At 69.3% G+C, this 51,791-nt stretch carries 48 protein-coding genes; 22 read left to right on the forward strand and 26 right to left on the reverse strand.

The window, feature by feature from the left end; all coding sequences use genetic code 11:
• A partial coding sequence (locus LWF15_RS33110; protein WP_232814939.1) for a type I polyketide synthase occupies nucleotides 1-2,137 on the reverse strand: 2,137 nt, incomplete at its 3' end.
• A 763-nt stretch (nucleotides 2,138-2,900) separates the two neighbouring features.
• On the opposite strand from LWF15_RS33110, the gene LWF15_RS33115 reads away from it, so the two are divergent.
• On the forward strand, nucleotides 2,901-5,618 hold the full coding sequence (locus tag LWF15_RS33115; RefSeq protein WP_232814940.1) for an FAD/NAD(P)-binding protein: 2,718 nt from the start codon (nucleotides 2,901-2,903) through the stop codon (nucleotides 5,616-5,618).
• A gap of 2 nt (nucleotides 5,619-5,620) precedes the next feature.
• On the opposite strand, the gene LWF15_RS33120 is transcribed toward LWF15_RS33115, so the two are convergent.
• On the reverse strand, nucleotides 5,621-5,845 hold the full coding sequence (locus LWF15_RS33120; RefSeq protein ID WP_232814941.1) for a hypothetical protein: 225 nt from the start codon (nucleotides 5,843-5,845) through the stop codon (nucleotides 5,621-5,623).
• Between the two features lie 182 nt (nucleotides 5,846-6,027).
• On the opposite strand from LWF15_RS33120, the gene LWF15_RS33125 reads away from it, so the two are divergent.
• A complete protein-coding gene (locus tag LWF15_RS33125) occupies nucleotides 6,028-6,519 on the forward strand; it encodes a hypothetical protein (RefSeq protein WP_232814942.1) in 492 nt (163 codons plus the stop codon).
• A gap of 4 nt (nucleotides 6,520-6,523) precedes the next feature.
• Here LWF15_RS33125 and LWF15_RS33130 read toward each other — a convergent pair whose 3' ends face one another.
• A complete protein-coding gene (locus LWF15_RS33130) occupies nucleotides 6,524-7,507 on the reverse strand; it encodes an oxidoreductase (protein WP_232814943.1) in 984 nt (327 codons plus the stop codon).
• Between the two features lie 134 nt (nucleotides 7,508-7,641).
• Complete coding sequence (locus LWF15_RS33135) at nucleotides 7,642-8,586, reverse strand: NAD-dependent epimerase/dehydratase family protein (protein WP_232814944.1); 945 nt, start codon at nucleotides 8,584-8,586, stop codon at nucleotides 7,642-7,644.
• Nucleotides 8,587-8,657: 71 nt separating this feature from the next.
• Between LWF15_RS33135 and LWF15_RS33140 the strand changes: the two genes are divergently transcribed.
• Nucleotides 8,658-9,095, forward strand: coding sequence for a MarR family winged helix-turn-helix transcriptional regulator (locus LWF15_RS33140; protein WP_232814945.1), 438 nt, complete (start codon nucleotides 8,658-8,660; stop codon nucleotides 9,093-9,095).
• Here the strand turns inward: LWF15_RS33140 and LWF15_RS33145 are convergent.
• Nucleotides 9,072-9,647, reverse strand: coding sequence for a hypothetical protein (locus tag LWF15_RS33145; protein WP_232814946.1), 576 nt, complete (start codon nucleotides 9,645-9,647; stop codon nucleotides 9,072-9,074). The genes LWF15_RS33140 and LWF15_RS33145 overlap by 24 nt on opposite strands.
• Nucleotides 9,648-9,732: 85 nt before the next feature.
• On the opposite strand from LWF15_RS33145, the gene LWF15_RS33150 reads away from it, so the two are divergent.
• Both LWF15_RS33150 and LWF15_RS33155 read left to right on the forward strand, forming a co-directional pair.
• A complete protein-coding gene (locus LWF15_RS33150; protein ID WP_232814947.1) occupies nucleotides 9,733-10,398 on the forward strand; it encodes a hypothetical protein in 666 nt (221 codons plus the stop codon).
• A 135-nt stretch (nucleotides 10,399-10,533) separates the two neighbouring features.
• On the forward strand, nucleotides 10,534-11,790 hold the full coding sequence (locus tag LWF15_RS33155) for a hypothetical protein (protein WP_232814948.1): 1,257 nt from the start codon (nucleotides 10,534-10,536) through the stop codon (nucleotides 11,788-11,790).
• A gap of 10 nt (nucleotides 11,791-11,800) precedes the next feature.
• On the opposite strand, the gene LWF15_RS33160 is transcribed toward LWF15_RS33155, so the two are convergent.
• Genes LWF15_RS33160 through LWF15_RS33195 form a run of 8 tightly spaced genes read right to left on the reverse strand, consistent with a single transcriptional unit; the run spans nucleotide 11,801 to nucleotide 19,693 of the window.
• On the reverse strand, nucleotides 11,801-12,541 hold the full coding sequence (locus tag LWF15_RS33160) for a class I SAM-dependent DNA methyltransferase (protein ID WP_232814949.1): 741 nt from the start codon (nucleotides 12,539-12,541) through the stop codon (nucleotides 11,801-11,803).
• 44 nt (nucleotides 12,542-12,585) lie between these two features.
• Nucleotides 12,586-13,701: a LacI family DNA-binding transcriptional regulator gene (locus LWF15_RS33165; RefSeq protein WP_232814950.1), complete on the reverse strand. Its 1,116-nt coding sequence runs from the start codon at nucleotides 13,699-13,701 to the stop codon at nucleotides 12,586-12,588.
• A gap of 40 nt (nucleotides 13,702-13,741) precedes the next feature.
• A complete protein-coding gene (locus tag LWF15_RS33170; RefSeq protein ID WP_232814951.1) occupies nucleotides 13,742-14,494 on the reverse strand; it encodes a cupin domain-containing protein in 753 nt (250 codons plus the stop codon).
• A complete protein-coding gene (locus LWF15_RS33175; protein WP_232814952.1) occupies nucleotides 14,491-15,390 on the reverse strand; it encodes a DUF6807 domain-containing protein in 900 nt (299 codons plus the stop codon). Before LWF15_RS33175 ends, LWF15_RS33170 begins: the two co-directional genes overlap by 4 nt.
• Nucleotides 15,387-16,508 (reverse strand): Gfo/Idh/MocA family protein, encoded by a 1,122-nt coding sequence (locus LWF15_RS33180; protein ID WP_232814953.1) that lies wholly within the window; start codon nucleotides 16,506-16,508, stop codon nucleotides 15,387-15,389. The genes LWF15_RS33175 and LWF15_RS33180 overlap by 4 nt, the downstream gene beginning before the upstream one ends.
• Nucleotides 16,509-16,561: 53 nt before the next feature.
• Entirely contained in the window at nucleotides 16,562-17,875 is a 1,314-nt protein-coding gene (locus LWF15_RS33185) for an ABC transporter substrate-binding protein (protein ID WP_232814954.1), read from the reverse strand.
• Complete coding sequence (locus LWF15_RS33190) at nucleotides 17,875-18,789, reverse strand: carbohydrate ABC transporter permease (RefSeq protein ID WP_232814955.1); 915 nt, start codon at nucleotides 18,787-18,789, stop codon at nucleotides 17,875-17,877. The genes LWF15_RS33185 and LWF15_RS33190 overlap by 1 nt, the downstream gene beginning before the upstream one ends.
• Nucleotides 18,779-19,693, reverse strand: coding sequence for a carbohydrate ABC transporter permease (locus tag LWF15_RS33195; protein WP_352396585.1), 915 nt, complete (start codon nucleotides 19,691-19,693; stop codon nucleotides 18,779-18,781). The genes LWF15_RS33190 and LWF15_RS33195 overlap by 11 nt, the downstream gene beginning before the upstream one ends.
• A 396-nt stretch (nucleotides 19,694-20,089) precedes the next feature.
• Between LWF15_RS33195 and LWF15_RS33200 the strand changes: the two genes are divergently transcribed.
• From LWF15_RS33200 to LWF15_RS33215, 4 genes are all read left to right on the forward strand, one after another.
• A complete protein-coding gene (locus LWF15_RS33200; protein ID WP_232814956.1) occupies nucleotides 20,090-21,259 on the forward strand; it encodes a Gfo/Idh/MocA family protein in 1,170 nt (389 codons plus the stop codon).
• Nucleotides 21,259-22,419 carry a dihydrodipicolinate synthase family protein gene (locus LWF15_RS33205; RefSeq protein ID WP_232814957.1) on the forward strand — a complete coding sequence of 387 codons (1,161 nt, stop codon included), beginning with the start codon at nucleotides 21,259-21,261 and terminating at the stop codon, nucleotides 22,417-22,419. The genes LWF15_RS33200 and LWF15_RS33205 overlap by 1 nt, the downstream gene beginning before the upstream one ends.
• Nucleotides 22,416-23,255: a sugar phosphate isomerase/epimerase family protein gene (locus tag LWF15_RS33210; RefSeq protein ID WP_232814958.1), complete on the forward strand. Its 840-nt coding sequence runs from the start codon at nucleotides 22,416-22,418 to the stop codon at nucleotides 23,253-23,255. Before LWF15_RS33205 ends, LWF15_RS33210 begins: the two co-directional genes overlap by 4 nt.
• Before the next feature lie 103 nt (nucleotides 23,256-23,358).
• The gene (locus LWF15_RS33215) at nucleotides 23,359-23,811 is read left to right on the forward strand and encodes a peptidase inhibitor family I36 protein (RefSeq protein ID WP_232814959.1); all 453 of its coding nucleotides are present in this window, start codon (nucleotides 23,359-23,361) and stop codon (nucleotides 23,809-23,811) included.
• Nucleotides 23,812-23,881: 70 nt separating this feature from the next.
• Here the strand turns inward: LWF15_RS33215 and LWF15_RS33220 are convergent, their stop codons facing one another.
• Genes LWF15_RS33220 through LWF15_RS33230 form a run of 3 tightly spaced genes read right to left on the reverse strand, consistent with a single transcriptional unit; the run spans nucleotide 23,882 to nucleotide 25,377 of the window.
• Nucleotides 23,882-24,181 carry a hypothetical protein gene (locus LWF15_RS33220; RefSeq protein ID WP_232814960.1) on the reverse strand — a complete coding sequence of 100 codons (300 nt, stop codon included), beginning with the start codon at nucleotides 24,179-24,181 and terminating at the stop codon, nucleotides 23,882-23,884.
• A gap of 30 nt (nucleotides 24,182-24,211) precedes the next feature.
• On the reverse strand, nucleotides 24,212-25,000 hold the full coding sequence (locus LWF15_RS33225) for an SDR family oxidoreductase (protein ID WP_232814961.1): 789 nt from the start codon (nucleotides 24,998-25,000) through the stop codon (nucleotides 24,212-24,214).
• 14 nt (nucleotides 25,001-25,014) lie between these two features.
• Nucleotides 25,015-25,377, reverse strand: coding sequence for a nuclear transport factor 2 family protein (locus tag LWF15_RS33230; protein WP_232814962.1), 363 nt, complete (start codon nucleotides 25,375-25,377; stop codon nucleotides 25,015-25,017).
• 78 nt (nucleotides 25,378-25,455) lie between these two features.
• Here LWF15_RS33230 and LWF15_RS33235 point away from each other — a divergent pair, with 78 nt between their 5' ends.
• The 3 genes from LWF15_RS33235 (at nucleotide 25,456) to LWF15_RS33245 (ending at nucleotide 31,460) form a co-directional block, all read left to right on the forward strand.
• Entirely contained in the window at nucleotides 25,456-26,250 is a 795-nt protein-coding gene (locus LWF15_RS33235; RefSeq protein ID WP_232814963.1) for a MerR family transcriptional regulator, read from the forward strand.
• 370 nt (nucleotides 26,251-26,620) lie between these two features.
• Nucleotides 26,621-28,945: a galactose-binding domain-containing protein gene (locus tag LWF15_RS33240; RefSeq protein ID WP_232814964.1), complete on the forward strand. Its 2,325-nt coding sequence runs from the start codon at nucleotides 26,621-26,623 to the stop codon at nucleotides 28,943-28,945.
• 310 nt (nucleotides 28,946-29,255) lie between these two features.
• Nucleotides 29,256-31,460: an MMPL family transporter gene (locus LWF15_RS33245; protein WP_232814965.1), complete on the forward strand. Its 2,205-nt coding sequence runs from the start codon at nucleotides 29,256-29,258 to the stop codon at nucleotides 31,458-31,460.
• A 62-nt stretch (nucleotides 31,461-31,522) separates the two neighbouring features.
• Here the strand turns inward: LWF15_RS33245 and LWF15_RS33250 are convergent, their stop codons facing one another.
• On the reverse strand, nucleotides 31,523-31,660 hold the full coding sequence (locus tag LWF15_RS33250) for an MFS transporter small subunit (protein ID WP_232814966.1): 138 nt from the start codon (nucleotides 31,658-31,660) through the stop codon (nucleotides 31,523-31,525).
• Between the two features lie 22 nt (nucleotides 31,661-31,682).
• Nucleotides 31,683-33,056, reverse strand: coding sequence for an L-lactate MFS transporter (locus LWF15_RS33255; RefSeq protein WP_232814967.1), 1,374 nt, complete (start codon nucleotides 33,054-33,056; stop codon nucleotides 31,683-31,685).
• Between the two features lie 174 nt (nucleotides 33,057-33,230).
• On the opposite strand from LWF15_RS33255, the gene LWF15_RS38315 reads away from it, so the two are divergent.
• The 3 genes from LWF15_RS38315 (at nucleotide 33,231) to LWF15_RS33265 (ending at nucleotide 36,637) form a co-directional block, all read left to right on the forward strand.
• The gene (locus tag LWF15_RS38315) at nucleotides 33,231-33,506 is read left to right on the forward strand and encodes an FmdB family zinc ribbon protein (RefSeq protein ID WP_408624533.1); all 276 of its coding nucleotides are present in this window, start codon (nucleotides 33,231-33,233) and stop codon (nucleotides 33,504-33,506) included.
• Between the two features lie 24 nt (nucleotides 33,507-33,530).
• Nucleotides 33,531-34,787: a formamidase gene (fmdA, locus tag LWF15_RS33260; RefSeq protein WP_232814968.1), complete on the forward strand. Its 1,257-nt coding sequence runs from the start codon at nucleotides 33,531-33,533 to the stop codon at nucleotides 34,785-34,787.
• Nucleotides 34,788-35,056: 269 nt separating this feature from the next.
• Nucleotides 35,057-36,637 (forward strand): TROVE domain-containing protein, encoded by a 1,581-nt coding sequence (locus LWF15_RS33265; RefSeq protein ID WP_232814969.1) that lies wholly within the window; start codon nucleotides 35,057-35,059, stop codon nucleotides 36,635-36,637.
• Nucleotides 36,638-37,092: 455 nt separating this feature from the next.
• Here the strand turns inward: LWF15_RS33265 and LWF15_RS33270 are convergent, their stop codons facing one another.
• The 5 genes from LWF15_RS33270 to LWF15_RS37130 form a co-directional block, all read right to left on the reverse strand.
• A complete protein-coding gene (locus LWF15_RS33270; protein ID WP_232814970.1) occupies nucleotides 37,093-38,136 on the reverse strand; it encodes a hypothetical protein in 1,044 nt (347 codons plus the stop codon).
• A 141-nt stretch (nucleotides 38,137-38,277) separates the two neighbouring features.
• Complete coding sequence (locus tag LWF15_RS33275; protein ID WP_232814971.1) at nucleotides 38,278-38,970, reverse strand: hypothetical protein; 693 nt, start codon at nucleotides 38,968-38,970, stop codon at nucleotides 38,278-38,280.
• Nucleotides 38,971-38,979: 9 nt separating this feature from the next.
• The gene (locus tag LWF15_RS33280; protein WP_232814972.1) at nucleotides 38,980-39,339 is read right to left on the reverse strand and encodes a hypothetical protein; all 360 of its coding nucleotides are present in this window, start codon (nucleotides 39,337-39,339) and stop codon (nucleotides 38,980-38,982) included.
• A 107-nt stretch (nucleotides 39,340-39,446) separates the two neighbouring features.
• The gene (locus LWF15_RS33285; protein ID WP_232814973.1) at nucleotides 39,447-39,830 is read right to left on the reverse strand and encodes a hypothetical protein; all 384 of its coding nucleotides are present in this window, start codon (nucleotides 39,828-39,830) and stop codon (nucleotides 39,447-39,449) included.
• A 458-nt stretch (nucleotides 39,831-40,288) separates the two neighbouring features.
• On the reverse strand, nucleotides 40,289-42,562 hold the full coding sequence (locus LWF15_RS37130; protein WP_408624540.1) for a rhamnogalacturonan lyase: 2,274 nt from the start codon (nucleotides 42,560-42,562) through the stop codon (nucleotides 40,289-40,291).
• Between the two features lie 639 nt (nucleotides 42,563-43,201).
• On the opposite strand from LWF15_RS37130, the gene LWF15_RS33295 reads away from it, so the two are divergent.
• The 3 genes from LWF15_RS33295 (at nucleotide 43,202) to katG (ending at nucleotide 46,356) form a co-directional block, all read left to right on the forward strand.
• The gene (locus LWF15_RS33295; RefSeq protein ID WP_232814974.1) at nucleotides 43,202-43,468 is read left to right on the forward strand and encodes a GlsB/YeaQ/YmgE family stress response membrane protein; all 267 of its coding nucleotides are present in this window, start codon (nucleotides 43,202-43,204) and stop codon (nucleotides 43,466-43,468) included.
• A 201-nt stretch (nucleotides 43,469-43,669) separates the two neighbouring features.
• Complete coding sequence (locus LWF15_RS33300) at nucleotides 43,670-44,125, forward strand: Fur family transcriptional regulator (RefSeq protein ID WP_232814975.1); 456 nt, start codon at nucleotides 43,670-43,672, stop codon at nucleotides 44,123-44,125.
• A complete protein-coding gene (gene katG, locus LWF15_RS33305) occupies nucleotides 44,122-46,356 on the forward strand; it encodes a catalase/peroxidase HPI (RefSeq protein WP_232814976.1) in 2,235 nt (744 codons plus the stop codon). Before LWF15_RS33300 ends, katG begins: the two co-directional genes overlap by 4 nt.
• Before the next feature lie 70 nt (nucleotides 46,357-46,426).
• On the opposite strand, the gene LWF15_RS33310 is transcribed toward katG, so the two are convergent.
• Nucleotides 46,427-46,801: a nuclear transport factor 2 family protein gene (locus LWF15_RS33310; RefSeq protein WP_232814977.1), complete on the reverse strand. Its 375-nt coding sequence runs from the start codon at nucleotides 46,799-46,801 to the stop codon at nucleotides 46,427-46,429.
• Nucleotides 46,802-46,945: 144 nt separating this feature from the next.
• Here LWF15_RS33310 and LWF15_RS33315 point away from each other — a divergent pair, with 144 nt between their 5' ends.
• The gene (locus LWF15_RS33315; RefSeq protein ID WP_232814978.1) at nucleotides 46,946-47,770 is read left to right on the forward strand and encodes a helix-turn-helix transcriptional regulator; all 825 of its coding nucleotides are present in this window, start codon (nucleotides 46,946-46,948) and stop codon (nucleotides 47,768-47,770) included.
• 59 nt (nucleotides 47,771-47,829) lie between these two features.
• On the opposite strand, the gene LWF15_RS33320 is transcribed toward LWF15_RS33315, so the two are convergent.
• Nucleotides 47,830-48,438 (reverse strand): TetR/AcrR family transcriptional regulator, encoded by a 609-nt coding sequence (locus LWF15_RS33320; protein ID WP_232814979.1) that lies wholly within the window; start codon nucleotides 48,436-48,438, stop codon nucleotides 47,830-47,832.
• A gap of 93 nt (nucleotides 48,439-48,531) precedes the next feature.
• On the opposite strand from LWF15_RS33320, the gene LWF15_RS33325 reads away from it, so the two are divergent.
• The gene (locus LWF15_RS33325; RefSeq protein WP_232814980.1) at nucleotides 48,532-49,548 is read left to right on the forward strand and encodes a hypothetical protein; all 1,017 of its coding nucleotides are present in this window, start codon (nucleotides 48,532-48,534) and stop codon (nucleotides 49,546-49,548) included.
• Nucleotides 49,549-49,656: 108 nt separating this feature from the next.
• Here LWF15_RS33325 and LWF15_RS33330 read toward each other — a convergent pair whose 3' ends face one another.
• Nucleotides 49,657-50,496 carry an SDR family oxidoreductase gene (locus tag LWF15_RS33330; protein WP_232814981.1) on the reverse strand — a complete coding sequence of 280 codons (840 nt, stop codon included), beginning with the start codon at nucleotides 50,494-50,496 and terminating at the stop codon, nucleotides 49,657-49,659.
• Nucleotides 50,497-50,671: 175 nt separating this feature from the next.
• Here LWF15_RS33330 and LWF15_RS33335 point away from each other — a divergent pair, with 175 nt between their 5' ends.
• Together LWF15_RS33335 and LWF15_RS33340 are read left to right on the forward strand one after the other, a co-directional pair.
• On the forward strand, nucleotides 50,672-51,316 hold the full coding sequence (locus LWF15_RS33335) for a LysE family translocator (RefSeq protein ID WP_232814982.1): 645 nt from the start codon (nucleotides 50,672-50,674) through the stop codon (nucleotides 51,314-51,316).
• A 10-nt stretch (nucleotides 51,317-51,326) separates the two neighbouring features.
• Nucleotides 51,327-51,707: an ester cyclase gene (locus tag LWF15_RS33340; protein ID WP_232814983.1), complete on the forward strand. Its 381-nt coding sequence runs from the start codon at nucleotides 51,327-51,329 to the stop codon at nucleotides 51,705-51,707.
• Nucleotides 51,708-51,791: the final 84 nt, after the last annotated feature.

Consider the following 51,791-nt stretch of genomic DNA (forward strand, 5'->3'; position numbering starts at 1 on the left):
CCCCGCCGCCTTCGCCGCCCGCCAGCCAGGCCCGCACCTCGTCCTCGCCCGCCTGCAGCGCGCCCATCGCGCCACCGGCGGGCAGGGCCTGCATCAGGCGGCCGCGGGCGGCGACCAGCTTGCACGCGTCTTCCAGGCTGAGCACCCCGGCCGCGTGCGCCGCCGCGATCTCACCCACCGAGTGCCCGGCCACCGCGTCCGGCACGATCCCGGCGGCGGCCAGCACGGCCACCAGCCCGGTCTCGACCGCGAACAGCCCGGCCTGGGCGAACACGGTCTGGTCGGCGCGCGGGTCTTCGCTCTCGCTGAGCACCACGTCCCGCACCGGCAGGCCAAGTTCGGCCTCGAGCAGGGCGCAGGCCCGGTCGAACGTGGCGGCGAACACCGGTGAGGCGGCGTACAGCTCACGCCCCATACCGGCCCGCTGGGCACCCTGCCCGGCGAAGACGAAACCCACCCGGGCGGTGCCGCCGGGCGGGACCACCCCGGACTCGACCAACGGCGAGGGTTCACCGGCGGCGAGTGCGCTCAGCCCTTGCTGCAGGGTCGAAAGGTCACGGCCGAGAACGACGCTGCGGTGCTCGAAGGTGCTGCGGCTGGTGGCCAGCGACCAGGCCACATCACCCAGTGCGTCCAACGATCCGGAAGCCTGAAGGGCTGAGGCCTGGCCCGCGAGCGCGGTGGCCGAGCGTCCCGAGACCAGCCACGCGACCGGGCCGCCGATCAGGACCGGGGTGCTCGGCTCGTTCTCCGTTGGTTCCTCCGAGACCGGGGCCTCTTCGAGAATCACGTGAGCGTTCGTGCCACTCAGGCCGAACGAGGAGACACCGGCCCGCCGCGGCCGCTGCGCAGAACGCTCCCAGGCGACCGGTTCCTGCAGCAGCCGCAGGCCGCCGTTCCAGTCGATGTGGGTGGTCGGCTCGTCGGCGTGCAGGGTGCGCGGCAGCTTCTCGTGCTGCAGGGCGAGCACCATCTTGATCAGCCCGGCGACTCCGGCTGCGGCCTGGGTGTGGCCGATGTTCGACTTCACCGAGCCGGTCCACAGCGGGCGGCCGTCCTCGCGGTTTTCGCCGTAGGTGGCCAGCAGGGCCTGTGCCTCGATCGGGTCGCCGAGTTCGGTGCCGGTGCCGTGTGCTTCGACCGCGTCGACGTCCGAGGCGCTCAGGCCGGCCGAGGCGAGGGCGGCCTGGATCACCCGGCGCTGCGAGGGCCCGTTCGGCGCGGTGAGCCCGTTCGAGGCGCCGTCCTGGTTCACCGCGCTGCCGCGGACCACGGCCAGGACGTCGTGACCGTTGCGCAGCGCGTCGGAAAGCCGCTCCAAGACAACCATTCCTGCGCCCTCGGCCAGGCCCATGCCGTCGGCCGAGGCGGCGAAAGGCTTGCAGCGCCCGTCGGGGGCCAGGCCGAGCTGGCGGCTGCCCCAGACGAACCAGTTGGGGCTGGCGAGCACGGTGACGGCGCCGGCCAGGGCCAGGTCGCACTCCCCCGCGCGCAGCGCGCGGACGGCCAGGTGCAGGGCCACGAGGGAGGAGGAGCAGGCTGTGTCGACCGAGACAGCGGGGCCTTCGAGGCCGAGGGTGAACGAGATCCGCCCGGAGATGATGCTGTTGGCCGTGCCGGTGAGCAGGTGCGCTTCGAGGTCGCTGCCGCCGTCGATCTGGCTGCTGCCGTAGCCGGAGAAGCTGGCGCCCGCGAACACGCCGGTCGCGGAACCGCGCAGCGTGGCCGGGTCGATCCCGGCGTCTTCCAGGGCCTGCCAGGACACCTCGAGCATCAGCCGCTGCTGCGGGTCCATGGCCAGCGCCTCGCGCGGGCTGATACCGAAGAAGGCCGGGTCGAAGCGGCCTGCGTCGTGGACGAATCCGCCGTCGGAGACGTCGGAGCCACCGGGTGCGGCGAGCGCGTCGAGGTCCCATCCGCGCGTGCGCGGGAACGGCCCGATCGCGTCGGTGCCGGCCTCGAGCACGTCCCAGAGGCGGGCCGGGGTGTCCACCTCGCCGGGAAAACGGCAGCCCATACCGACGATCGCGATGGGCTCGCGCTCCGCGTCCTCCAGCTCGCGCACGCGCCGCCGGGTCTGCTGCAGGTTGGCGGTGACGATCTTCAGATAATCGCGAAGCTTGTCTTCGTTACTCATCCCGGCCAGTTACCTTCCGAGTAGATGCCCCACGAACGAAGGCAGGACGCAATCGCAACTGCCGGGACGCTGTTTCGGCGGGAAACGTACGTGCGGGGCTCCGGCCGGCGCAACTGTTTCAACTGTGCCCGGGCCAGGGCTGTTCAACTGGCGAGGCGTCGCCTCAAACCTGTTCACCCAACGCGATGTTCAACTGCTGCCGAGCACGAGACCTGGTGCCGATCGTCCATTGTCTGAGAGGCTCACGGTTCCTCAGGCGCCGCTTCGCGGCACCGCAAGGCAACGGGCCCGGTCGGCTACCGCCACTGGGCCCGTTGCGCTGCCTGCCCCTGCTCAGAGCCGATTGAGGACGAGGGTGGGCCCGCAAGGCATCGAGCGGCACCGCAAGTGCCCCTCGGCTTCGGCGACGACGCACTCACCCGCGTCGGGGGCATGGTGTTCCCGTTGCTGTAAGGGTCGTCCGGCCGACACCCCTTACAGCTCGGACAAGACACATCCTTCCGCCGACCGGGACCACGCGAGCCTGAGCGACGATCCTGCGCAACGGCGTCCCCCAAAGCCTTCTTGGCCTGCCCCCAAGCGGCCCTTGGCCTGGGGCGACAAGCCCGGGCGGCGGGTTGGCGGCCCGGCTCGCTCACCCTCTACCGTTCACTGCAGGAAGCCGTTCCCAGGGCCGGGACCAGCATTCTCTAGTTTGTTAGTCTGAAAACTCAGCTTTCCGGGTCACCGGTGGGTGGAGCAGTGAGCGACGAGGAGCACCGACATGCCGGCTGAACGGGTCACCAGGCCGACCATCCTGATCGCCGGGGGCGGCGTGGCGGGCACGCTCGTCACCCTGCACCTGGCCCGGCTGGCCGCCCGCCGCTCCACCGGTCTGGACATCGTCGTGCTGGAGCCCTCCGACCTGCTCGGCCGGGGCGTCGCGTTCGGCACCCCCGAAGACCGGCACCTGCTCAACGTGCCAGCCAGCGGCATGAGCGCCCTGCCCGAAGAGCCCGGGCACTTCGTGGCCTGGCGCGCCGAGGACGACCCGGACAAATCCACCCACCCCTACGACTTCACCGGCCGCCGCGAATTCTCCCGCTACGTCCGTGAACTGCTCACCGAGTCGCTGCAGGCCGCCGCCGACCTCGTCTCGGTGCGTCATGTTCAGCAGCAGGCCGTGACCCTGCGCCGTTGGGGCGCCGGCGCCGAAGTGACCACCTCCGCCGGGCGCACGTTCCGGGCCGACGCCGTGGTCATCGCGACCGGCCTGCCCGCCGCCGGCTGGGACTGGGCGCCGGACGCGTTGCGGAACTCGCCGTTCTTCGTCCCCAATCCGTGGGCCCCCGGCGCACTCGACGTGATCCGGCGCGACCGCAGCGGCCCTGCCCCCGTGCTGATGGTGGGCGCCGGCCTGACCATGGTCGACGTAGCGCTGTCGCTCTCCGGCCCGGACACAGGCCGCGAGGACAGGGTGCTGCACGCCATCTCCCGCACCGGGCGACTGCCGCGCACCCACGCCCGGTCTCCGAAGCTACCCAACATCCCCGATGTCAGTGAATGGGGGACGTCGGTGGCGGAGTTGCGTAAGCACGTCACCCGGCACTTCGCCGACGTGGTGCGTGCCTCCGGCGACTGGCGCCCGGCACTGGACGGCCTGCGGGTTCAGGTTCAGACGCTCTGGGGCCGGATGAGCGACGAGCAGCGCCTGGCGTTCGTCCGGGAAGAATCCGGCTACTGGAACGTGCTGCGCCACCGTATGCCCCTGTCCAGCGCTGAGCGCCTGAACGAACTGCGGGCGGCAGACAAGCTGTTCCTGCACCGCGCCAGCGTCGCCGGGGCCGAACCACTGGGACGCGGCGGCCTGCGGGTGAGCATGACCGACGGCAGCACACAAGACGTGGGCTGGGTGGTCAACTGCACGGGCCCGCGCACCGACATCCGCGAACTGGGCAACCCCCTGCTGAACGACCTGCTCACCCCGGTGCACGGCGTCGCCTCGGCCACCGTGGCCACCGGCGGCATGGGCTTCCGTACCGTCAACGGCCGTCTGATCGACTCGGCCGGCAGCCCCGAAGCGCCACTGTGGACGCTCGGGGCGCTGCGCCGGGGCGAGTTGTGGGAAACCACGGCCGTTCCGGAGATCCGCACCCAGGCGCTCGCCCTGGCCACCACCCTGCTGGACACCCTCGCCCCGCTCCCCCGCCGCCTGGCCGACGGCCGCATCGTCAGCGGCCACCACCCCGTCGCCCGCCCCCGCGACCTGCTCGGCCTGCCCCTGTCCACCACCGCCGAGGCCGCCACCATCTTCAACCGCGGCCTCGAGCGGGTCATGCGGCTGGAGGCAGGCGCTGAAGACCTGCTGCGCGAGACCCTCGAGCACGATCCCGACTTCGCCCTCGCCCACGCCGCCCTGGCCATGCTCGGTCACGAAGCCGGAGCCACGGCCGACGTGCAGGCCTCCCTGGCTGAGGCCAAGCGGGCCATCCAGGTGCGCGGCGACGACCGCGAGCGCAGCTTCGTCGACGTGATCGACCGCCGGGTCAGCGACGTGCGCCGCTCCGGCGCCCAGGCCCTGATCGCCCACATCGCTGCCTACCCCCGCGACGTGCTGGCCGTGTCAGCGGCCGTGCCCACCATCGCCTTCTCCGGTGTCACCGACCTGCAGCAGGAAGCGTGGGCCCTGGTCGAGGGCCTGGCCCCGGCCTACGGCGACCACTGGTGGTACATCTCGCTGCTGGCCTTCACCCGCCAGGAGCAGTCCCGCTTCGAAGAGGCCGCGCTGCTGGCCGAGAGCGCCCTGGCCTGCGAGCCCTCGTCCGGGCACGCCGTGCACGCCCAGACCCACGTGATGTACGAGACCGGACAGCACGACGAAGGACGGGTCTGGCTGGATCACTGGGTCACCGAGACCGGGCGTTCGGCCGGCTACCGGGCACACTTCGCCTGGCACGCCGCCCTGCACGAACTCGCCCTGGGCGATCTCGACGCGGTGCGCCGCCGCTACAAGGCCCACCTGGCGCCCCCGGCCGTCACCGGCGTGCGCGCCCTGATCGACTCGGCCTCACTGCTGTGGCGCTGGCGCCTGGTCGGCGACCAGCCGCCCTCGGCCGCCCCGGTGATCGAGGCCATCGGCCCGGCCCTGCTGAAGACCCCGCAGACCCCGTTCATCGCCCTGCACGCAGCGATCGCGCTCACGGCCAACAACGACGCAGCCGGTCTGGCCGAACTGCGCGAGCACGCCCTCGGCTCGTCCGAGGCCGCCATGCACACGCTGGTCGTGGCCGCGTGCGAGGCCCTGACCGCGGTGGTGCAGGAGAACTGGTCGCACGCCGCGCAGATACTCGAGGACCTCTACCCCAAGCTGGACAACATCGCCGGTTCCGCCGCCCAGCGCGAGGTCTTCCAGGACACCCTGATCCACTGCCTGGTGCAGGACGGCCGCCAGGAAGAGGCCTCCCGCCTCCTAGCCGCCCGCCCCTCCCGCCAAGGCTGCTGAGCTCAGGCCCCGCGCCCCAGCAAACGCTCGAGCTCCTCAGCCACCGTCAGCCCGTCCCTGGCCGCCACCTGCCGCAACCGTGCGGCCAGGTCGGCCGGGACGGACAGCAGTTCCGAACCGGTCAGATCCTCGCCCGGCGCCGGCAGATCCTCCAAAGCCCACTGACTGGCATCCTCAGGAGCAAACCGGGCCGTCGTCAGGTCGAAGTCGGCATCGCCCTTACTCATGGCGGCTGGCCTCCCATCGTTCGTACTCGGCTGCGTCGTCCCTCGACCCAGTCCATCCCACAGTCCGGGAGGCTAGTCCCGCCTCTGCCCTTTACAGCCGACCGAGCCTGCTCGGGGGCACTGGATGCAGTTCCAAGGCCATCACTACCCCGCCGGATTGGCCCCCTGTAGATTCGCTGCTCGTGCCCCACGACGAACTGGCTGACCTACCCGCCCCCGCCCGGACCATCGCCCGCACCTCCATCGAAGCGGTCGAAGCGGCCCGGGCAGGCGACGCGGAGGCGTTCGACGCAGCCACCACCGAACTGGCAGCGTGCGAGCCGGAACAGGTACGGCTGGTGCTGGGCGTGGTGGTGCGTGACCTGCTCGAGCACCTGCACCCGGACGGCCTCGCAGCCGACGACCTGCAGGAGCTGATCCGCAGCTGCGTGCGCCGGGTGTTCGCCTGGTACCCCAAGGTCGACGTCAACGCCCTGGTCATCGTGATCACCGGGGCGCTCGGCATGCAGGACGAGGAGGAACCCCGCTACTCACCCGCCGACGTGGCCCGGCACGCGCCGCTCTTCATCGCCGAACTGCTGTCCCAGCCCCGTTCTGCTCCTCTGACGCTGCCGCAGTACCTGCGCGCGGCCCTCGAGCAGATCCGCACCGCCGAACTGCACGAAATGCCTTAGCCAATCAGGACAAGACCTTCCCAGCGACAAGGGATGCGTCCACGTCGGCGTAGTCGGTTGACCGGGCCACCGCTTCCCACTCCTCGATCTCGGCCAGACGAGTACTGAGAGCACCGCGCAGCATGCCCACCGCATCACTCCCCAGGGGCAGGCGCAACGGAGGCCGGTCACCCGACAGAGCGGACAGAATCGCCCGAGCTGCCGCTGCCGGGTCGCCGGCCTGATTGCCGTCAGCCTCTTTCGCCATCTGCTGCATGACGTCGACCGTTCCGGCGTAGTCGGGCAGCGACTTGTGGGTGGGCAGGGTCTCGCCACAGAACTTCGTCCGGAATCCGCCCGGCTGAGCGATCATTACGGTGATGCCCAAAGGCCCGACCTCAGCGGCCAAAGTCTCCGACATCCCCTCCAGCGCGGCCTTGCTCGCGCCGTAGACCCCGAAGGCCGGCAGCGGGAAATCGGCTGCCACCGAGGACATCTGCACGATGGCCCCCTTGCGGCGCGCACGCATTCCGGGCAGCACAGCCCGGGTCAACGCGGCCGGACCGAACACGTGAAGCTCGAAAAGCCTTCGCATGTCCGAGTCTCCGGTTTCCTCAACGGCAGCGAGGTAACCATGGCCGGCATTGTTGACCAGGACGTCGATCCGGCCGTGCCGGGCCAGTACCTCGGTCACCAACGGCTCGATGGCCGGGCGGTCGGTGACGTCGAGTCGCATCGCCACCACCCGATCCGGAAACTGGGCCACCAGATCGTCCAGAGTCTCCGGACGGCGAGCGGTGGCGATCACCAGATCGCCTGCCTCGGCGGCGGCTTCGGCCATTGCGCGCCCGAGCCCACTACTGGTCCCCGTGATGAGCCACACTCGCGATTCGGTCATGTCTGTGCCCCCCGGCCACGTCTTTGACAAGATCGTTGCGAAGATAGCAGCGCTTCTCGAGAACGCGTTCGAACGACGCCCTCGAAGATTGCCGGCCAGGGGCTCACTCATGCTGGGGCAGCACCCGAAAGCGCTACCCCAGCACGCCGGCGCATGATCGGGGTCTACTTCCTGACCTTCTTGAACCCGGCGAACCGGGACAACCCGCTCACGCCTTACCGTCAGGGCGGCCGGAACGTCCGAGGCTATCGCGCGTTTCCCGCTCGCAGCCAGGCGATGTAGTCGGCGGCCGCTGCGGCGGTGTCGAAGCTGGGCTCGAAACCGGTGTCTTCGCGCAGGCGGGTGATGTCGAGCCACCGCACCGGCTGCTCCCCCGCCGATGGAAGCTCGAACTGGAAGTCGGGCTCGACCGAATTGATCGCGATGATGACGTCAACGTTGCTCGTGGCGCGGCCGGAGGCGACGTTGTAGGTGGAGTGGTTCAGCTTCTCGGCGAGCTGCAGCAGTGCGAGCGCCCGCCCGGTGTCCTTGACGTAGAGCAGGTCGAGCGCGTCTTCGGCCTTCGGCGGGGCGACGAGTCCGGACAGGTCGGGTTCGCTGCGCCCGGCGGCGGCATGAGCCAGGGAGGGGGCGGCGAAGAACGGGTCGGGCAGGTGGCCGCCCGGCCCCCAGGTGCCGGAGATGCGGGCGTTGACGATCTCCACGTCGGTCACGTCCGAGAGGTGCCCGGCGAGCAGCTCGGTGATCTTCTTGAAGGTCGGGATGACGTGGGAGTACTCCAGACTGAGCGGAATGTCCTCGCTCAGAGCGCCTTCCGAGGCGAAGCCGTAGACGCCGATGGTGCTCGCGCTCACAATCCGGCGCACGCCCCAGGCCTGGGCGGCGCGGACGATGTTGAGGAACGCTTCCAGCGCCCGGCCGGTGGCGTCGATCGGATGGCCGTCGGTCACCGGCCAGGGCAGCGCGACGGCCAGGTGGACGATCCCGGTGATGGGGTACTGCCTGCCGACGGCGAGCAGGGCGTCGAGGTCGGCCACGTCGGCCTGGACCACGTGGATGGGCAGGTCGGCGAGGTGCGCAGGGACCTGCGGGGTGCGGCGCTGGAGCAGGACGCACTCCTCGCCGGCTTCGGTGAGGGCGCGGACGGTGTGGGAGCCGATGAAGCCGGCCCCGCCGGTGACGAGGATCAAGGTCGTGCCTTTCACTGGAATGGCTGATCGTCAGTAGTACTGACGATCAGACTAGGCATAGAATGCTGCCCATGTCCACCGAAGCGAGCGCCGGCTCCGACCCGCACGAGGTGCTGGGGTATCTGCTCAAGCACGCCACCGCGAAGCTCACGGCGTCGACCGACGCGGCGCTCGAGCCGCTGGGGATCGACAGCAAGGATTTCGGCGCCCTGCGGGTCCTGGCCCACCGCGAGCCGACGTCCCAGCTGGCCGTGGCGCAGACGCTGAGCATCGACCGCACCACGATGGTGGCGCTGCTGGACGTGCTCGAACGCAAGGGCATCGTCACGCGCAGGCCGGACCCGGCCGACCGGCGCCGGAACGTGGTCACGCTGACCGAAGAGGGCACCCAGACCTTCGACGCGGCGCAGATCGCCTACGAGAAGGCCGAGAGCGCCTTCCTGGCCGGGATCAGCCCGAGCGAGACCGGGCAGTTCCGCCGGATGCTACGGGCCCTCGTCGAGAGCTGAGCCGGCCTCCTCAGGCAGCGAAAAGCGTTCCTGGACGCCCAGGCTCAGCAAAAGTTGCTCAGCCGCAACCCGTTCCCGGGTCGTGCGGCCGATTCTTCCGTCACCGAGCGCCGGGACAGTGAGCTCGTCGAGCGCCGCCCACACCTGATCGGTCTGCTCCTGCAGAACGTCGAGCCGGTCCTGCGCCGGGTTCCAGCGGACACTCACGTGGCCGGCCTGTAGATGCGCCGGCCCGAACAGATCGGCCGCACGACGCACGGTCGGCCGGAGCGTGACCATGGCCGAAACCCCCAACCCCCGCTCGACCTGCACGCCGGAGCCGACCAGGGCCCCGGCCGGTGGTTCCGCTCCGGCGGGCAACGGCAAGAAGGCCTGTTCACCACCCCCGCAGTGCAGCGCCTCCCCCAGCTCACGGTGGGCGTGAACCTGCTGCAGCCCGTACGGACCCGGCCGACTGCACATCCACCAAGCCGCAGGCAACACCGAGGCGACCCGAGCGGCGAAGGCGCGTAGATCGTCTTCAATCAGCCAGAAGTCGGTACGCCTGAACACCTGCGACAGTATTCACCCCCCGCGGCTTGCCCCAGACCCAGGAATCTGCGCTGCGGCGGGGAACGATCATGTGCAATCGTTGCGCGTGAGCACCGCACCAGAACTCGAGAATGCTGCCCGAACGCTGCAGAACGACCTCCTCAGCGCGACCACCGGCGGCCCGGTCCGGATCGCATCGTTCCCCCGGACCTGGCTCGCGCTCAGCCTCTGGACGCTGTTCGCGTGGGCCCGGAACCCCCGGACGTGGCTGCTCGTCGCCGGTGCTGCCGTTCTCGCGATCCTTTTCCCGGTGGCTGCCTGGATCACCCTCGCCCTGGTTGTGGGCTACTTCCCGGTCATGGCCCTGGTCTCGGCCTACATCACGTTCAGCGGCTCCTGGAACCTGCTGATCGACGAACAGCGCACGGCGGTCATCGGCCTCCGGACCTGGCACCACGACGGGGCCGTGCAGCTCATCCTCGATTCGCACCTGGCCCGGCGGGTGGGCAGCGGCCAGGGCAGGCGGCTGAGGGAAACTCTCGCGCCCGACCTGGCCAAGACCATGGCGCATCACCCCGGCACCGTGGTCCGCTTCCGGGCCGGGAACCCGCGTCTGGCTGCCGTCTACGGAGCCGAACTGCGGGCTGCGCTGCCCGAGACCGACGGATGGAGCCACCACCTGGACGGCGTGAACGGCACGGTCCGCCCGTCCCTGCCCCTTGCGCGCAATGCTCGACAGGCGACCACGGCCGGTGGGGGCAGCCCCCGCTGACGAGGTCGGGCGGGAACACCCGGACTCCGGCCGTCTCGCCTGGACAGGCTGCCGGACCGGTACCGCGTCGCCCTCTGGATCGGGCACACCCCGGCGTCTACCGTGGAAGGCCCGAGGCGCAGGGAGGTCCTGGCCGTGATCGAGACCGAACGGGATCAGTCGTGGTCGGCCTGGACGCCCGCGCAGGCGTCCACCCAGGTCAGGATCCCCAACGTCAGGCTCTTCCAGAACGCGACCTGGTTGCCCACTGCCCAGGAGGAGATCCTGGCTCCAGCCCATGTCCCGGTCCGGCAGCCCATACCCACGTTCCGCGTGTTCTGGCAGGCGCCCGGTGCCCAGGCCCGCCTGCTGCGTCCCCTGTTTGAGGAGTGGCCCGCGGTCTACCGCCCCCGGCTGGCCGCTCTCGGCGAGGTCTACGTGTTCACCGAGGTCAGGAGCTGGTCCCGGGCCGGGGCAGCGGCACGCGAGGTCCGCTCCGAGCCCGTGCCCGTGCTCGCCGATCCCGCCCAGTTCGAGCGCTGGGACGCGATCCGCAACACCTTCGCCGATACGGTGGCCGAGCTGGCGCAGGAGATCGGCGACGAGTGGGCCCCGGCCGGCCGGCCGGTCCATCGCCCGTGGTGGCAGCCCTCCCGGCGCAGAGCCTGGCAGGAGTCGATGCAGCAGCGGTTCGAGCGCCTGAGCACGGCCTACGAGGCCTACCGGCCGGCCCTGCCCGAGATCGAGGCGGCGATCCAGGACACGAAAGCGGCCCGGACCGAGGTCACGGCTGCCCTGCAGGTGGTCAACGACTGGTGCCGGCGCACGCGCTGGTGGCTGGTTCAGGAGCAGGAGCGGTTCCGGATCGTGCGTGAGGAACTGGCCGTCGGCACCCCGGTCGAGCACCGCCGGCACCGCGGCAGCCTGCACGACGTTCGTCAGTACGCGTATCTGCTGCGGCACCAGAACCTGAAGGCGATCTTCTGGGACCAGCCCTCGCTCGACCTTTGCGCCCGTGAGCTCACCGCGTTGTCGGCCGAACTTCCCACCACGGCCCACGAGCCGCACCGGCGCAGCCCGCGCAACGGCCAGACCACCTGGCGACGGCCGGCTCTGACGGCATCAGGTCAACCCATGGTCTACCTCAGGCCAGCCACGTTCGCCCTGGTGTACCGCTCGTGCTTCGGCTTCCCACTCGACGAGCTGACCAATGGCCGGCAACTGGACCAGGACCGCAAGGATCGACGGAAACAGCAGAAGGCTCACCGGCGCAGGCCTTCTGCCGGCGCCCAGCACGCGGGCGGCAGCTGGCCCACGGACGTGGGCGGCGTCGGTGATCACGCGGGCGGCGGCGACTACGGCGGTGGGTACAGCAGCGGAGGTCACAGCGGGGGGTTCGGCGGAAGCTTCTGATCTGCAGCATTCAGCCCAGCGGCTTGCGCCAGACCGAGACGTGCTTCTCGCTGTCGGCGGTGAAGGGCGAACCGTCCCAGTCGCCCGCCCGCTGCTCCAGTTCCAGTCCGGCCAGCTGAGCCATCAGGTCGAGCTCGGACGGCCACACGTACCGGAAATGGTGGACGCCGTACTCGTAGCTGCCGTCGGCCTGGCGGTGGTAGTGGTGCGACGCTCCGGCCTGCGAGACCACGTCGTAGGTGTCGAAACCGGTGTGCTCGTCGCTGATCTGGAACGGAACGGCCAGCTGGCCGGGCGGCAGCCGCCGCAGTTGGGGCGTGCCCACCTCGATCAGGAAGCGGCCACCAGGGGCCAGATGACGGGCGGCGTTGGCGAAGCAGGCCACCTGGGCCTCCTGGGTGCGCACGTTCCCGATCGTGTTGTACACGAGGTACACCAGAGCGAACTGCTTGTGGACGTCGGTGGTGGCCATGTCCCCGATGGTCACCGGAAGTTCGTGCTCACTGATCTTGGCCCGCAGGCGGTCGGTCATCGGCTGCGAGAGCTCGATGCCGTGCACCGGCACCCCGCGCTGCCTCAGCGGCACGCACACGCGCCCCGTGCCACTGGCGAATTCCAGGGCCGGCCCACCGTCGGCCAGACGCTGGAGAAGATCGAGCGTCGGAGCGAGCGCCTCGAGAGTGAACATGTCGCGCGCGTGGTCGTCGTAGCCCGCGGCGATCTTCTCGTCCCACAGATCGATTTCCGTCATGCCGGCCATCGTCGGCCCAGGCGCCCCGCCGAGGCCAACGGTTTTCAGCCGACGGCCTGAGCCTCCTTTGCTCGCAGGACCGACGCCAGAGTGTTGCCGTTCGCCGGCGGCGTGCTCTCGCGCAGCTGCACCCGCCCGGCCACCCGGATCACCTCGGTGGGGGTCCCCGACTCCCGCAGGGCCAGTTCGATCGCCCGCAGACCGAGTTCCCGCAGTGGTACGCCGACCGTGCTCAGCGCCGGGGTCACGTCGCGCAGGGTCTCGATGTCGTCGAACCCGGCGATCGCCACGTCCCGTCCGGCCACCAGCCCGGCCTCGCGCAGTGCGGCCATCGCGCCGACCGCCATCACGTCGTTCACCGCGAACACGCACGACACGTCGGGGGCGCGGGCGATCAGGCGCTTCATCGCCTCGTAGCCGCCGTCACGGGTGAACGCCGCGCGCAGCACGTTCTCGCGGGCCAGGCGGAGGCCGGCCTTGCGCAGGCCGTCGCGGAAACCCGCCAGCCGGTCCTGCGAGGTGAGCACGGCCGGGTCTCCGGCCAGCACGGCGAAGTCCTGGTGCCCGAGGTCGACCAGGGCCTGGGCCAGCGCCATCGCCCCGGCCCGGTTCTCGATCGCCAGCGTGTCCACCGGCAGCACCGGCTGGGTGATCGCCGCGACCCGGCCGCCGCCCTCCACGTAGGCCTCGAACTCCTCGACCAGCCGCGCGGTGGCGACCTGGTCGGACATCCGGCTACCGACCAGCACGATCGCCCGCGCCCGCTGCCGCCGCAGCCGGGCGACGTACTCCAGTTCCGCACCTGGTCTGCGCCCAGTGGTCGCGATCGTGACCGCCAGCCCCTGCTCCTCGGCCCCGGCGATCACCCCGGAGGCGATCGAGGAGAAGTACGGGTCGGCGATGTCGTGCATGACCAGGCCGACCGAGTCGGTGCGCCCGCGGGCCACCGCCTGGGCGTTGGGGTTGGGGGCGTAGTCCAGCCGCTTGGCCGCCTCCACCACGCGCTCGCGCAGCTCCTCGGCCACCCGCCGGTTCTTGCTGCCGTTCAGGGCCCGCGACGCCGTGGCCAGCGACACCCCCGCGAGGGCGGCCACGTCGGCGAGCGTCACCAGGGCCACTGCGCCGGAGGGGTCGCCGGGAAGACTGCCGAGCTCACGCATACTCGCGATTCTGCCGTAGCCCGGTCGGCCCGTGCCGTTGTCATGGCTGTTCAGAGGGTCGGCCGGATGACACCGGGGTGCCGTCCGGGACGGGGTAGGCGTTGAGAACACCGCACATGCCGAACTTCTCCTCAGTCGGTCGCGGCATCCGCTGCACCGAGGCACGGCGCAGATGTGAGTGATCTCCACCGGCCAGGGCAGCGAGCTGGGCCGCGGTGTCGTCGACGGTTGCGCCCGCGCCGTCGGCCAGGATGGTGCGCCACTGCCCGAGCAGTGGTTCGACCAGACCAGCAGAGGACGCGTGGAACGCCTCGAGTGGGCGGAGGTCGCCTTGGTCGGCGGCCTGGCGCAGAGCGAGGAACCCTTCGACGGCCAGGTCGCGCCGCCGGCGGGCGCGCTCCGCACTGGGGGTGCCGTCGGGGCCGGTCAGGTCCCGGGCGGCTTCGTAGGTGGCCCGGTCTCTCAGGTGCTGGGGTGGGAAGGTGAGTACCGCGTCGCCGGCCTCGGGCAGGCCGGAGTTCTGCATGAGCACGAGCACCTGCAGGTCGCCGTCGTTGATCGCACGGTGGATGGTGCCGGGGGTGAACCAGACCACGTCGCCGGGGTGCAGCGGTTGCTCGCTGAACCCCTCGGTGGTGAGAGTCTGCAGCCGCCCGGCACCGGAGACCACCACGTAGGCCTCGGTGCAGCAGAGGTGGAGGTGGGGCGAGCCGCCGCACAGGCCGTCGAACGCCTCCCAGGGGTAGACCCGCAGGGCGCTGAGCCCCACTCCCCCGGGCAGTTGCCCGGTCACGACGCCTGCCCGGCCAGGTAGCTCTCGACCGTCTCACGGCTCCAGGCGCCGTCGGCCACCACGAAGCAGTGCGACAGCGTCAGGGTCTCTTCGGGCGGGAGGACGATCTCCTTGTGGAAAGCGGGTGACGGGGCGATGGCGGGGAAGGGGTCGTTGCGGACGAACCATTCCAGCGCGCCGTGCGACGAGGTCCCGGCGACCGCGAGAATCGTCACCTCCCCGTCGATGTCGTCGTTCTTGCCCGTGTAGGCCAGCCAGGCGGAGGCGGTGCCCATCGCTTCCGGGCCCGCCCCGTCGGCCGCCAGCACCTGTCCGCCGGTGAGATTGCGCGGACCCCGCCAGAACCAGCCGGTGTAGCCGGCGTTCTCGCGCCCGTGCGTGGTCGGGCTGCCCAGGTTCAGGTCGGCGCCCCGGATGTTGGTGAGGGCGCTCTGGACGTCGATGGCGTAGGAGCCGGTGGCGGCGTCGATGCTGTGCACCCGCAGCCTGCGCTGCTCCGCCACCCACTCCTCACCACCCTGGGTGACCCAGGTGAGCTTCTCGTCCAGGGTCAGCTGGGTGCCGTCGTGCTCGATCACCGCGAAGCTGTCGTGCCGCATCCCGCCGACGTTCTCCAGCGGGGTGTAGCCCTGGCCGTGGATGTAGGTGTTGCCGCCCCAGAAGTTCTGGCCGGACACGTGCGACCAGGTCATCTGCAGACCCTTGTGCCAGCGGTGGTCCCAGGGCCGGTGGGCCGAGACCAGGGCCCCGGACAGGGTCCGGATCGGGTGCAGGTACGGCTTGGGCGCCTCGAACTGCGGGATGTCGGCGCCGTAGACGTAGCGCAGGATCTCCACCTGCCCAAAGCCCAGGCCGATGCTGTGGCCCTGGTCGTGCTCGACCGTGAGCCGGCTCATCGCTGACCCTCCGGCGTGATCCCGGGACGGGCCGGCTTGTAGCGGCCGCCCCCGTCGAGCTGGGAGTAGAAGGGGTTGCCGGGGACGAGTTCCGAGCGCAGCACCGGCTGGCCGGTGATCGCGGCCTGGTACAGGCCGGTGACCAGTTCCAGGCTGCGGCGCCCGTCCTGACCGCTGGCCGGGGGCCGTTCCCCGGCGTCCATCGCGTCCAGGAACATCACCGCCTGGTTCCGGTGCGAGCTGCGGGTGTCCGTCTCGGGCGCCCAGGAGGCCGCCCGGGCCGCGTCCACACCGTCGCGCGGCGTCCACTTCCAGTTGGAGTTGTCGTAGCCGTACAGGTGCGAGACCTCGACCGTGGCGTCGGTGAAGTCGAAGCGCAGGTAGCTCTCCTGGCGCGGTGACAGCGCGCTGTTGACCACCGAGGCCAGCGCCCCGTTCTCGAACGAGACGGCCGCCACCGAGACGTCCTCGGTGACCACGTCGCGGTCGAGCGTGCCCATCAGGGCGCGGACCTCGTGCCAGTCACCGAGCAGGGACAGCATCAGGTCCATCTGGTGGATACCGAGCCCCATCGCCGGCCCGCCGCCCTCGGTCTCCCACCTGCCCCGCCACGGCACCTGGTAGTAGGCCGCGTCCCGGTACCAGAGCGTGTGACAGACCGCGACGTGCGGGCGTCCCAGCGTCTCCTCGGCCACCTGCTTGCGCAGAGTTGTTGCCGCAGAACCGAACCGGTGCTGGAAGACGTACCCCACGTAGGGCCCGCCGGCCGGCTCGGCGGCGGCCAGCTCGTCGTACTCCGCCAGCGAGAGCACCGGTGGCTTCTCGCACCACACCCAGGCGCCCGCCGCGAGGCCGGCCAGAACGGCCTCGCGGTGGGCGGCCGGCGGGGTGCAGATCGAGAGCAGGTCCGGCTGCACCTCTTCCAGCATCGTGGTCAGGTCGCCGTACGACCGGGCGATGCCGCGCTCGGCGGCGAAGGCCGCCGCCCGGCCGGCGTCCAGGTCGGTGACCGCGACGACCTCGGCCCGATCGTCCTGACTGGCGAACGACTTGTGGTGCGACTGGGCAACGGCACCGGCTCCGACGATCGCGACCCGGTACTTCTTACCGCTGGGCATTTCCTACCTCCTGGAGCTGGTGACCGGTTGCCGGTGACGTACGGGCGGAGCGGTCAGGACGCGGCGTTCTTGACCCCGGTGGTCAGCTCGTCGACGAACTTCTGCGCCTCCTCCAGCGCCTCCGCCCGACCGAACAGCACCTCCTGCATGTGCCGCTGGATCAGCGCGTCGATGTCGCTGGCGCCGGCCGGGGTGAGCGCGGGCGGCTCGCCCACCAGGGAGGCCACCTGGTCGTTGAACGCCACGGCCTTCTGCCCGACGGCGTCCAGGTCCGGCTTCACCGCCGCCAGCGTCTCGGCGTTGGCCGGGATGCCCCGGTCGGTGCCCATGATCTTCGCCGCCTCCGGCGAGTTGGCCAGGAAGTCGACGAACTTCGCGGCCTCGGCCGGGTGCTCGGTGCGGGCCGCCACCGACCAGTACATCGAGGGCTTGTAGTAGAACCCGTTGGAACTGCCGTCCGCGCTCTGCGGGATCTGCAGGAGCACGAAGTCGGCGTCCGGGGCGGCCGCCTGCAGCGAGGTGATCTGGGTGTTCCAGTTGAAGTTGAAGGCCTGCTTGCCGAGCACCAGCCAGGTCTGGTTGAGCGGTGCGGTCAGCAGCTCGGCGGAAGCCTCGGCCGAGGGCGCGCCCTTGCCCGCCAGCGCCACGTTCATCTCCCAGAACGGGGCCACGTGCTCGGCCTTCAGAACGACCTGACCGGACTCGTCGAACAGCGCCCCACCGTGCTGGCGGGCGTAGTGGGTGAGCCCGGACATCTCGGAGCCGAGCAGGCCGCTGCCGACCACCTCGCCCTTGGAGGCCTTGCTGATCTCGGCGCTGATCTCGGCGAAGTCGTCCCAGGTCCAGGTCTTGTCGTCGGGCAGGTCGAGGCCGTACTTCTCGAAGATCTTCCGGTTGGTCACCACCGACAGCGAGCCGTTGCCGGTGGGCAGCCCGAACAGCTTGCCCTCGACCTGCCCGGCCGCCAGGGTGCGGTCGTCGAACTTGCCGGTGTCGAGGAACTCCTTGGTGGTGCCCAGGTCCAGCAGCGAGTTCCGGTCGGCGTAGGTGCGCAGGTAGAGCTGGTCCATCTGGACCACGTCGGGGGCGTCGTTGGCCGCGAACGTGGTGGCCACCCGGTCCCAGTAGCCCACCCAGTCGGCGAACTCGCCCTTCACCTTGATCTTCGGGTTCTGCTTCTGGAACGCGTCGATCACCTGCTGGGTGAGCTCGTGCCGGGCGTCCGAACCCCACCAGGAGAAGCGCAGGGTGACTTCCTTGTCGGACAGTTCGACGTCGGCCGCGTCCTCACTGACTCCGCAGGCCGCCAGGGTCAGGGTGGCCAGGCCGCCGCCGAGCAGGGCGCGGCGGGAGAAGGGGGTGCTCATCACTTGCCTCCGGTGGTGGCGATGCCCTGGATCAGGTAGCGCTGACCGAGCAGGAACGCCAGGAAGATGGGAACGAGGGAAACGATGCTCATCGCGAACAGGGCCCCGAAGGAGCTGTTCTCCTGGCCGTCGATGAACGAGCGCAGCGCGACCGGCACGGTGTAGAGATCCGGGTCGGTCAGGAAGATCAGCTGGGTGAAGAAGTCGTTCCAGGTCCAGATGAACGTGAAGATAGTGGTGGTGGCCAGGGCCGGGGTCATCAGCGGCAGGATGATCCGCAGGAAGATCCGGGCGTGGCCGGCCCCGTCGATCCGGGCCGCCTCGTCCAGCTCCCGCGGGATGCCGCGGATGAACTGGACCATCAGGAAGATGAAGAACGCGTCCGTGGCCAGCAGCTTGGGCAGGATCATCGGCACGAACGTGTTGATCAGGTCCATGTTCGCGAACAGGATGTACTGCGGCACGATCACCACGTGCACCGGCAGCATGATGGTCAGCAGCATGATCGCGAAGGCCGAGCGCTTGAACGGGAAGTCGAGCCGGGCGAAGGCGTAGGCGGCCATCGAGCAGGACACCAGGTTGCCGACGATCGACCCCAGCACCACGATCGCCGAGTTCAGCAGGTAGCTGCTGAACGGCTGCGCCAGCGCGTTCCACCCGTCCGGGTAGTGCGTGGTGTCGAAGGTGTTCACGAACAGGCCGTAGCTGTTGAAGATGTCGCTGTCGGGCCGCAGCGAGCTGGCGACCATCCACAGCAACGGGTACAGCATCACGAACGCGGCCACGATCAGCAGGGCGTGACGGACGACGGATACCAGCCGCGAGCGCGCGCTGCGCGGCGGGATCGGTGGCACGGTGGGGCTCTTCGGCGGTGGCGCGGCGACCGGCGGGGCCACCGAGGCATCAGTTGTCATAGAAAACCCAGTATTTCGAGGCCCAGAAGTTGATGGCGGTGAACACCGCGATGATCACCAGCAGGAGCCAGGCCAGCGCCGAGGCGTAACCCATGTTGAAGTTCTGAAAACCCTGCTGGTACAGGTACAACGTGAAGAACAGGGTGGAGTCGCTGGGCCCGCCGCGGCCGTCCGAGACGATGAACGCCTGGGTGAACGACTGGAAGGCGCCGATGATCCCGAGCACCAGGTTGAAGAAGATGATCGGCGAGAGCATCGGCAGCGTGATGCTGCGGAACTGCTGCTTCTTCGAGGCCCCGTCGACCGAGGCGGCCTCGTAGAACTCCCGCGGGATCTGCCGCAGGCCGGCCAGGAAGATGACCATCGGCGCACCGAAAGTCCATACGTGCAACAGGATCAGCGTGGACAGGGCGGTCGAGGGCGAGGAGATCCAGCCCGGGCCGTCGATCCCGAACAGCGACAGGAACTGGTTGAACAGCCCGTCGACGCCGAACACCCGCTTCCACAGGATCGCCACCGCCACGCTCGAGCCGAGCAGCGAGGGGAGGTAGAAGATCGAGCGGTAGAACGCCAGCCCCCGCAACCCACGGTCCAGCACCACGGCCAGGCCCAGGGCCACCGCCAGCTGGATCGGGGTGGAGACGAACACGTAGACCATCGTCACCGTCAGGGACTTGACCAGGCGCTCGTCGTCCAGCATGCGCTGGATGTTCTCCAGCCCGGTGAAGTTCGCGTTGCTGAGCAGGTTGTAGTCCGTGAAGGACAGGTACAACGACATCAACATCGGGCCGGCCGTGATCACGACCAGACCCAGCACCCAGGGAGCAAGGAAGACGGCGGCGGCCCGGCCGTCCCGGGATTGCACCCGTCCCTTGCGTCCTGAGCCCCCGGGAGCCTTTTTCAGCGCCCGGAACTCACTGACCACACTCAAGGCCGACCTCCTTGCCTGCCAAGCCACACTGCTGCAGGGGAAAGCGCTATCCAGCGCGGCACCCAGTGAAGCAGCTCACCTGCATCGGGGCAATGCCTGGGAAACATCTCTTCGTCACGAACCGGACACCGCAGATCGGTGAAACCGTCACAGACCTGCGGCGGGACCGCTCGTCGGCAACCCGGCGACGAACGCCCCGCGGCTGTTGACCCGGCCCGGGCGAGCTGCCAGGCTGCTGGAAAGCGTTTACCGCGTGGCTGCGGCGCGGGCATCCGGCACGGGTGCCCGCCGCGGCCTGCCCCCGACCGGGTACTCACCGAGAGTCCCTCCGGCGCGCGGGACATCGGCATTCTTGGAACAGGAGTCGGCATGGCACACGACCCCATCGGGATCATCATGAACGGCGTCACCGGGCGCATGGGCTACCGCCAGCACCTGCTGCGCTCGGTACTGGCCATTCGCGAGGCCGGCGGGGTGCTCCTCGCCGACGGCAGCCGTGTGCAGGTGGAACCGCTCCTGGTCGGGCGCAGCGAGTCCAAGCTGGCCGAGATCGCCAAGCAGCACGGCATCCCGGACTGGACCACCGACCTGGACGCGGCCCTGCAGGACCCCCGCTGGCAGGTCTACGGCGACTTCCAGATCACCTCGGCCCGGGTGGCGGCGATCCGCCGGGCGATCGCGGCGGGCAAGGCGATCTACACCGAGAAGCCGACCGCGGGCACCCTGGAGGAGGCGCTGGAGCTGGCCGCCCTGGCCCGGGCCGCGGGCGTCAAGAACGGCGTGGTGCACGACAAGCTCTACCTGCCCGGCCTGCGCAAGCTCGCCCGCCTGGTGGAGTCCGGTTTCTTCGGGCGCATCCTGTCGATCCGCGGCGAGTTCGGCTACTGGGTCTTCGAGGGCGACTGGCAGCCCGCCCAGCGGCCCAGCTGGAACTACCGCTCCGAGGACGGCGGCGGCATCGTGGCCGACATGTTCCCGCACTGGAACTACGTGCTGGAGAACCTGTTCGGGCCGGTCGAGGCGGTCTACGCCCGGGCCGTCACGCACGTGCCGACCCGGGTGGACGAGCGTGGCCAGGAGTACCCGGCCACCGCCGACGACGCCGCCTACGCGGTGTTCGAGCTCGCCGGGGGCGTGCTGGCGCAGATCAACTCCTCCTGGGCGGTCCGGGTCAACCGCAAGGAACTGGTCGAGTTCCAGGTCGACGGCACCCACGGCAGCGCGGTGGCCGGCCTGTTCGGCTGCCGGGCCCAGCACCGCACCGCCACGCCCAAGCCGGTCTGGAACCCCGACCTGGCCGAGACCCACGACTACTTCACCGACTGGGCCGAGGTGCCGGACAACGACACCTTCGACAACGGCTTCCGCACCCAGTGGGAGCAGTTCCTGCGGCACGTCGCCGAAGACGCCCCCTACTCCTACGACCTGCTGGCCGGCGCCCGCGGGGTACGGCTGGCCGAGGCCGGGCTGGAGAGCTCCCGCACCGGCCGCCGGATCGAACTGCCGGCGCTGCAGACGCCTGCGGTGAAGGAGGCCTGATGCCCGCCGTCACTACCCTCCACGCAAACGGGACCGTAGGCACCCGCGAGCTCACCGGCGTCCACAATTTCAAGCGACCTACGGGGCCGCTGCGCTCACGTACCGCCTACGCAGCCGCGCATGTGGTGCCCAAGGTGACCGGGGAGAACGTGCCCGGCGCCCCGGCCGACATCGACTGGGAAGCCACCCTGGCCTTCCGCCGCCACCTGTGGTCGTGGGGTCTGGGTGTGGCCGACGCGATGGACACCGCCCAGCGCAACATGGGACTGGACCCGGTGGCCGTGCGCGAGCTGATCGCCCGGAGCGCCGCCGAGGCCCGTGAGGTGGGCGGCGCCCTGGTGGTCGGGGTGAACACCGACCACCTGAGTGAGGACGTCGGTCTGGACGGGGTGGTCAGTGCCTACCTGAAACAGCTGGAGCATGCCGAGGACCACGGCGCCGGCGTGGTCCTGATGGCCTCGCGCCACCTGGCCCGTGCCGCCACCTCGGCCGCCGACTACGAGCGGGTCTACCGCGAGGTGCTCGAGCGGGCCGGTACCCCGGTGGTGCTGCACTGGCTCGGTGAGGCCTTCGACCCGCAGCTGGCCGGCTACTTCGGGCCCGAGCTGGATGTGGCCGGGCGGATCGAGGTGGTCGCGCGGATCATCGCCGAGAACGCGGGCAAGGTGCGCGGGATCAAGATGAGCCTGCTCGACGCCGGGCACGAGATCGACCTGCGGGCCCGGCTGGGCGCCGGCGCCACCATGTTCACCGGCGACGACTACCACTACGTGAGCCTGATCGAGGGCGACGGCACGCACCACTCCGACGCCCTGCTCGGAGCCTTCGCCGCCCTCGGCCCGCAGGCCTCGGCCGCGATCCAGGCCCTGGACGCCGGGTCGGTGCCGGACTACCGGCGCATCCTCGGCCCCACCGAGGAACTGGCCCGGCACGTCTTCGCCGCCCCCACGTTCCACTACAAGACCGGGATCGCCTTCCTGGCCTGGCTCAACGGCCACCAGCCGGCCTTCACCATGGTCGGCGGCCTGCACGGGGCCCGCAGCCTGCCCCACCTCTCGCACCTGGTGGAACTGGCCGACGCCGCGAACGCACTGGAGGACCCCGACCTGGCCGCGGACCGCTGGAACCGTTTCCTGGCGCTGCACGGGGTGGTGCTGTGAGCCGGCTGTCGCTCAACCAGGCCACCATCAAGTACGCCGACCTGGCCACCGCCCTGACGGTGACCCGCGAGGCCGGGATCGCCTCGATCGGCCTGTGGCGCGAGCCGGTGGCCGAGGTGGGCCTTCGCCAGGCCGTGGCTCTGGTGGCGGACTCCGGCCTACGGGTCTCCAGCCTGTGCCGGGGCGGCTTCTTCACCGCCTCCGACCCCACCCTGCGGGCCCGGGCCCTCGACGAGAACCGCCGCGCCATCGAGGAGACGGCAGCCCTGGCCGAGGCCGGCGCCCCCGGCTCGTCCGCCGTGTTGGTGCTGGTCGCGGGCGGCCTGCCTGAGGGCGACCGCGACCTGGCCGGGGCCCGCGCCCGTGCCGCCGACGCGGTCGGGGAACTGGCGGCCGACGCGGCGGGTGCCGGGGTGGTGCTCGCCGTGGAACCGATGAACCCGATCTACGCCGCCGACCGCGGGGTCGTCTCCACCCTGGGCCAGGCCCTGGACGTGGTCGAGGAACTGCCGGCCGCCGTGGCCGGGGTGGCCGTGGACACCTTCCACGTCTGGTGGGACCCGGCTCTGGAACAGCAGATCGCCCGGGCGGCCGGACGCATCGCCACCTACCAGGTCTGCGACTGGATCACCCCCTTCCCGGGCGACGCCCTGCTCTCGCGCGGCATGATGGGCGAGGGCCACATCGACTTCGCCGGCATCACCGCGATGGTCGAGAAGACCGGCTACACCGGCGACATCGAGGTGGAGATCTTCAACCAGGAGATCTGGAACTCCGACCCCGCCGCGGTCGCCGAGCGCACCGCCAAGGCCTTCGCCGCCACCGTCGGCCTCTGAGACGGGTGGTGCGCTCAGACGAAATCTGCCGGCAATCCAGTGGATCTCCAGTGCCCGTGCGTAACTTTCTTCGAGCCCCGTCACTCGAAAGAAAGGTCAGTACGTGCATTTCCAGATCCGGGCCGCCTGCGCCGCTCTCGCGGCGGCAGCCATGGTGATCCTGGCGGTCCTCGCCGCCCCCACGACCGCGCAGGCAGCATCGACGTGCCCGCCGAAGAGCCTCTGCCTGTTCGAGAAGCCCAACTTCCAGGGCGGGATGTTCGTGGTCGGTCACGACGACCAGTTCGGGTCCCCCTGCGACCGCTACCTGGTGGACAACAAGTTCGACAACGGCAACGCGGTCGACGAGCACGTCTCGTCGATCAAGAACAACGACAGCAACCGGATCGTGACGGCGTACATGGGCACGCGGTGGCCGACTGCCAACACGAGCCCGTACTTCTACGTCACGAACAAGCAGTCCTACGCGGACCTCTCCTGGATCCGGACCTGGTACGGCCCCGGAGGCGCCTGGACGATGCGGAACATGGACAACGCGATCAGCGCGATCTGCTGATCGTCGGTGACGACCCAGCGGCCGGCTACGGGGTAGCCGGCCGCTGGGTCGTTGCCGGCAGCTGCGCCGCTTACCGGGCGAGCTGACGGCGTAGCCAGGCTGCCCGGGCGGCCACGGCGTCCTGGGAGATCGCCGCCGAAGGGGCCACCACGTCGAATCCGTGGAACCCACCGGCCGCGCAGCGGCCGAGCCGAAGGCGAAGCATTGCGGTCGTCGAGCATCGGCTGGGCTCGAGGATGTTGTCGGGACGGTAGGCGTCGGCGGCGCGCAGACCGGCCAGCACCTCGGCGACCGGGGCAAGCTCGGGGTCGAAGGGCGGTGGCGCCCCGCCCGACCGGGTGGAGGACGGGTTCGTGATCTGTGTGGTCATGGGTCTTCTCCTCCAGACGGTTCAGGCTCTTCAGACGGTCGGGACTGTTCCGCCGTCGATCACGTACTCGGCGCCCACGATGGCCGAGGCGCGGTCGGAGACCAGGAACCCGACCAGGTCGGCGATCTCCTCGGTCTCGGCGAACCGTCCCAGGGGCACGCCGCCCAGGGAGTCGTAGATGTTCTGCTTGGCCTGCTCGCGGCTGATGCCGTTGCCCTCGGCGATCCGGTCCACGAACCGCTCGTAGGCTTCGGTCTGGATTCCGCCGGGGCTGACGGCGTTGACGCGGATGCCGTGCGGGGCGAGCTCGTTGGCGAGTCCCTTGTTGTAGGTACGCAGCGCGGCCTTCGCCGCCGCGTAGGCCAAAGATGCCTCGTACTGGGGTAGTTCGCGCTGGATCGAGGTGAAGTGCACCACCACGCCCGATCCGGCCCCGATCATCGCCGGCAGAAGAGCCCGATCGAGGCGCACCGCTCCCAGGAAGTTCAGGTTCAGTTCGGTGAGCCACTGCTCCTCGGTGATGACCGCGAAGCCACCGGACGGCGTCGAGGCCCCACCGACGACGTGCACCAGGATGTCCAGGGCGCCCCCGGTCTCGGCGATCCGGGCCGCCACGGTCCGCGCGCCCTCGATCGTCGAGGTGTCGGCGGCGATGAACCGCTCAGGGTGTTCGTACCCCTCGGGCATCGTGCGAGCCGTCACGTAGACGTCGGCCCCCAGCTCCCGCAGCCTTTCGACCACGGCCTTGCCTGAGCCCTTCGACCCGCCGGTGACCAGCGCCCGGCGCCCGTCGAGACGGTCTCGGTCCGAAACGGACATTGCATTTCCTCCGGTCAGGATCCGTGATTGGCGATGACGAGTTCGCTGATGACGTCGTCGCGGAGCGAGAACCGGTAGCCGAGGTCGGCCACGCCGCCCGGGAAGGTTCCTTCGAGGCGAAGGGTCACCACCCAGTGGTCGTCGTCGACGCGGGCCGCACCGATCTGCTCGGTCGTGTACTGGAACTCGGAGCCGGCGTCGCTCAGGAATGCGCGGATCTGCTCCCGGCCACGGAAGGACTCGCTCTGGTCGACGATCACCGCGTCCTCGGCGAGGAAGGACAGGGCCGTGCCGGCGTCGCGAGCGATGTGGGCGGCCAGGAATTCTCGGACTGTGCTGGGGAGGGAGTCGGACCGGAGGTTGCCGTGTTGTGTCATGAGCCCACCGTGGGACCTCGCGTCAGCGGAGGGTCAAGCGCTGGACTCTCCCCCGGGGAGAGGGTCCAGACTGCGGGGGTGCTGACCATCGGAGAGTTCTCGCGCCTGACCCACCTGAGCGTGCGGACCCTGCGCCGCTATCACGAAGGTGCCCTGCTGGAGCCCGCGGTGGTGGACGAGAGCACCGGCTACCGCTACTACGCCGTCGAGCAGATCCCGACCGCGCAGGTCATCAACCGGCTCCGCGAACTCGACGTGCCCCTGGGTGACGTGCAGCGGATCCTGCGGTCCCCGGACCCGGGTGTCCGCGCGACCCTGGTCGCGGATCACCTCCAGCGGCTGGAGGCTGAGCTCGATCGCACCCGGGCCGCGGTCGCGTCACTGCGTCGCCTGCTGCGACCCGCCCCCGCTCCGATCGAGGTCGAGCTGCGCGCCGAGCCCGCCCGCACGGTCGCGGCGGTGACCGACGTGATCGGCGAGAGCGATGTCGACGCCTGGTACGCGGGTGCAATGGCCGAACTGCAGGCGGCCGTCGGCGACGCCGTGACCGGGCCTCCGGGAGGCAGCTACGACAATGCTCTGTTCGAGCAGGGCCGCGGCCAGGTGATGCTCTACCTACCGACGGCCGCCCCACCTGGCACCGGGCGGGTGCACGCCGCGACCCTGCCCGCCGCGGAACTGGCGGTCACCACCCATGTCGGCGAGCACAACGGCATCGAGGTCACCTACGGCGAGCTCGGTACCTGGGTCGTGGAGAACGCGATGTCGGTGGCGGGGCCGGTGCGGGAGGTCTACCTGGTCGGCCCTCGGGACGTGAGCGATCCGGCCGCCTGGCGCACCGAGATCGGGTGGCCCGTGTTCCGCGTGACCTGATCAGATCAGCCCTCGGCCCCTTTCCGTCGCTTGCCGTCCTACCGCCAGGAACCCGACGCCAAGGCGCAAGCCACTTGCAACACTTGCTCCGGCTCGTCGGCGGATCCCGTGGTCAATCCGGAGTACGCGCAGCAGCGCCCACCCGCCCTCTGCGGCCCGTCCCCAGGCGTGAGCAGCAGCGACGTCCCTGTCCCGGTTCCTCTGCGCACACGGCAATATTCGACGAAATGCCGACAGCTTTCTTTCATTCATACATTTCTTGCAAAAGGACACTACGGGTGACTACCGTTTCAAGAGCGCCTGCGTATCCGAAAAGCACTTCCCTGACCGCTTTCTCGTGGGCTGCACTCTTGAGCAAAGGAGCTCAACCATGTTCACAGTTCGCCGGAGGGCGGTGGCCGCCCTGACGGTCACCGGCCTCCTCTGCGCAACGGTCACCGCCGTGAGCGCTGCAGCTCAGACCAACGCCCCGGACGAGGCCGGCCAGCAGAAGGCCTCCGCGTCCGCAGCGATCTCCCCCATCGGCATACCCGGGCGGGGAGCCTCAGTCCCGTTCCGCGAGATCGAGGCCGAGGACGCCGCCACCAACGGCACCGTGATCGGCCCAGACCGCACCTACGGTCGTCTGCCTTCCGAGGCGTCCGGACGCAGGGCGGTGACCCTCGACGCCAACGGCGAGTACGTGGACTTCACCCTTCCCGCCGCCGCCAACTCGATGGTGCTGCGCTACAGCCTGCCCGATAACGCGGCAGGCACCGGGCGGGACGCCTCACTGGCCGTGGAGACCGGCGGCCAGAAGCTCACCGATCTGGCCGTGACCTCCAGATACGGCTGGTACTACGGCGGTTACCCGTTCAGCAACTCTCCCGGCAACAACCCGCACCACTTCTACGACGAGGCCCGCACCCTGTTCGACCGCACGCTGCCGGCCGGCAGCGTGGTGCGCGTCCGGGTGACCTCCACCGCCGCCTCCCCCACCTTCACCATCGACCTGGCCGACTTCGAGAACGTGGCCGCCCCTGCGAGCGCACCGGCCGGTGCGCTCAACATCGTGACCGGCTACGGCGCCGATCCGACCGGGGCCGCCGATGCCACCAGCGCCGTCCAGCGGGCCGTGAACGACGGCCGCAGCCAGAACAAGACCGTCTGGATCCCCAAGGGCACGTTCAGGGTGACCGGCCACATCATCGTCGACGGGGTGACCGTCGCCGGAGCCGGCCCCTGGCACAGCGTGCTGACCGGTACCGGGGTAGGGGTCTACGGCAAGTACGTGGGCGAGGGCGGGCCCAGCACGAACGTCACGCTCCGGGACTTCGCCATCCTCGGCGAGGTCAAGGAGCGCAACGACAGCGCCCAGGTGAACGCGATCGGCGGGGCGATGAGCAACTCCGTCGTGGACAACGTCTGGATGCAGCACACCAAGGTCGGGGCCTGGATGGACGGCCCGATGACGAACTTCACGATCAGGAACAGCCGGATCCTGGACCAGACCGCCGACGGGGTGAACTTCCACCGGGGCGTCACCGACTCGACCGTGACCAACACCTTCGTGCGCAACATGGGCGACGACGGCCTGGCCATGTGGGCCGAGACCGACGACAACGTCCGGAACACCTTCTCGCGCAACACCGTCGTGGTCCCGGTGCTGGCCAACAACATCGCCGTCTACGGCGGCGAGGACATCTCGGTCACCGACAACGTCGTGTCCGACACCGTCACCAACGGCGGTGGCATCCACGTCGGCAACCGCTACCCCGGTGTCCAGGGCAGTACCGCCGTGCAGGGCCGGTTCACGATCAGCGGCAACACCCTGATCCGGGCCGGTAACTCCGACTACAACTGGAACTTCGGGGTCGGGGCGATCTGGTTCAACGGCCTGAACCAGCCGATCAGCGGGGCCGACATCCGGGTCAGCAACACCGACATCATCGACAGCTCCTACTCGGCCATCCATTTCATCGAGGGCAGCACCAGCGGCGTCAGCTTCTCCGACGTGAACATCAACGGCACCGGCACCTTCGCCCTACAGCTGCAGAGCCCGGGAGCGGCCAGCTTCACCAACGTCAAGGCCACCAACATCGGCTACAGCAACCCGATCTACAGCTGCACAGGCTCCGGCTTCACCATCACGCAGGGCGCCGGCAACTCCGGCTGGTACACCGGTACCCCCTACTGCGGCCCGTGGCCCGCGCCCAACTACAGCGGCGGCAACAACAACCCGACGCCCACGCCGACCACCCCTACCCCCACGCCGACCACGACCACGCCCCCGGCGAACGGCAACCTGGCCGCCGGCAAGAACGTCAACGCCACCAGCTTCACTGACGTCTACCGGGCCACCAACGCGGTCGACGGCAACACCTCCACCTACTGGGAGAGCTCGAACAACGCCTTCCCGCAGTCCATCACCGTCGATCTCGGTTCAGCTCAGGCGGTGGGCCGGGCCGTGGTCAAGCTCCCGCCCCCGGCCGCCTGGGGTGCTCGCAGCCAGACCATCGCCGTGTCCGGCTCCACCGACAACACCTCCTACTCCAGCGTCGTGGCGGCCAAGTCGTACAAGTTCGACCCGGCCACCGGCAACAGCGTCACGATCGCCGTCCCCTCCACGAACACCCGCTACCTGCGCCTGACCTTCACGGCCAACACCGCCTGGCCGGCCGGGCAGGCGTCCGAGGTGGAGGTGTACGCCCGCTGAACGAACGCTGACCGATCCTGGGGCCCGTTCCCCCGGGCCCCAGGATCCAGCGAAAGCGCCTCGGGTCAGCCCCATCCGCATGTGCGGTTTTCGTAACGACCTGACGCCCGCCTCCCTCTTCTGAAAGCCCAACACCCGTGTGCCGGTGCCCACCAACGGCATGCTGGTCGCCCGACGGCCCTTGCAATATTCCGTGGGATCTGATCCCCCGGCCTTAGTAGGGTCCTCGTGTTACGTATGGGGCTTTTGCCGTGTCTGCACGCAGACCCGGTGATGGCGCGCCGTAGGGCGTGCGATGGAGGGGTAAGCAGTGAATCGCGTTTTCAGAGGTCTGGGGCACCTCGTGGCCCAGCGCCCGTGGTGGGTCCTCGGCTCCTGGGTGGTCTTCGCGGTCCTGGTGGTGGCCACGGCGCCGACCGTGACCGCCACCACCGACCAGGCCGACTTCCTGCCCAACAGCTACGACTCGATCAAGGGCTACGAGCTGATCGAGGACGCCTTCCCGCAGCAGGAACAGGCGGGCGCCACGATCGTCTTCGACCGCAGCGACGGCGCCGCACTGACCGAGCAGGACCTGGCCAAGATCGGTGAGATCACCCAGAGCCTGCAGCTGGGCGACGCGTTCGGCACGGTGGGTCAGCCCACTCCCTCGCCGAGCAACGAGGCGGCGATCGTCAACATCGGCCTGGCGCCGGACGCCACCGGCCAGGACCCGGAGGAGTTCGAGCAGGTCGCCGATCTGCGCGAGGACTTGGACGAGGCGGTCGAGGGGTCCGGGCTGAACGAGGGGGTCACCGGTTCGCTGGCCCAGGCCTACGACCAGACCCAGTCCGGCCAGAACGCCGAGGCCATCGTGTTCGTGGCCACCATCCTGCTGATCGTCGTGCTGCTCGGGATCATCTTCCGCAGCGTGCTGATCGCGTTCATGCCGCTGGTGCTGGTCGGCATCGTCTCGGCCGTCGCCGGCGGCCTGATCTCGATGGTGGAGAAGGCGTTCGACCTCAACCACGACCCGTCCACCAGCGTCATCCTGATCGTGGTGCTGTTCGGTATCGGGACCGACTACATCCTGTTCTTCCTCTACCGCTACCGCGAGGCCCGGCGCGACGGCATCGAGCACCGGGCCTCGGTGGCCCGCTCGATCGAGCGGGCCGGTGAGGCCATCGCCTCGGCCGGTGGCGCGGTGTTCGTGGCATTCATGACGCTGGTGCTCTCCACCCTGGGGATCTTCCAGTCGATCGGTCCCTCACTGGCGATCGCGGTCGCGGTCACCGCGGTCGCGGCGCTCACCCTGGTTCCGGCCACGGTGACGGTGCTGAACCGGGCGCTGTTCTGGCCCTCGAAGAAGTGGCGGGAGCCGCCGCGCGGCACCCGGTTCGCGGCCGTCGGCGCCTCGCTGGGCCGGCACCCGGTGCGTTACGCGGCGGGCTCGGGTGCGTTCCTGATCGTGCTGTCGGTGTTCGCCCTGCAGTTCCAGCCCAGCTTCGACCTGGGCGAGAGCAGTTCGGCCTCCGACGTGGAGTCGGCCACCGCCACCGCGACGATGGAGGAGAAGGGCTTCAGCGCCGGGGCGACCGACCCGACGCCGATCGTGCTGCACCGCAACGACGGTCAGGCGCTGGCCGAGGACGCGGTGGCCACGTTCAGCGAGCAGATCGCCGCGGTCGACGGCGTCGGGCAGGTCACCGATCCGGTGATCTCCCCAGACAACCCCAGCACCGCGATGATCATGACCATCCTGGAGAACGACTCGGCCTCCGACGCGGCGCTGGCGACGGTCAAGGACGACCTGCGCCCGGCGGCCGACGAGGCGGCACCGGAGGGGACGGTCGCCTACGTGGCCGGCACCGCCGGGGTGTTCGTCGACTTCCAGGCCGCGATGAACCGGGACTACTCGGTGGTCTTCCCGGTCGCCGCCGTGATCATCTTCCTGATCCTGGCGGTGCTGCTGCGCAGCCTGGTCGCGCCCTGGTACCTGATGCTCTCGGTCGGCCTCGGCTTCGCCGCCACCCTGGGCGCCGCCGTCCTGGTCTTCCAGAACATCAAGGGCGAGGAAGGCCTGATCTTCCTGCTGCCGATCTACATCTACCTGTTCGTGGTCGCGCTCGGCACCGACTACAACATCCTGATGGTGGCCCGGCTGCGCGAGGAGGCCCGGGACGGCCGGAGCCCGAGGGACGCGGCGGCGAAGGCGGTCGAGCACGCCGGCCCGACCATCGCCGCGGCCGGTGTGATCCTGGCCGGCACGTTCGCCTCGCTGATGCTGGCCGGCAACTCGCTGCTGACCACGATGGGCTTCGCGGTGTCGTTCGGCATCTTCATCGCCGCGTTCGTGATGTCGATGTTCTTCACCCCGGCCCTGACCGCGCTGCTGGGCCACGCGGCCTGGTGGCCCGGGCACGGGGACACTGCTCCTCCCGGTCACTCCGGCGAGAAGCGGGAACCGGGAGAGCCGCGCGAACCCGGTGACCCGGGTGAGCCCGTCCGGCCGGTCGAGCCGGAACACAGCTCGTAAGTCGCCCGAACGCGAAGAAGGGGGTCCCACCCGAACCCGGGTGGGACCCCCTTCTTGTGTGTTCAGCCTCCGAACAGGGCGGTCACCTTCTGCGCGGTCTCGAAGATGCCGTAGGCCAGTGCCACACCGACGATCACCCACAGGGCGATCGCGGCGACCGCCGCACCCTGGGTACCAGCGGCCTTCACTTCGTCACTCATCGCGTTCCTCGTCTTCCGAAAATCAGGCCGTCTTACCGGGAATCGCGTCTCCGGCGGCCGCCGGGGCGGTCTGCCGGGCACTGCCGATCGAGCGCACCAGGGCGTTGGCCACGAATCCGACCACCATGATCGCCACCATGATGGCGAAGGACAGCGTGTACAGGTCCGCGCCCTCCTTGCCGTCGGCGATCTGGGCGTCGGCCACGGCGTTGACCACCAGCGGCCCGGCCACCCCGGCGGCCGACCAGGCGGTCAGCAGCCGGCCGTGGATGGCGCCGACCTGCAGACCACCGAAGAGGTCCTTCAGGTAGGCCGGGATGGTGGCGAAGCCGCCGCCGTAGAAGCTCAGGATCAGGCAGGCGGTGGCCACGAACAGGCCCACGCTGCTGGTGCCGCTCAGCGCCAGCACCAGGTACAGCAGAGCCCCGACACCGAGGTAGACCGCGTAGACGGGCTTGCGGCCGATGGTGTCGGAGGTGGTGGACCAGACGAAGCGGCCGGCCATGTTGCACAGCGACAGCAGACCCACGAAGCCTGCGGCCTCGGTGGCGTCCACGTCGGAGAAGAAGTCCTGGATCATCGGCGCGGCCTGCTCGAGGATGCCGATGCCCGCGGTGACGTTGCAGAACAGCACCGTCCAGAGCAGCCAGAACTGCGGCGTGCGGATGGCCTGGTCGGCCGTCAGGTCAGCCGGCGCTCCCCCACCCAGACCGGGGCGACGGGCAGCAGCGGTCACGGCCGAGGCGGAGCTGAAGCCCGGAGGCGTCCAGTCGGCGGCCGGAACCCGGATCACCCAGGCGCCCAGCGCCATCATCACCGCGTAGATCACGGCCAGCGTGAGCATGGTCGGGGCGATCGCGTCTTCCGGAGCGTCCGCGTAGCGCGCCAGCAGTTCACTGGTCAGCGGGGAGGCGACCAGTGCCCCACCACCGAAGCCCATGATGGCCAGGCCGGTGGCCAGACCGGGCCGGTCGGGGAACCACTTGATCAGCGTGGACACCGGGGAGATGTACCCGATGCCCAGGCCGATCCCGCCGATCACGCCGTAGCCCAGGTAGACCAGCCAGAGCTGGTTCGAGGCCACGCCCAGCGCGCTGACCAGGAAGCCGGTGACCCAGCAGAGCGCCGAGACGGCCATCGCCTTGCGCGGGCCGTTGCGCTCCACCCAGGTCCCGCCGAAAGCGGCCGACAGCCCGAGCATGACGATCGCGATCGAGAACACGATCCCGATCGCTGTCAGGCTGGAGTCGAAGTGGGTGACCAGGGGGCCCTTGAACACGCTGAACGCGTAGACCTCACCGATCGACAGATGCACCGCGAGCGCGGCGGGAGGCACCAGCCACCGGTTGTAACCGGGAGGGGCTACGGTGCGTTCACGGTCGAGAACTGACGGCATTGTGGGTTCGCTTCCTAAATGCTCTCCGTTGGGCGTTTCGGGAACAGGCTGGCACAAGTGAGGCCGAAGGGCCTCTTGTGATCAGCTCCGGAATCCGGTCCAAACCGGCAAACCCTTGCCAACCGCGGGCACCGGTGATGTCCTACCGGATGGGCCCGTCGTCGCGGAGGTGCCATGCCACTGTACGAATTCCGTTGCAGTGCCTGCGGTTCGTTCGAGCGCACCTTCCCGATGAGCACCGTGCCCCCGTCCCTGGCCTGCCCGGACTGCGCGGAACCGGCCGCCCGGCGCCCCGGTGGTTCACCGGGTCGCGGCTCCTCCCCCGTCGCCCGTGCCGTCGAAGCCACTCACCGCAGCGCTCACGAGCCCGCCGTGGTCCGGCAGCCTCCACCCGGACCCGGCCACCGCGTGAGCCGCGATCCCCGCCATGCCCAGCTCCCTCGTCCTTAGTTCGCTCTTCGAAGGAGGATCTACATGCCCGAACTGCTGTACCCCCTCGACTCGACGAAGCGTTTCACCGACCAGGAGAAGGTGGGCCACAACCGCTGGCACCCCGACATCCCGCCGGCGGTGACCGTGCGGCCGGGCGACGAGTTCCGGGTGCACGTGCGCGAATGGTTCGACGGCGCGATCGTCAACGACGACTCGGCCGAGGACATCCTGAACGCACCGCTGAGCACCGTGCACTGTCTTTCGGGACCGTTCGCCGTGCAGGGCGCCAGACCCGGCGATCTGCTGGTCGTCGACATCCTCGACGTCGGCCCGATCCCGCAGGAAGACAGCGGGCCGCTGGCCGGGCAGGGCTGGGGCTACACCGGCATCTTCGCCACCGACAACGGCGGCGGCTTCCTCACCGAGCGCTTCCCCGACGCGTACAAGGCGATCTGGGACTTCAGCGGCCATGTCGCGACTTCCCGCCATGTCCCGGGGGTTTCGTTCACCGGAATCATGCACCCGGGTCTGATGGGCACGGCGCCGTCTGCGGCCCTGCTGGCCAAGTGGAACGCCCGCGAAGGCGCCCTGATCGCAACCGATCCCAACCGCGTCCCCCCGCTGGCGCTGCCCCCTCTGCCCACCGACGCCGTCCTCGGGTCGTTGACCGGAGACGCCTTCACCCGGGCCGCCGCCGAAGCAGCCCGCACCGCACCGCCTCGTGAGAACGGCGGCAACCAGGACATCAAGAACCTGACGCGCGGCTCGCGGGTGTTCTATCCGGTGTTCGTCGACGGCGCGAACCTCTCGGTCGGTGATCTGCACTTCTCCCAGGGCGACGGGGAGATCACGTTCTGCGGGGCGATCGAGATGGGTGGCTTCATCGATCTGCGGGTCGACCTGATCCCGGGCGGGATGAGCACGTACGGGGTCTCGGAGAACGCGATCTTCATGCCCGGGAACGAAGGGCCGGTCTACTCGGACTGGCTGGCGTTCTCGGGAACTTCGGTCACGCTCGACGGTGAGCAGCGCTATCTCGACTCACAGCTGGCTTTTCAGCGGGCCTGCCTGCACGCCATCGACTACCTGACCAAGTTCGGCTACTCGCCGGAGCAGGCCTACCTGATCCTGGGCGCCGCGCCGATCGAGGGGCGGTTCTCGGGCGTGGTCGACATCCCCAACGCCTGTGCCACGGTGTATCTGCCCACCGCGATCTTCGACTTCCCGGTGACACCCTCGGTGCACGGGCCGGCGCAGATCGACCCGGGCATCGGCGCACCGCACGCCTCCCGCGGGTAATTCGCTTGCTGCGCCCGGAAAGAGCCTGGGAGTCTTGGTCCGGCACGAAGCGCCGGTGAGAGACCCCTCGCCGACACCGAACTCGTGCTCACAACCGGATCCCGAAGCGCAGACGCGGGTTACTTCGACTCCTAATCGGCATGTCGCGGGTTCGAATCCCGTCGCCGGGACCAACGCCCCGGTGTAGCTCAGCCTGGTAGAGCAGCTTGTACCTTCGTCGCCCAGGATCTCGGGATCCGGTTGTGAGCACGTCCTGAACAGGAAGCGTCATGACCAAGTTCTCGTCGAAGGCCGCGGGCCGGGCCGCGGTCGCCTCTCCGGTGCGCAGCAGCCCCGGCCGCGCGTCCACGCACGAGGGCGGTCGGGGTTTCCGGCGCAGTGCCAAGGCGGAACTGTTCCTGCTCGCCGTCTCGAACATGGTGTCCGAGGACTCGTTCTACGAGGGCAGCCGGGAGCGCGACGAGCGTTTTCGGACGCTGGTGCGGGCGGTGACGCTCGAGGACCCTTCGTGGGTGGCGCGTTTCGTTCCGTACCTGCGGGGCGTCATGAACATGCGTTCGGCCGCGGTCGTGATGGCGGCCGAGTACGCCCTGACGCTGCGCACGGCGCCGGATCCGGTTCGCGCGCAGGCACCTTCGGTGCGTTCGGTGATCTCGGCAGCGATGCTCCGCGCGGACGAGCCGGTCGAGTTCATCGGGTACTGGAAGCTCCGCACGGGCCGGGTGACACTGCCGGGCGGGGTGCAGCGTGGCGTAGCAGACGCCGTGGCGCGGCTTTTCACCGAGTACGCCGCACTGAAGTACGACGGCAAGAGCCGGGGCATCCGCCTGGGCGACGTGATCGAGCTCGCGCACCCCTCGGCCCAGACTCCGGCGCAGGGCCAGCTGTACCAGTACCTGCTCGACCGCCGTCATCACCCGGACGAGATCCGGGCCGACCTGGATCAGCTACCGATGATCCGGGCCAACCTCGCGCTCGACAACATTCCCGCGCAGCAGCGGCGCTCCTTCCTGGGTGGCGCTGACGCACCGGCGAAATTGAAGGACGCCGGGGTCACCTGGGAGGAGCTGTCCGGCTGGGTGGGTGGTCCGATGGACGAGCAGACCTGGCGGGCGGTGCTGCCGTCGATGGGCTTCATGGCGCGGCTGCGCAACCTGCGCAACTTCGACCAGGCCGGGCTCAGCGACGCTGACGTGGCCCCGGTCGTGCGCATGCTGACCAGCCGGCCGAGCGTCGCCCGATCGCGTCAGCTGCCGTTCCGGTTCCTGGCTGCCTCCCGGGCCGCGTCCGCCTCGCGCTGGGCGCAGCCGCTGGAGCAGGCCCTCAACCTGAGCCTGGCCAACGTGCCGGCCCTCCCGGGCCGCACGCTGGTGCTGGTGGACCGCTCCGGCTCGATGTGGGCACCGCTGTCGCAGCGCTCCGACCTGATCCGGGCCGATGCAGCCGCGATCTTCGGCACCGCCCTCGCGGTACGGGCCGAGCAGGCCGACCTCGTGCAGTTCGGCTTCAAGAGCCACCAGGTCGCCTTCACCAAGGGCCGGTCGGTGCTGCGGGTGCTCGAGGAGTTCGAGGAACTGGGCGGCACCTACACGGCCGAGGCCCTGCGTAAGCACTACGCCGGGCACGACCGGGTGGTCGTGGTGACCGACGAGCAGGTGGCCCACGGCCAGGACGTGGACCGGGCCGTGCCACCCCACGTGCCCATGTACACCTGGAACCTGGCCGGCTACCGGGTCGGCCACGCTCCCTCGGGCAACGCCAACCGGCACGTCTTCGGCGGGCTGAGCGACGCCGCCTTCGCCATGATCCCGCTGCTCGAGGTTGGCCGGTCGCAGGACTGGCCGTTCTGACCACCGCCGGACGATTCGTAATGTTGCCGCGCTGAGCACCGTTGAGAAAGTCCCGCGAGACCGCAACGGCCGACCTCGGGTGGTCGAATCATCGTTGTCATCGGGCGGGCCTCGGTTGTCGCAGTGATTGGAAAAAGGTGCTCTATCTGACCCTCTCCGCCGACTATTTGTCCCCCAGCCTCGTGGAGCTCGAAAGAGGGGCCGTGAGCGACGACGAGTTGGGGCTTCCTCCGACTCTCCGAGAATCTTTGCGAGCCTGGAACGGCCAATATCAGGCAATTATTCAGATGAGCCCTGAGCAACGGGGTCAGCCCGGGACGCGCCTTGAGATCGACCGGCTCGACCGGCTGGGGTTGGCTCTCGTGTCTCAGCTGACCGGCCACCTTCCTCGGGGATCGAAGGTGAGCTACTTCAGCGAGGGTCTGCTGAGGCGCCGGGACCGCATGGATTAGCGCTCAGTCGGTCGGGTACGGCACGAGGTAGGGCGGCAGCGTGCGCTCGGGGTCGTAGGGGGTGAGCCAGCTGTCGAAGGCGAGGGACACGTCGGCGTCGATGGGCTCGGCCGGGTCGCTGAGGTCGTCGAGGTCGTCGTCCAGCTCGTAGAGCAGCGCGGCCTCGGGCTTGGTGACCAGGGTGCTCAGGAGCAGTTCGCGCCACTGCGGGGGCAGGTCGATCTGGACCGCGTCGGCAATCTCCTCGGCGGTGTCGAGGAGTCGGTAGAACGCCAGGTCCTGGGCCAGGCAGGCGGGTTCGCACCAGGCCCCGGTCAGGCGCGTGGTCAGGTCGATGACGGCCACGACGAAGGCCCGCACCCACTCCGGGGTGTAGCGCTCGCGGTAGCGGGCGGGCAGGCCGGCCAGCTGGGGCAGGTCGTCGAACTCCAGGCCCAGCGGGATCCCGCTCTCGCCGTTCTCCAGGGCGTCCTCGTAGGCGGCCTCGAGCAGGTGCAGTTCGTCGAAGAGCTGGTCGAGCATCAGGTCGGCGCCCTGGATCAGGCAGCCGGCCAGGGCCTCGGCGCGGCGCAGGGCCTCCCCGCGGGCCGGGCCGCCCGGGCCGTCCAGGTCCTCGGTGGTGAGCGCGGCGGCGGGCAGACCGCGCAGCAGGCCGGCGGCGGCGTAGATCGAGGCCTGGTGGTCCGGCACTCCAGGCTCCGGCTCGGCGGTAACCGGACTGTCCAACCGCGGATCCGGACATTCCGACACTTTTACCTGATACAACCAGTCTGCGAGCTCGGGCGCCGACTCCATCAGGGCGATGCCCGCGGTCTGCGCCACCGCCTGGATGTCCTCCGCCGAGCGGTCCTCGTCGATCACCGTCAGCAGCACCGTGAGCTCGTCCGCGTCGACCGCGTACCTGCTGAAAGACAGCGGCAGACCGCCCAGATGCATCATCGCCAACGACGTCGCCCCGACCCGGGTGACCGCCCCGGTCGGCCCCGCCTGGGGCGGTGGCACGAGGCGGACACGCAGGTTCCAGCTGCCGTTCATCGGGCGGTCCATCCGCAGATCAGACCAGGCAGCGACCAGCCAGGACCAGTCCTCACTTGGGCGGCCGGGTTGATGCCCCGACATTCCCGCCAAAAGCGTTGGTGCCCCGCCGTCAGCTGGCAGCGGGGCACCAACAACGAGACGATTCTGCGGCTACTCTCGGCCGGGCGCCACGCGCATCGCCAGATCGGTGATCATCCCGATGATGCGCTGGGTGTCTGCCTTAAGCCCTCCGATCTCCGCCTTCATCTCCACCTGTTCGGCCCGGATCTCTGCCTGGCCGATCTTGAGCTCCTCCTGACCCGCCTTCAGGTCCTGGACATCGGTCTTCAAGACCTGAACATCGGTCTTCAGGTCCTGGACATCGGTCTTCAAGACCTGAACATCGGTCTTCAGGACCTGAACATCGGTCTTCAGGACCTGAACATCGGTCTTCAAGACCTGAACATCGGTCTTCAGGACCTGGACATCGGTCTTCAGCTCGCGCACATCGGCCCGCAGCTCGTCCTGACCGACCTTCAGCTCACGGACATCGATCCGCAGGCCGGTCACCTCGTCCTGCACCCTGTGCTGCCCCTGGCGCAACTCGGCCAGATGATCCTGCTGCACCTCGAGAATTCTGCTGTGAGATCGCACCACGGCAATGAGGCTACCCTCCGGCGCCGTGACGACCCCGTCCTCGAGCCCGAGTACCTCTTCCACCATGATCATCCGGCGCTCCAGATCTGCCATCGCTGAACCCCGCCCTTCGGCATTCGGTGAGTCAGCGGAGCACCCCCGCTCCGCATTCAGGAATATGCCACACAGTTCGTGATAATCCCAATTGCCTGAGCGGTCGTCACCCACTCCCCGTAGCTACGCAGGCTCAGCGCGCTGCCAGTGCTGCACCCACGCCTTCTCCTGCGCGTAGCCGACCTTGGTGGTGGCCAGGCCGCCGCCGGAGACGAACTCGACGGTCACCTTGGCGGCGACCATCTTGCACACCTTGTAGCTGCGGCCCTCGACCGTGTGGTCGTCCTGGTCGGTCCCGATCGAGACCCGCTTGCCCTTCGTGCCGAACGTCTTGGCCACCGACGCCTTCGACACGCCCTCCCTGACCTTGGCGAACTCCTCGATGGTGACGCAGGAGCCGGTCTTCGGAGCGGCATCGGCGGCCAGGGCCGTTCCGGTCAGCAGAGCCGTGGTGATGCCCAGAGCCATCAGAACTCGACGCATGGTTCCCCCTCGCGTGACGGCCGGGCCGACCCCGGCGCCCTGCTTGGACGCACGGGCGACGGGGTCGGTTCTCCCGAATCACGACTTTCTGGAACAGAGGGCCCAGGTCAGGCGCCGGCCATCCAGGACCAGTCCTCGAGAGCGGCCGAGTAGTGCACCTCTCCCCAGACCGCCCGCGGGTCGGCCTTCTCGCCGCCGTCCACCGACACCGACCGCACCAGGCCGTCCTTCTTCTCGGTGATACCCGCGTTCGACTTCGGGCAGAGACGGCCGGGCACCGACTCCACCTCCTCACACACCCGCACCGGGCCCTGCGGCCCGTCGAACTCGGCGCTGCGGGCGATCGAGGTCCGCACCCCCGCCTCGTCGTACACGTTGGCCACCGACCAGAACTTCTTCAGCTGGTAACCCTCGGGCAGCTCGACGGGCAGGGCGAGCTTCACTCCGCCACGGGCCTCGGCGTAGCCCGCCTTGACGAGCTCCCCTTGCACATCAGTATTTTCCTGTATCGCCCCGCAACCGACGGTGGTTGCCAGCACGGCCGCGACGACCGCGAGCGCTCTGAGCGCACGAGCACGCACGTTGGGTTCCCCTCCCGGATGTATCGGGCCGGCACGGACTCGGTGCCGACCTACGGGGCGAACATTCCCACATTGGCCGGTTTTTCGCACACAGGGTTTCCCCCTGGCGTGAAAGGTGAGACATGCGGGGCGGTTACGAAGTGATCCGCGCCAGTCACCGGTAGCGATTGCCGGAGGCGGCACAGTCACCCAAAGCGGATCAACCGCCTTGTCGCGGTGGGCACCGAGGTGCCCAAGGGCGTCCGTAAAAGCTCTTGAGAACACGACGACGAGCAGGCCCCACGCGAAGATCTGCCCGAAAGGCTTTCAAAATGCGGGAGCCGGCCACGGGAACGTCCCGTGACCGGCTCCTGTGTACGTACGGATTATCAGCGCCGGGTCAGCGGCACCTTCGCCCAGTCGGCCTCGGTCATGTCCGCGCCCAGGTAGAAGCCCGGGTAGGAGGGCTGGTTGTAGGTGGTCTGCTGGCGGGCCACCTCGGCCCGGTACTGCGGGTCGTGCATCAGCGTGTAGAGCTTGTGCTGGGTGACCTCGGTGCTGAGGTAGACCCGGATCGCCGTGCTGTCGGCGGTGCGCACCAGGAGCTCCTCGCGCCAGTCGCCGAACACGTCGGCGATCAGGCCCGCGTTGCCCTTGGTGCCGTTGTTGGCCAGCGTTCCGGTGGCGGTGAGCAGGTTTCCGCGCTTCCAGTCGTCGACCGTGGGCGTGGCCGTGCCCGAGCCGTTGAGGATCTGCGTGGTCAGGTCACCGGCCCAGCGGATGCTCTGGTTGGTGCCGGGGATCGTGCTGGTGACCACCTTGCCCTTGGCGGTGTGCAGGCCCAGCGCCTCCGAGCCACCGGGCATGCTGGCCCACGACTCCAGGCCGCGTTCCTCCGGCAGTACGTCACCGATCATGCCGCGCCCGGTGTCCCGGCCGGAGTAGGTGCCGAAGAGCACCTTGCCGTCCTCGGCCTGGCGCATCGCCAGGCCGTAGGGGGCGGAGGTGGCGCCCTCGTGCACGGTGAAGATCTCCAGGCCCGGCCGGTCGGGGTCGATGTCGGTCACGTGCATGGCGTCGCCGTGACCCAGCCGCGCGCTCACGCCCGGAGTGGCGCTCCCGGCCGGCATCTCGGCGAAGGACGAGTACAGCAGGCTTCCGTCATGGTCGATCGTGGCGCTGCCGTAGACGATCTCCTGCTTGCCGTCGCCGTCCACATCGGCCGCGCTGAGCGAGTGGAAGCCCTGCGTGGTGAGCTTGCCGAACTCCTTGCTGGTGCCGTCCACCCCGTGCGGGGAGTCGTTGAACGGGTTCTTCATCGGGGCGAAGCCGCTGTCGACGAACCACTGCTCGGTGAGCTTCTTGCCGTTCCAGCCGTAGGCCACCAGCGTGGTGCGGGTGTAGTAGCCACGGGCGAAGACCGCCGAGGGACGTCGGCCGTCCAGGTAGGCGACCCCGCTGAGGAAGCGGTCGACCCGGTTGCCCGGCTCGATCCGGGCCATCGCGTAGTCGCCCCACAGCAGGCCGTCGTCGGTGCGGCCGGGCTTGTAGTCGGCGGTCTGCAGTTCCTTGCCGGTGGCGCCGTCGAAGACGGTCAGGTACTCCGGGCCGTCGACGATGAAGCCCTCGAAGTTGCGCAGCACGTTGCGGGCGCTGCGGGAAGGGGCGTACACGTCCATGAAGTAGTCGGTCAGCTTCTCGGCGTCGGCCGTGCTGAGCGGGTACTGGTACTGCGGCTCGATCCCGAAGGCCTGCTCCAGCGTCTTGGGCCAGTTGCCCGCCACCACCTGCGGGTGCTTGTCCCAGCCCTGGAACAGTTTCACCACGTGCTGGTAGTAGCCGGCCTTGCTGAGCCGGTAGTCGTCGGAGTTGGCGTACCCGGCCTGCACATCTTTCTTGGGCAGGGTGACGAACTTTTCGGAGGTCACCTTCCCGGCCTTGTCGTAGCGGGTGACCTTGGTGCCGGGGGCGGTCTTGAACATCATCTCCGAGCGGCCGTCGCCGTCGAAATCGTAGACCAGGAACTGCGTGTAGTGCGCACCGGCCCGGACGTTCACCCCCAGGTCGATGCGATGCAGCAGGGTGCCGTCGATGCGGTAGGTGTCGATGTAGGTGTTGCCCGTGTACCCGACCTGCGAGACGTCCTTGGCGTTGCTCGGGTCCCACTTGACCACGTACTCGTACTCGCCGTCGCCGTCCACGTCGCCCACGCTCATGTCGTTGGCCGAGTAGGTGTAGGCCTCTCCGGCGGGCGTGGTGCCGTCGGCCGGCTTCTTCAGCGGCAGGTCGACACTTTCGCCGGTCCAGGCCTTCACGCTGGCGCTCTTGCCGAACTCCGAGCCCTTGCGCACCGGCACCACCCGGTAGGTGGCCTTCGGGTCGCCGGCCTTGTCCAGGTAGTTCGTGCTGTCCTTGACCGTGGCGATCTTCTTGCCGCCCCGGTACACGTTGAAGTCGGTGCCGGTCAGGCCGGTCGCGGAATGGCCGGTGGCCTCCTCCCCGAGCAGGCGCCAGCTCAGGAACACGCCTTCGTCGGTGGTGGCGGCGACCAGGCCGCGGTCGAGCTTCTCGAGCTGGGCCTTGGCCGGGGCGGCCGTCGCGGTGCCGGTTCCGGTCAGGATCAGGCCGAGCCCGGCGGTGGCGGCCAGCACTCCCCTGAGCAGTTTTGTTTGAGGACGCCGGTGGGCACCGTTTCTGCGACCGGCACCCCGCGGGGTGGCTGGGTCGAGCGGAAGGGGGCCATCGGGGCGGTAGGACCGGGGACTCGTCACTGGGTCTCCTCGAGCACTGGATCTCGTGTCCGGAGCGCGCGGATCTTGCTGCGGGCCGGATCGGCTGGGTAAGCGCTGTTCGCTTCTGGGACGGCGCTTCCGATGAATCGATTCAGGTGTGCGGGCCACAGCTTTGCCCGGGCATTTCACCCGCGTCAACGACTTTGCGGAAAGCGGTTACCGGTCGTTTTCCGAGATCCGGCGGTCATAGACGAGCGACGACGGTCACAGCAGAGTGGAACCTGACCAAGAAGAGCCGGAGCACGATGAGCGAACGCATCCCCGGTCTTTTCCGAGTTTCCGAATGCGGCCGGCATCCGCCTTACCTTCCAGGCATCAGCAAACCCTGCGCCAGGCACCGGAAGAAGGGGTGTGGTGCGATGCGGCCGCGGGAAAACCTTATTCTGAGCTGAATTCCCAGCTCAGAGGTACGGAATAGCCACCGAAATGCGAGCCTGTGAACCACTAAGTACGGTTGTTGCATCCCACCGGGACACTACTTTCAGCCCATCGGAAGGTTCTTTCCCCGTCATGTCGTTCATCTGGGCCATCATTGCCGGTCTGATCATCGGCTGCCTCGCCCGACTCGTTCTGCCGGGCAAGCAGTACATCCCCCTCTGGCTGACCATCGTCCTCGGCATCCTCGGCGCAGTCATCGGCAACGCCCTGGCCGGCGCTCTCGGCGTGGAGGACACCCGGGGCATCGACTGGATCCGCCACTTCCTGCAGATCGGTGCCGCCGCCCTGCTGATCGCGGCCATCGAGCCGTACTGGTCGCGCCGCTCCGTGAACCGCTGAGCCACTGGCACGTCCGGACCGGGCCACCCCTTGCACGGGTGGCCCGGTCTTTGCCGTTCTGACCGTGAACCGGTCGGGAACATGCCCAGGCCATCGGCCTGTCCGGCGCACCGGGCGGGCCGCTCAGGGTTAACTCGGCATTGGGACGACGCACTCCCCAGAAACTTGATTGACTCCAAACAAGTGCCCTAGGGTCGTCGCATGACGTCCGACCTCGAGGCCCAGCTGCGCTCGGTCTCGCTGCGCGTGACGCGACCTCGCGTGGCGGTGCTCAGCACCCTGCGCGACCACCCGCACGTGGACACCGACACGGTGATCCAGCTGGTGCGCGACGAACTGCCCACGGTCTCCCACCAGGCGGTCTACGACGTGCTCAAGGCGCTCACCGAGGCGGGCCTGATCCGGCGCATCCAGCCGATGGGGGCCACCGCCCGGTACGAGGCGCGGGTCGGCGACAACCACCACCACATCGTCTGCCGCAGCTGCGGCGCGATCGCCGACGTCGAGTGCGCCGTCGGCCACACCCCCTGTCTCACCGCCTCCGACAGCCACGGCTTCGTGGTCGACGAGGCGGAGGTCGTCTACTGGGGCACCTGCCCCGACTGCACGGCGATGCGCAACTCTCACCGAATTGCCAGTCCGGAAGGAAACAGATGAGCGACACCCAGGACCCGAAGGCCTCCGGCTGCCCGGTCGCGCACGACTCGGTGACCGCCACCGGGAGCGAGAGCGAGAACCCGGCGATCGACTCGCCGAAGCCGAAGGTGGACCACCCGCGTGGCAACCGGGACTGGTGGCCGAACCAGCTCGACCTGAGCGTGCTGCACGCGCACTCCTCCAAGGGCAACCCCCTGGGTGAGGACTTCAAGTACGCCGAGGCGTTCGCCGAGCTCGACGTCGAGGCCCTGAAGGCCGACATCACTGAGGTTCTGACCACCTCGCAGGACTGGTGGCCGGCCGACTTCGGGCACTACGGCGGCCTGATGATCCGGATGAGCTGGCACGCGGCCGGTACCTACCGGATCGAGGACGGCCGGGGTGGCGCCGGTGACGGCGGGCAGCGTTTCGCGCCGCTGAACAGCTGGCCGGACAACGCCAACCTGGACAAGGCCCGCCGCCTGCTGTGGCCGGTCAAGCAGAAGTACGGCCAGAAGGTCTCCTGGGCCGACCTCCTGGTCCTGGCCGGCAACGTCGCGCTGGAGTCGATGGGCTTCCAGACCTTCGGTTTCGCCTTCGGCCGCCCCGACGTGTGGGAGCCGGAAGAGATCTTCTGGGGCCCGGAGGACACCTGGCTGGCGGACACCCGCTATGTGTCCGAGAAGGACATGCTGCCGGGCGTCGGCGCCACCGAGATGGGCCTGATCTACGTCAACCCCGAAGGCCCGAAGGGCAACGCGGACTTCCGCCAGGCGGCCGAGTTCATCCGCCTGACCTTCGGCCGGATGGCGATGAACGACGAGGAGACCGTCGCGCTGATCGCCGGTGGTCACACCTTCGGCAAGACCCACGGCGCGCACACCGCCGACGTCGGCCCCGAGCCGGAGGCCGAGGGCATCGAGGCGCAGGGCCTGGGCTGGCTCAACCCGCACGGCACCGGTAAGGGCAAGGACACCATCACCTCCGGTATCGAGGTGACCTGGACCGACAAGCCCACCGAGTGGAGCAACCGGTTCTTCGAGATCCTCTTCGGTTACGAGTGGGAGCTCACCACCGGCCCCGGTGGCGGCAAGCACTACGTGGCCAAGACCGACGACGAGATCATCCCGGACGCCTACGACCCGGCCAAGAAGTACCGGCCGACGATGCTGACGACCGACCTGTCTCTGCGATTCGACCCGATCTACGGCCCGATCTCCAAGCGCTTCCTGGAGAACCCGGAGGAGTTCCGCCTGGCCTTCGCCAAGGCCTGGTACAAGCTCCTGCACCGTGACATGGGCCCGATCAGCCGCTTCCTCGGCCCGTGGGTGCCCGAGGCGCAGCTGTGGCAGGACCCGATCGCCGCGCCGCAGACCCCGCTGGTCTCCGACACCGACGTGAGCGCCCTCAAAGCCAAGGTGCTGGAGTCCGGCCTGAGCGTGGCCGAGCTGGTCCAGACCGCGTGGGCGAGCGCCGCCAGCTACCGCTCCACCGACAAGCGCGGTGGCGCCAACGGTGCCCGGATCGCCCTCGAGCCGCAGAGGAGCTGGGAGGTCAACCAGCCCGAGCAGCTGACCAAGGTGCTCGGCAAGCTGGAGGAGATCCGCAGCGAGTTCAACAGCGCCGGTGGCGCCCAGGTCTCCCTGGCCGACCTGATCGTCCTGGCCGGTTCGGCCGCGGTCGAGAAGGCCGCCAAGGACGCGGGCGTCGAGGTCACCGTGCCGTTCCACGCCGGCCGGGGTGACGCCACCCAGGAGCAGACCGACGTCGAGTCGTTCGCCGTGCTGGAGCCGCGGGCCGACGGGTTCCGCAACTACCTGCGCCCCGACGAGAAGACCCAGCCCGAGGTCCTGCTGGTCGACCGCGCGTACATGCTGAACCTGACCGCGCCGGAGATGACCGTGCTGGTCGGCGGTCTGCGGGCGCTGGGCAACAACTTCGGGGGCAGCCAGCTCGGCGTGCTCACCGACAAGCCCGGTCGGCTCACCAACGACTTCTTCATCAACCTGCTGGCCCCGGGCACCAAGTGGAAGGCCGCGGCCGAGGGCGAGCACGTCTACGAGATCCGTGACCTGGCCACCGACGAGGTCAAGTACACCGCCACCGCGGTGGACCTGGTCTTCGGTTCCAACTCCATCCTGCGCGCCCTCTCCGAGGTCTACGCCAGCGAGGACGCCAAGGCCAAGTTCGTCAAGGACTTCGTCGCGGCCTGGGTGAAGGTCATGGAGTCGGACCGGTTCGACCTGCGCTGAACCGCATGCTCTGAACTGATCCCGAGCGAAGGGGGTCCGGCCCACGGGGCCGGGCCCCCTTCGTCGTACCTCACATTGCCGGGGCACGGTCCAGGAAACCCAGCACCTGAGCGATCTTTCCGTCCGGGCCGGTGACCAGTACGTCGAATCCGACCACCACCGGCGGCGCCTGCTCGTTGCCGTCGCTCACCAGTTCCCAGGTGAACCGGAGCTGGTCGTGGTGGCCGTCCACCGGCCCGGCCAGGCGCAGGTGATGCCCGGCGAACTGCTGCTGTCCCTGGGCGATGACGGCCTCGATCCCGTCGGGACCCTGGACGCTGGCCAGGGGGTCGGTGAACACGCAGGTGGCGGCGAACAGGTCGCCGGCCAGCTCGCGGCGCCGGGCGGCGTCACCTTCGTTCCAGACCTGAAGGTACAGCTCGGCGAGGGCGGTGAAGTCGGTCATCGGTACCTCCGAAAGACGTTGCTGGCCTGCGGACACCGGGAATCCTCGCCGTCCTGCCGGCCGCGGTCGATGACCTGCGAGGTCAACCGGGCATGACCTGAAAGGTCATGTACGGCCCGACCCTCGGCGGTTATCGTCCAGACCATGACGACGACGGCAGGGGCGCCCCCGGTGGGGAATGCCGGGACCCTGATCCGCTGGTGGCGTGAGCGGCGCAGTCTGACCCAGCTTGAGCTGTCCGGGATCAGCGAGGTGTCCACGCGCCACCTGAGCTACGTCGAGACCGGGCGCGCCCGTCCCTCTCGCCGGCTGATCCTGCAGCTGTGTGAGCATCTGCATGTGCCCTTGCGGCGCCGCAACGACATTCTGCTCGCCGCGGGCTTCGCACCGGCCTACGCGGAGCATCGTCTGGCGGATACTCCTCTCGCTGCGGTGAATTCGGCCGTGACGGCGATCCTGTCCGCGCACGAGCCGCTGCCGGCATTGGCGGTGGACGGGCGGTGGGAGATGATCGCGGCGACCTCGTCGGTGGCGGCGCTGACCAAAAGGTGTGCGCCGGCACTGCTCGAGCCGCCGGTGAATGTGCTGCGGCTGAGTCTGCACCCCGACGGGATGGCCCCGGCGATCGTCAATCTCGGCCAGTGGCGGGCGCATCTGCTCTCCCGGCTGGGGGCACAAGTGCTGGCCGGGGGCGATCCGGTGCTGATGGAACTGCTGGCCGAACTGCGGGGCTATCCGGGCGGCGAGGAGGGTGGTGAGCACTTCGGCGCGACCGGCCCAGCCACGCAGGTGCTGATCCCGCTGCGCTACCGGGTCGACGGCACTGAGCTGTCGCTGCTGAGCACCACCACCGTCTTCGGCACCCCGACCGAGATCACCGTGTCCGAGTTGGCGATCGAGGCCTTCTACCCGGCCGACGCAGCTACTGCCACGGCCCTGGGGCTCAGTCCTGCCCGCTTTCCTGCTTGAAAGTGATCCACACAAAAGGGGCCGGAGCCGCCCGAGGCGGCACCATCGTCCTCAATTGATCAGTTGCTCTTCGAGCCCAGCAGAGCATGGACGCCGGCGACGTAGCCGTCCGCGCTGGTGCCGCGCACCAGCAGGTTCTGTACGAGGAAGCCTTGGGTCAGGCCGAGCATGGCCGACCCCACCTGTTCCAGGTCGGCGTCGGCGGGCAGGTTGCCGGCCGCTTGCCAGCGGCGGGCGGCCTCGACGTGGCGTGCCTTGAGGCCACTGAAGGCGAGGTGGGCACGTTCTGCGAGTTCGGGGCTGCGGATCGCCTCGGCCCAGACCTGCAGGGCCATCCGGGGCAGGTCCACCCCGATCACCTCGTTCCGGTTCGTGAGGGTACGCACGACCGTCTCGATGACCTCACCCGGTGAGGGCGCGGCCCGCTCGTCGTCGAGCAGGCGCCCGAAGATCTCGTCGGCGGTCTCCAGAGCCAGCTCCGACACTGCCCCGATCAGTTCCTCCTTGCTGCGGAAATAGCGGTAGACCGCCCCCGCCGACAGCTGCGAGGCACTGATCACGTCGGCCATCGACGTGGCATGGAAGCCGTTGCTGGAGAACAGGTTGGCTGCGGCCACGACGATCTGCCGGCGGCGCGCGGCGCGGTACTCCTCGGTGACGCGGGGCATCCGGCCACTCTAAAAGCGAACGTTCATTCTTGACAAGCAGGGACGTCCGTCCCTACTTTCGAAAGCGAACATCCGTTCTCTTTGGGAGACGCCATGAACCCCGATCAGCCGACGTACCGGTCCCCCTGGGCCCAGGTGGCCGCCGTGGTGGCGATGCTGACCGTCCTGATCAGCCTCGTGCTCACCGCCTTCGCCTGGCCCGCCGCCAAGTCCACCGTGCACGACGTACCGATCGCGGTGGCCGGGCCGACCGCGGCCACCCAACCGGTGATCGCCGCCCTGCAGCAGCGCGATGCCGACGCCTTCGACATCACCCAGGTGGCCGACACCGCCGCCGCCGAGACCGCCGTGCGCGAGCGCGAGGTCTACGGCGCGATCGACGTGAGCACCGGCACGCCCAGCGTGCTCATCGCCTCGGCCGCCTCCCCCGCCATCGCCCAGACCCTGCAGGCCGTGGCCGGCGGTCTCGGCCAGCAGCAGACGGCCACTGCGCAGGTGCGCGACCTTGCTCCCCTGCCCGCGGACGATCCTCGTGGTGCCGGTCTTTCCGCCGGTTCGCTGCCGCTGGTGCTGGGCGGCATGCTCGCCGCCGTCCTGCTGACCAGCCGCATCCGGGGCGCCGCCCAGCGCCTGGTCGGTGCCGCGGCCTACTCCGTGACCGGCGGTCTGGCCATGGCTGCCATCCTGCAGTTCGGGCTGGGCTCGCTGGAGGGCGACTACTGGGCGAACGCCGGGGCCATCGCCCTGGCGGTCGCAGCCACCTCGTTCACCATCCTCGGCCTGGAAGCTTTGCTGGGCACGGCCGGTTTCGCCATCGGCGCGGTCCTGATGATGCTGCTGGGCAACCCGCTTTCCGGGATGACCAGCGCCCCCGAGATGCTGCCGGGCATCTCGGGCCAGATCGGCCAGTTCCTGCCGCCGGGCGCGGCCGGGCACCTGCTGCGCTCCACCGCCTTCTTCGACAGCCACGACGTGACCCAGCCCGTCCTTGTCCTGACGGTCTGGCTCGTAGTCGGCGCTGCTCTGGTCACGGTCGCGGGGCTGCGCAGTCAGCGCCGTCGTACCTCATCTGCTGCCGAAAGCACGGTTGCGTCGCCCGTGACCGTGTGAGCCCGGCCGGAGAGCGTCGTGCTCTGCTTCTCATGATCAGGACCTTGCCCGCAGGCCTCGCACCTGAGGCCCGCGGGCTCGTCGCATCCGTCAGCGTGGCCGGAGGTTTCAGGAGAGGAAGTCCTGGCGATGGTCCTGGGCCCACTGCGCCAGCGGGCGGCCCTGGGTGCCGGTGATGGCAGACAGCGGCCGAGGCACGTCGGGCTCGTCGACCGTGTCCCGCCAGTAGTCCAGCAGCATGTCGATGATCTCGGCCGGCACGAACTGCCCGAACTCCTGGCGGAACTCCTCCTCGGTGATCTCCTGCGCCTCGATCGGCCGGCCCACAGCCTGAGCGATGGCCTCGATCTGCTGGCGGCGGGTCAGCGTGGCGGGGCCGGTGAGCAGGTAGGCCTTACCGGTGTGTTCGCCGCGCGCGAGCAGGAACGCCGCCGCCTCCGCCACATCCGCCTCGTGCACCGGGGCCTGCCCGGACGCCAGGTACGGGGCCCGGATCGGCCTGCCCGTCTTGACCGGGAACGCCCAGGCCAGCAGGTTGTTGGCGAAAGTGCCGGGGCGTAGCAGGGTGAAGTTGCCGGTCCGGCCGGAGACTGCCTTCTCCACTGCGAGATGGTGCCGGTGGCTGGCCGAGCCGATGTCGCGCGGGTGCTCGGCCGCCGCAGCCAGCGAGGAGAGCACCACGAAGCCCGAAACGCCTGCCGCCAGCGCGGACTCGACCAGATGGTCCACCCCGGCCTCCGCGGGAAACACGAAGACCTGATCGATCCCTTCGAACAACCCGGCCTCCAGCGGCGCGGCCAGATCCCCCGGCACCACCTCGGCCCCTGCGGGCAGCCCGGCCTGCTCCGGCCGACGGGTCAGCGCCCGCACCGACCGGCCCTGGGCGAGCAGATCGGCAACCAGACGGCGGCCCACGGCCCCGGTGGCGCCGGTGATCAGAATCGTCATGGCGGACGGGTCTCCTGTCTCGGAACGGATGATCGCCCGAGCGTAGGAAGCCATCAGGTCAGCTCGGTTCCTGATCACGTCACCGCATCGCGGTCCCAGGAAAAACGGGTGATCCCGGAACGCAGGTGTGACAGGCTCGCGACGGCCTCGTCCCCACCGAAAGGACCGCCTACTCATGGTTTCCGCTTCCGCCCTGGCCGGCGTCGCGCTGGTGGAACTCAGCCTGGTCCTGACCCCCGGCCCGAACATGATCTATCTGGTCTCGCGATCCATCACCCAGGGACGACGCGCGGGATTCGTGTCGCTGCTGGGCGTGGCGGCCGGGTTCTTCGTCTATCTGGCCGCCGCCACCGCCGGGCTGACCGCCATCTTCGTCGTGGTGCCCGGTGCCTACACAGCGCTGAAGTTCGTCGGCGCCGCGTACCTGCTCTACCTGGCCTGGCACGCCCTGCGTCCCGGCGGCACCAATGTCTTCGCCCCGGAGCAGGTCCCGGCCGACCCGCCCCGCCGGCTGTTCGTCATGGGTCTGGTGACCAACCTGCTCAACCCGAAGGTCGCGGTGCTCTACATGTCGCTGCTGCCGCAGTTCATCAACCCGCACGGCGGCTCCGTGGCGCTGCAGAGTCTGGCGCTGGGCTCGATGCAGATCCTGATCGCACTCATCGTCAACGGCCTGATCGTCTGCTCGGCCGGTTCCCTGGCCCGGTTCCTCTCACAACGGCCGGCCTGGATGCGTGGCCAGCGCTATCTGATGGGCGGCGTCCTGGGCGCCCTCGCTGTCCGACTGGCGACCGACCGCTCGCGCGCTGTGGCCGCGTGAGCGCGCACCGATGAGCGCCGACCAGTTCACCGAGTTGTACGAGTCCTATCTCGCGGCCTGCAACGACCGGGACTGGGATCGCCTGGCCACCTTCGTTCATTCGTCGGTCCTGGTGAACGGTGTGGTCCGCAGCCGGCAGGAGTACGTGGACGACATCCTGAAGACGACGCAGGTGTTCCCCGACTACTTCTGGGAACTGCAGCGGATGCTGCATCAGCCCCCGTGGTTCGCCGTCCACCTGCACACGCGCGGAACCCGGCATCAGCCGTTCCTGGGTGCCCCGGGCGATCAATCCGCGGTTGAGACCGACGAATTCGTCATGTACCGGGTCGCCGACGGTCATATCCATGAGGTCTGGGGTACCGCCGACAACGCGCGGCTGCGCCTGTGACTCTCGTCCCGAGGGGGGACCGATCCTGTCCGTGAACACCGAGGCCGACCCGGTGATCCGGTCACTCATTATTCCGATTCAGGA

It is taken from the genome of Kineosporia rhizophila (assembly GCF_021277265.1).
Classification (GTDB): Bacteria; Actinomycetota; Actinomycetes; order Actinomycetales; family Kineosporiaceae; genus Kineosporia; species Kineosporia rhizophila.

Bases quoted from the DNA above. Each gene is read 5' to 3' on its own strand.
- LWF15_RS33270 (WP_232814970.1), bottom strand. From the start codon at position 38,136: ATGGACCGCCCGATGAACGGCAGCTGGAACCTGCGTGTCCGCCTCGTG.
- LWF15_RS33190 (WP_232814955.1), bottom strand. From the start codon at position 18,789: ATGACAACTGATGCCTCGGTGGCCCCGCCGGTCGCCGCGCCACCGCCG.
- LWF15_RS33230 (WP_232814962.1), bottom strand. From the start codon at position 25,377: ATGACACAACACGGCAACCTCCGGTCCGACTCCCTCCCCAGCACAGTC.
- katG (WP_232814976.1), top strand. From the start codon at position 44,122: ATGAGCGACACCCAGGACCCGAAGGCCTCCGGCTGCCCGGTCGCGCAC.
- LWF15_RS33330 (WP_232814981.1), bottom strand. From the start codon at position 50,496: ATGACGATTCTGATCACCGGCGCCACCGGGGCCGTGGGCCGCCGTCTG.
- LWF15_RS33120 (WP_232814941.1), bottom strand. From the start codon at position 5,845: ATGAGTAAGGGCGATGCCGACTTCGACCTGACGACGGCCCGGTTTGCT.
- LWF15_RS33300 (WP_232814975.1), top strand. From the start codon at position 43,670: ATGACGTCCGACCTCGAGGCCCAGCTGCGCTCGGTCTCGCTGCGCGTG.
- LWF15_RS33115 (WP_232814940.1), top strand. From the start codon at position 2,901: ATGCCGGCTGAACGGGTCACCAGGCCGACCATCCTGATCGCCGGGGGC.
- LWF15_RS33325 (WP_232814980.1), top strand. From the start codon at position 48,532: ATGAACCCCGATCAGCCGACGTACCGGTCCCCCTGGGCCCAGGTGGCC.
- LWF15_RS33295 (WP_232814974.1), top strand. From the start codon at position 43,202: ATGTCGTTCATCTGGGCCATCATTGCCGGTCTGATCATCGGCTGCCTC.
- LWF15_RS33320 (WP_232814979.1), bottom strand. From the start codon at position 48,438: ATGCCCCGCGTCACCGAGGAGTACCGCGCCGCGCGCCGCCGGCAGATC.
- LWF15_RS33240 (WP_232814964.1), top strand. From the start codon at position 26,621: ATGTTCACAGTTCGCCGGAGGGCGGTGGCCGCCCTGACGGTCACCGGC.
- LWF15_RS33335 (WP_232814982.1), top strand. From the start codon at position 50,672: ATGGTTTCCGCTTCCGCCCTGGCCGGCGTCGCGCTGGTGGAACTCAGC.
- LWF15_RS33205 (WP_232814957.1), top strand. From the start codon at position 21,259: ATGCCCGCCGTCACTACCCTCCACGCAAACGGGACCGTAGGCACCCGC.
- LWF15_RS33220 (WP_232814960.1), bottom strand. From the start codon at position 24,181: ATGACCACACAGATCACGAACCCGTCCTCCACCCGGTCGGGCGGGGCG.
- LWF15_RS33280 (WP_232814972.1), bottom strand. From the start codon at position 39,339: ATGCGTCGAGTTCTGATGGCTCTGGGCATCACCACGGCTCTGCTGACC.
- LWF15_RS33140 (WP_232814945.1), top strand. From the start codon at position 8,658: ATGTCCACCGAAGCGAGCGCCGGCTCCGACCCGCACGAGGTGCTGGGG.
- LWF15_RS33255 (WP_232814967.1), bottom strand. From the start codon at position 33,056: ATGCCGTCAGTTCTCGACCGTGAACGCACCGTAGCCCCTCCCGGTTAC.
- LWF15_RS33200 (WP_232814956.1), top strand. From the start codon at position 20,090: ATGGCACACGACCCCATCGGGATCATCATGAACGGCGTCACCGGGCGC.
- LWF15_RS38315 (WP_408624533.1), top strand. From the start codon at position 33,231: ATGCCACTGTACGAATTCCGTTGCAGTGCCTGCGGTTCGTTCGAGCGC.
- LWF15_RS33180 (WP_232814953.1), bottom strand. From the start codon at position 16,508: ATGCCCAGCGGTAAGAAGTACCGGGTCGCGATCGTCGGAGCCGGTGCC.
- LWF15_RS33340 (WP_232814983.1), top strand. From the start codon at position 51,327: ATGAGCGCCGACCAGTTCACCGAGTTGTACGAGTCCTATCTCGCGGCC.
- LWF15_RS33315 (WP_232814978.1), top strand. From the start codon at position 46,946: ATGACGACGACGGCAGGGGCGCCCCCGGTGGGGAATGCCGGGACCCTG.
- LWF15_RS33225 (WP_232814961.1), bottom strand. From the start codon at position 25,000: ATGTCCGTTTCGGACCGAGACCGTCTCGACGGGCGCCGGGCGCTGGTC.
- LWF15_RS33160 (WP_232814949.1), bottom strand. From the start codon at position 12,541: ATGACGGAAATCGATCTGTGGGACGAGAAGATCGCCGCGGGCTACGAC.
- LWF15_RS33250 (WP_232814966.1), bottom strand. From the start codon at position 31,660: ATGAGTGACGAAGTGAAGGCCGCTGGTACCCAGGGTGCGGCGGTCGCC.
- LWF15_RS33310 (WP_232814977.1), bottom strand. From the start codon at position 46,801: ATGACCGACTTCACCGCCCTCGCCGAGCTGTACCTTCAGGTCTGGAAC.
- LWF15_RS33185 (WP_232814954.1), bottom strand. From the start codon at position 17,875: ATGAGCACCCCCTTCTCCCGCCGCGCCCTGCTCGGCGGCGGCCTGGCC.
- LWF15_RS33265 (WP_232814969.1), top strand. From the start codon at position 35,057: ATGACCAAGTTCTCGTCGAAGGCCGCGGGCCGGGCCGCGGTCGCCTCT.
- fmdA (WP_232814968.1), top strand. From the start codon at position 33,531: ATGCCCGAACTGCTGTACCCCCTCGACTCGACGAAGCGTTTCACCGAC.
- LWF15_RS33130 (WP_232814943.1), bottom strand. From the start codon at position 7,507: ATGAGTGAGCCCCTGGCCGGCAATCTTCGAGGGCGTCGTTCGAACGCG.
- LWF15_RS33175 (WP_232814952.1), bottom strand. From the start codon at position 15,390: ATGAGCCGGCTCACGGTCGAGCACGACCAGGGCCACAGCATCGGCCTG.
- LWF15_RS33165 (WP_232814950.1), bottom strand. From the start codon at position 13,701: ATGCGTGAGCTCGGCAGTCTTCCCGGCGACCCCTCCGGCGCAGTGGCC.